A 57,671-nucleotide genomic window follows, 5' to 3' on the forward strand; every position below is an offset into this window, starting at 1 on the left:
TCAGACTCCGTGCACCAGGCGATATTCGCAGATTACTTTCCAAAAGCTCATTGGATTGGCTATCCCACACGCGATCTTATGCTCAAGGATCTTAAAGCAAAAAAGATTGATGCCGTATTTGGTGATGGTTCAGATTTGTCATTCTGGATCGGGAGCACCGATGCTGCAAACTGCTGTGTCTTTGCAGGACGCCCCTATACCGCCCCGCAATTTCTCGGCGACGGATTGATGATTGCTACAACGCTTCAAAACAATGACCTTGCCGAAGGCTTCAATTTTGCCCTGAAGTCAATGGAAGCAAAGGGTACGATATCGGAGCTGTATTTGCGGTATTTCCCCGTCGATTTTTATTAACGGCACCCTATAAGCGTAAAAAATCAATTCTGACCGGGCGCTGCAGGGACACATGCGATTGACGCGGGATATCTGCCGCCATAGTGTCCGCCCGCTCCACAATATAGCAGCAATACAGGATAAACGAATGACTTCGCGCCCAAACACCAATATCGAACTGACCCCCGAATTGATCGCGGCGGCAGCAGAGGCCAAAGCTTGGCCCTTCGAAGAGGCGCAGAAGATTGTCAAACGCTACCAGAAGACCGGATATCCAGAGACGGTTCTTTTCGAAACTGGTTACGGCCCTTCCGGCTTGCCGCATATCGGCACATTCGGTGAAGTTGCTCGCACTACTATGGTGCGGCATGCCTTCCGGGTTTTGACCAATGACACCGTGAAAACGAAACTTTTGTGCTTCTCCGACGATATGGATGGTATGCGCAAGATACCGGACAATGTGCCGGACCCGTCAATGCTGCAACCTCACCTGCATAAGCCGCTGTCATCGGTCCCTAATCCCTATGGCGGTGACTATAAGAGCTTCGCTGACCATAACAACGTCATGCTGTGCCGGTTTCTCGATACGTTCGGCTTCGATTACGAATTTGCCAGCGCAACTGAATATTACAAGGATGGCCGCTTTGATGAGGTCTTGCTGCGCGCCGTCGAACGCTATGATGACATAATGAAGGTCATGTTGCCGACACTTGGTGAAGAGCGTCAGGCAACTTACAGCCCATTCCTGCCAATTTCGCCAACAAGCGGGCGGGTTCTCTATGTGCCGATGAAGAAGGTCGACGCGAAGAACGGCACGATAACCTTTGACGATGAAAATGGTGAGGAAACGACCCTTTCCGTAACGGGGGGCAACGTCAAGCTGCAATGGAAGCCGGATTTCGGCATGCGTTGGGCAGCCCTTGGTGTTGATTTTGAGATGTTCGGCAAGGATCATCAAACAAATGCGATTATATATGATCGTATTTGCGAGATATTGGGCGGACGCGCGCCCGAGCACTTCGTCTACGAATTGTTCCTCGATGATATCGGGCAGAAGATTTCCAAGTCCAAGGGAAATGGCCTCAGCATCGATGAGTGGCTGTCCTATGCTCCGACTGAAAGTCTGGGGCTGTACATGTTCCAGAAGCCGCGCACCGCAAAGCGCTTGTATTTTGATGTTATTCCCAAGGCTGTAGACGAGTATTTCACGTATCTTTCGGCCTATGAGCGGCAATCATGGAAAGACCGGCTGAATAATCCGGTTTGGCACCTGCACAGCGGTAATCCGCCAACCGTGGAAATGCCTGTGCCCTTTGCCCTGTTGCTCAATCTCGTCAGCGCATCCAATGCGGATAGCAGCAGCGTTCTTTGGGGATTTATTTCGCGCCACGCCGCAGGTGTTACGCCGGAGAAAAACCCAGAGCTCGACGCATTGGTGACCTACGCCATTCGGTACTTCAACGATTTCGTCAAACCCACCAAGAAGTTCCGCATGCCCGATGAGGTAGAGCGGGTCGCGCTGCAAGAAATGTCGGAAAAATTGTCGACATTGCCGACCGGTGCCGATGGCAATACCATACAGAATGCAATTCTGGATGTTGCGCGTGCAATAGAGCGTTATCAGGATCACACCAAGAAAAGCCCGGAGGGTGGCCCCGGCGTCGCCGTATCGTTCTTCCAGATGCTCTATGAAGTTCTAATCGGTCAGGAACGCGGGCCACGTTTTGGTTCATTCGTGGCATTATATGGTATCGAGGAAACACGTGCTTTGATTGCTAAAGCGCTGGCTGGTGAGTTACTCTGATCGGAGTTCATTTGGAGACGTGAATGATTGACCATACCGGGATAATCGTCAGCGATTTCGAGCAGAGTAAAAAGTTCTACGCCAATACGCTGGCTACAATCGGATACACGTTGATTACCGAAATCCCGGCTTCGATCACCGGCCATGCCGACGTCGCCGGTTTCGGCGAAAATGGTAAACCTGATTTTTGGGTGATCAGCGGCACACCGAACAAGCCGCCCCTCCACGTGGCCTTTAGAGTGAACAGCCGCGATATTGTCGATGCTTTCCACAAAGCGGGATTAACAGCAGGCGGCAGTGACAATGGGCAACCCGGGTTACGGCTTCACTACCATCCAAACTATTACGCGGCGTTCATTCGTGATGCCGACGGGCACAATATCGAAGCCGTATGCCACCTGCCTTGAGACATTACTGTGGGGCGGGTGGAAACGGAGCGTCGGGAGAGGTAAGTGGCGGGGGTGCGACGGGATTTTCAATGATCTCGGGTGTTTCTGTCGGCTGAGGCAGCGGCAGTTCCGTGTCCGTTGGTAAGGATGGCGGCGCACTGCCGAACATGCCGAGCTTTTGCTCCTGGGCTTTTTTCATCATCTCAACCGCAGGCGTACCGTCTTGGGCACGCGCCCAGCCATTTGACACGAGCCAATCGGCAATATCCATACTTCCCAGCTTGCATTCTGTTGCAATCAGTTCATCCGAGGGCTGCCCCGGTACGTTGCACTCGATTGCGCGTGAGCGCAGCCAATTGCGCAAGGCAGTGCGCGCAGCCATCCCACAGGGCCAATCAACGCCATCGGCATTGCAGGTTTCTTCAATAGCCGGCGCATTTATCCCCTTAAGTGAAATCTTGTATCCGGATACTTCGATGTCGCCTGCACTTGTCGCGACAGGCCGGTAAAGCAAGGCCGGTTTTGCGGTATCGTCCACTGCCACAGGTGCGGGGGGTGGAGCAGGAGGCGTAGCCTGACCGATATCGCTTAAAGGCTGGCGGGGAGCTATGCGCTCCAATGGTCCCACCTTCGTGGGAGCAGTGCCATCATCCGGATCCACCTGACGCAGAGGAAGCTGATCAATGGTTGATTGAGCCTCATCTTGTTGGGCTGGTTGATCCTGCTCTGGCGAAGCTCCGCTCTGCATTTCGGCCGGCAGCTCAAAATCCTCGACAGCAGCACTCACTTCCTGATCCGACGCAATGGTTGACTCAAGCGCTCCATGGAAGGGTGCAATGAAGGAATAAGCCAGCGCCAGCGCGACCAGACTGGTCAGGATATAGAGCGGTATCTGGCGCATGAGTGCGAATTCCTATTGGCTCGCCCAAAGGATACGCGCAATCCAATCAATATGGGCTGCGTCAAAAGTCCTGTTTGTATGCTCGGGATTCATTGACTGTAGTTCTATTGTCCGAGGCGTCTGACGTGAAAGAATTTTTGCCATGACTTCGCCGTCCTTGGTTCGAACAACCACACGGTCACCCCGCCTTATAGCTGCGCCGGGCGCCACGATGATTGTATCGCCATCCCGGTAAAGAGGCAGCATTGAGTCCCCCGACACTTCAAGCGCATAGACCGCATCGTCCGGCCCGATAGGAAATTCCACCACATCCCATCCCTGGCCGACAGGAAAGCCGCCATCGTCGAAAAATCCGCCTGCACCAGCTTGCGCGAAACCCAGAAGCGGGATGGATCGCATCGCTGCGCCAGCAGCATTGAATGCTTTTCCGTGCACTAGCGTCATGAACTCATCCAGAGAAGCGCCAGTTGCTTCCATGATCTTTGCCAGTGACTCGGTTGAGGGCCAGCGCGCGCGGCCATCCGCAGCATATCGCTTGGATTTGTTGAATGTCGTTGGGTCAAGGCCGGCACGCTTCGCCAATCCGGACACGGAAAGAGAATGACGTTGAGCCAGCGCATCGATGGCCGCCCATATGCGGTCATGTGAAAACATGGACATATCCAAGTAAAAGGAAAAAATACCTTGAACATGATTTTAAGCGGCACCTTAACAAAAGTCGAGAGAAATTACGGAAAACTTTCTTATTCCGCTTATTCAAACCGCCATTATTCCATTATTCTAGAAAAGGCGGGAACCGTTCAAACGGTCCCCGCCTTGATACTAAGCGGCTTTCTTTGTCTTTGCCGCAGGATAGGGATTGAAGCGCTCGTAAAACGTATCGCCCTTTTCGGCCATATCGAGCAAGAGCTTTGGAGCTTTGAATTGCGCTCCATATTTCCGCTGCAGACCTTTGGCGATCTCAACGAACTTCGCTGCGCCGATACCGTCAATATATGACAGCGTTCCACCCGTATAAGGAGCAAAGCCGAAGGCCAAAATGGAGCCAACATCTGCCTCGCGCGGATCGGTAACGATCCCCTCCTCCATCACGCGTGCCGCTTCCAGAGCGATCGTTACAAGGAAACGCTGTTTAAGCACTTCAACGTCGATCTTATCGGCATCCTGTTGCGGATAGAGTGTCTTCAACTCCGGCCACAAATGTTTTTTCGCAGGCTTGGCAGGATAGTCGTAGAAGCCCTTGCCATTTTTGCGGCCACGACGATCATATTTATCAACCAGCGTATTGATCAGCTCTACGTGACGCGGGTCGACCGCCTTGGGGCCAAGATCAGCAAGCGTCGCCTTCAGGATTTTCTGAGCAAGATCGATTGCCGTTTCATCGCCGAGAGCCAATGGGCCAACGGGCATGCCTGCCATGCGAGCCGCATTCTCGATCATTGCTGGAGGAACGCCCTCAATCAGCATGTTGTAGGACTCTGACATGTACCGCAGGACGCAGCGATTGACGTAGAACCCACGGGTATCGTTGACGACAATGGGCGTCTTCTTGATAGCGCGCACATAATCGAGCGCCACGGCAAGCGCCTTTTCGGAGGTTTTCTTGCCCATAATGACCTCCACCAGCATCATCTTGTCGACGGGCGAGAAGAAATGAATGCCGATAAAGTTTTTTGGCCGGACAGAAACTTTTGCTAGACCAGTAATGGGAAGCGTCGAAGTGTTTGACGCGAAAACAGCGCCAGGTTTAAGCACGGCCTCGGCCTTTTCCGTCACGACCCGTTTCACTTCACGATCTTCAAACACCGCTTCGATAACAAGGTCAGCACCATCAAGATCGGCATAGTCCGACGAGGTGGTGATCAGGTCGAGAAGCGCCTCTTTATCCTGAGCAGTCGCTTTGCCCTTCTGTACTTCCTTGGTAATCAGATCAGCAGAGTGAGCCTTACCCTTCTCCGCGGCTTCAACGCTTTGGTCGATAAGAACGACAGGAATGCCGGCTTTCGCGGTAACATAGGCAATACTTGCCCCCATGAAACCAGCGCCGACAACGCCGACCTTCTTGAATTTCGTGGGCTTCACATCGTCAGGACGGCGCGCGCCCTTGTTCAATTCCTGCAGGGAGATGAACAGCGAGCGGATCATCATGCTTGCTTCAGTGGTCTGCAAAATTTTCGTGAAGTAGCGCTGTTCGATCTTGAGAGCTGTATCGAAGGGGACGAGCAGACCTTCATAGACCGATTTCAGGATCGATGCGGCACCTGGATAATTGCCATAGGTTTCACGGCGCAAAATAGCCGTGGCAGCTGGCCACAGATTAGCACCGGCGGCAGAATAGATTGCCCCTCCTGGCAGTTTGAAACCCTTTTCGTCCCAAGGCTGCACCGGCTTCAAGCCATCCTTGATCATCTTCTTGGCGGCTTCGACCAGTTTCTTGGCCGGAGCAATTTCATGCACCAATCCCATAGCCTTGGCGCGCGATGCAGTCAGGCTTGAGCCAGTTGTCATCATCTGCAAGGCATCTTGCTGATTGGTCAGGCGCGGGACGCGCTGCGTTCCGCCGGCACCGGGGAAAATACCGACCTTGACTTCAGGCAAAGCCATCTTGACCGAAGGATCGTCAGAAACCACGCGGCCATGGCAAGCGAGCGACATTTCAAAAGCACCGCCCATGCAAGTGCCATTGATCGCCGAAACCCAGGGCTTGCCCGATGTTTCGAGTTTGCGGAACAGCCCGCCCATTTTGCCTGTCGTTTCGAAAAGCAGCTCTACTGCTTTTTGAGGATCTTTTGCTTTCTCGTCCTGAAAGAGCTGGAACATGCGCTTGAGCATGGTCAAATCCGCACCGCCAGAGAACGTATCTTTGCCGGATGTGATCACAGCGCCCTTGATCGCAGCATCACCTGCAACCTTGTCGACGATGGCATCCAGTTCCTTCATGACCTCTTCTGTGAAGACGTTCATGGATTTGTCGGGCATGTCCCATGTGACGAGAGCAATACCATCTGCATCGACGTCGAATTTGAAGTTTGTATAAGTCATATTCTCTCTCCTCAAACGCGTTCGATGATGGTTGCAGTGCCCATACCAGCGCCGATGCATAGGGTTACCAGCGCGATATTCAGATCGCGGCGCTCAAGTTCGTCAAGAACCGTGCCAAGGATCATTGCGCCTGTTGCGCCGAGTGGATGGCCCATGGCAATCGCGCCGCCATTGACGTTGATCTTGTCACGCGGAATGTCGAATGCCTGCATGTAACGCAGAACGACAGCGGCAAAGGCTTCGTTGAGCTCAAACAGATCGATGTCCGAGATTTTCATCTTGGCGCGCTTCAACAACTTCTCTGTCACATCGACAGGACCAGTCAACATCAGAGCCGGATCAGAACCTATATTGGCAAATGCTCGGATGCGGGCACGCGGTTTGGCCGATAGCGCCTTACCAGCACTCTTGGAGCCAAGAAGAACACCGGCGGCACCATCAACAATACCGGATGAATTACCGGCATGATGCACGTGATTTATAGTTTCAACTTCCGGATGGGCCTGAATGCCGACAGCATTAAAACCGCCCATTTCGCCGGGCATGACAAAGGAAGGATTGAGCGATGCCAAAGCCTGCATATCTGTTGTTGGACGCATATGCTCGTCATGGTCCAGGATTGTCAGACCGTTGACATCCTTGATGTTCAGGACGGAATTCTTGAAATAACCCTTCTTCCAGGCTTCGCCCGCACGCTTCTGACTCTCGACAGCGTATGCATCGACATCATCGCGGGTGAAACCATATTTCGTGGCGATAAGATCGGCCGAGACGCCCTGAGGCATAAAATAGCCCGGCAAGCCGACTGACGGATCCATATACCAGGCACCGCCGGACATGCCCATTCCGACGCGTGACATGGATTCAACGCCGCCAGCGATAACGATATCATCTGCGCCTTGCACAATCTTGGCCGCAGCAAAATTTACTGCATCGAGGCCGGAAGCGCAGAAACGCGATATCTGCATGCCTGGAGCTTTGAAATCATACCCGGCTTCAAAAGCGGAAGAGCGAGGGATAACAGCGCCAGCTTCGCCGACCGGATCGACGCAGCCATAAATGATATCGTCCACCAGGCCAGTGTCCAACCCATTGCGGTCACGCAAGGCTTCGAGAACATGCGCACCAAGGCGAACGGCAGGAACCTCATGCAGGCTGCCATCTTTCTTGCCCTTGCCACGCGGTGTGCGGACGTGATCGTAAATATATGCGTCGGCCATAATATACTCCCTGTTGCTACCGCAGGCTCAAAGGCTGCGGGCGATCAAAAGCTTCATGATTTCGTTGGTGCCGCCATAAATCCGCTGAACGCGAGCGTCACGGAACATGCGGGCGATTGGATATTCATTCATATAGCCGTAGCCACCATGTAGCTGGAGGCACTCATCCACGACCTTGTTTTGCAGGTCTGTCAGCCAATATTTGGCCATGGAGGCTGTCACCGGATCAAGCCCACCATTTACATGCCGCTCAACACAATGATTGTAGAACACCCGGCCTATCGTTGCTTCGGTTTTTAATTCCGCCAGCTTGAACTGGGTGTTCTGGAACTCGATCACAGCCTTGCCGAAGGCTTTACGCTCCTTCACATAGTCACTGGTAATTGCAATGGCGCGTTCCGCCATGGCAATGGCAGTACCGCCAATTTGCAACCGCTCCTGCGGTAATTGCTGCATTAGCTGGACAAATCCCTGTCCTTCTTCGGTGCCCAAAAGATTAGATGCCGGTACCCGCACCTCGTTGAAGAACAGCTCGGATGTATCATTGGATTTCAACCCGACCTTATCGAGGTTACGGCCACGCTCAAAACCCTCCTGCCCGTCAGTCTCAACAATCAGCAGCGAGGTACCTTTGGCGCCCTGAGCCGGATCAGTCTTGGCGACAACAATGACCAGATTTGCCAATTGACCATTGGTAATAAAGGTCTTTGAACCATTGATGACATAGTGATTGCCATCTTTCTTCGCGCTGGTCTTAACGCCTTGCAGATCGGAACCTGCACCGGGTTCAGTCATGGCAATAGCGCCGATCAATTCGCCAGTTGCCATTTTTGGCAACCATCTCTGCTTTTGCTCTTCTGAGCCATAATGCAGGATATAGGGTGCTACGATGGAATTGTGCAGGGCAATGCCAAAGCCATCGACACCGACATGGCTGATCGCTTCGAGAATGGCGCTTTCATGGGCGTAGGTACCGCCAGAACCACCATATTCCTCTGGCATAGAGGCGCAGAGAAGCCCGTTTTGACCTGCCAATTCCCATACGGAACGGTCAAAAATTTCCTGCTTTTCAAAGCGGTCATAATGCGGCAGGACCTCGGCCTCAAGGAATTTTGCGGCCATTTCCTGCAGCATGACGACGTCGTCAGTTTTCCATTCAGGCCTTGGAACACCCAACACGTCTTCTGGTCGCACACCCATGACAATCCTCCCGAGATTTGTTAAAGCAGGCCGCGCGACCGCGGCCCGTGGCTGCGTTGCATCAGCTTAGAATGCTTCTGCCGCAAGCGCCATCATTGTATCGGCTCCAGTCTGGATACGTGCCAGATGGGCAGAGGTCTCAGGCATTACACGTTCCATGAAATACTTGCCCGTGATCAGCTTGGTTTCGTAAAACGCTTTGTTTTCTGCGCCATCAGCCAATTTGGCATTTGCCGCCTTGGCCATCTGCGCCCACATATAACCCAGCGACACCAAGCCAAAGAGATGCATGAAATCGGTGGATGCCGCTCCGGCATTGTCCGGATTGGCCATGCCATTTTGCATCAGCCACATGGCCGCTGCCTGCAGGTCATTGAGACCTTTTTTCAAATGCTTGGTGTAGAAGGCAAGCTTCTCGTCACCGCGATTTTCTTCGCAGAAGTCGCCGACCTCCTTAAAGAAAGCCATGATAGCGCGGCCGCCATTGGCGCCAAGCTTGCGTCCGACCAAATCCAAGGCCTGAACACCGCTTGCGCCTTCATAGATCATGGCAATGCGCGCATCGCGGACATATTGGCTCATTCCGTGCTCTTCAATATAGCCATGGCCACCAAAAACCTGCTGTGCCATGACGGCATGCTCAAAACCCTTGTCCGTCAGAACGCCTTTGAGCACAGGGGTCATCAGGCTGAGAATATCGTCGGCCAACTGCTTTTCCGCTTCGTCTGCGGAGCGATGTGCAACATCGGATTTCAATGCAGACCAGAGAATGAAGGCCCGCCCTGCCTCGTTGAACGACTTGATCGTCATAAGGATGCGGCGCACATCAGGATGAACGATAAGTGGATCAGCCTTTTTATCCGGCGCTTTTGGACCTGTCAGAGAGCGGCCCTGAATACGCTCACGCGCATAAATGGCGGCGTTCTGATAAGCGATCTCGCCAATTGAAAGGCCCTGCAAGGCAACACCAAGCCGAGCTTCGTTCATCATGGTGAACATGGCGCGCAGGCCCTTGTTCTCGCCACCGATCAAGAAGCCCTTGGCTTCATCATAGTTCATCACGCACGTCGAATTGGCGTGAATTCCCATTTTCTCTTCGATGGAACCACAGGAGACGCTATTGCGGGTTCCCGGATTGCCATTATCGTCGAGATTGAACTTGGGGACAATGAATAGGGATATGCCCTTTACGCCCTCTGGCGCGCCTTCAATGCGAGCGAGGACTAGATGGACAATATTCTCCGCCATATCGTGCTCGCCAGCGGAAATGAATATTTTCTGCCCTGAAATCTTGTACGAGCCATCGCCATTTGGAACAGCTTTTGTGCGCAACAGTCCAAGATCAGTGCCGCAATGCGGTTCTGTCAGGTTCATGGTACCGGTCCAGGTGCCGTCAACCATCTTTGGCAGATAGGCTTGCTTTTGCTCATCCGTTCCGTGCGTAAGGATTGCGGCAATAGCCCCTTGCGTAAGTCCCGGATACATGACCAGCGCCATATTGGCAGAAGCCATATATTCACCAACCGCCACATGGAGCGCGTATGGTAGGCCCTGCCCACCGAACTCCTGGGGTACAGCCAAACCGACCCAACCACCTTCGCGATACTGATCAAATGCCTGTTTGAAGCCTTTCGGCGTTGTTACCGAACCATCGGCATTGCGTACACAGCCTTCCCGGTTGCCCGATTGATTAATTGGGAACAGGGTGTTTTCCGCAAGCTTTGCGCCTTCGCCGAGGATTGCGTCAACGATATCCGGCGACGCATCTGCAAATCCTTCAAGATTATTGTAACGCTCAAAACCCAGAACATCATTGAGAACAAAAAGCGTGTCTTCAACGGGCGCGCGGTAACTCGGCATAAGCTTCCTCCAAAACAAAAACGAGTAAAAACAGCACGCAGAGCATCCGTGCTGCCAATATTTCGTACTTCTTAGCAAATTTTGACGTTTCCGTAAACGTCAAAATTTGCAGGCACTGGCTTTTTTGAAACGGCAGAGCATGTACATCATGATTTGAAATGAACAATGCAAGATCAGAAATACGGATCACTTCGTGCGTGTATTGTCGAGAAAATTGGCAATGTAGACCAGAGGGGCATTCCAGTTGATCGTAATCTCGTTGGAGCCATAGGCTTCAATATCGTCAAGATAGCATCGCTGGGGAGCGCAGCCAGCAAGCTTCTCCTTGGAAATATCATCAACAAGCGACGAGTTTGCGCCTCCCGCAAGAGAACCCGGCGGCGGATTAGGCAGGTCGGAATCAATTTGGTGAGCAAACCAGCGGCTATGCTGATTCTTTGAAAAAATAGTGCCGTATCCTGTAATATAAGAAATGTTCATGGCATTGCGGCCCAGAAGATAATCCATGCTTTCGCGAACGCTATCGAGATATTCCTGCTTATCGCTCAAATCGTAAGCAGCGGACACGACGATCATATTCTGCAGGATGGAATGATTGCTCCCCCAATCATATCGGCCATTGTCGGGATGATATATTTGTCCGAATGGCTCTTTCTTCTGGAGTTCAATAAAATCCACGGCAGCACCAATTACAGAGGTTCTAGCGTCATCCCAGTCCTCCCTTCCCAGCAGCTTGCTTGCGTAAAGAGCGAGGTGCAAACGAGCAAGCCCGGCAACATTCGCCCAGTCGAAGGCACCATGCCCGCCCCGGCTGAATACGTCACCACGCCAGTGCGGCGAGCTTTTGATTGCGGAAAGATAGATCGTATCGCCCGTCGCAAGATAAAGTTCAGCGGCGGCCCAATAGAATTCGTCACTGACATCATCATCGCCATAGGCGCCACCGCCGTCGAAATTTGCCGATGGCGCAATAATATCAGGATGGGCTTGTGCGGCAGACCATGCCTGTTTTGCCGAGGTCAAAAGCCGTGTTGAAAATGTTTCGTCGTAATTCTTGAACACGCGGGAACCCTGGGCTGCGACGGCCGCCAGATTCAGAGTGGCTGCCGTGGAAGGAGCATAAAGTGCGCGCGGTTGCGGATCATTATGAGGCAGCATGGGCACACCGGTCCAACTTGTATCGTGAACCTTATGATGAACCATGCCAGCCAATGGCTCCTCATGCGGAACCACCATTTTCAGCATGAATTCCAATTCCCACCGCGCCTCATCGAGAATATCCGGCACGCCATTTCCCTGCTCCGGCAAACGTGACCGCCTGTCGCTCAGGACTTTTTCGGCATTGCTGGCAAAGAGCTTTCCCCGCTCGACTGTGTCCATAAGCTGGGAAACAGCGATACCACCATTCACGACATACTTGCCTTGGTCGCCTGCATCATACCAGCCACCCGTCACGTCGAGCTTGTAGCTGCAGTCCCATTTTAGTTCGGTATAAAACTTTGCAGCGGCGTCGCGATCAAGACATGGAACAGATGTGTCGCCCAGGTTCGGTGCAATGCCCAGATGTCCTGCGGGGCCCGCATAGAGTGATCCGGCAATATCCTTTCTGATTTCTGTGCCGCTTCGGGCCAGATAAAACCAGGACTGCGCATCCACACTCAACCGATCATAGATATTGGCTTCGATGGAAAAAACCGGGCTCGTGCTTTCGCCCACGACCAGATGATAGCCTTCGCCTGTCTTACGATAATTTGTGAAATCCGCCAGATGGGTTTTCATTCCCGCCATCGCGTCGAAACCCATAGGCCTCGTCCTGCCCTTCAACACCGATACATTTTCAGCATCCACAAGCTGAAATTCCAAAGGCGCATCTGACGGCGATATAATCGTCGCCAGCTTTGGTCCATCCGGCAAATAGCCAAGTTGGTTGGTGCGAATGGACAATTCATCTGCAAAGGCGACCGCTGATGCAATATGGGCAAATACCGCGACCAACAGCAGCAATAAACAGCGATGTATCATTCAATATTTCTCCGCAGGATGCAGACTGCAATCGGTTATCTGAGCTTTCGCGCGTTGTATCAGATCCCTGCCACGAAATTAGTCGTTATTTTAGCGCTTTAACCGGGGTCTTAACCACTTGTTTACCACGTTTCGCCAATGTCAACGTGACGGTGAACCGTGTCTATAAGTGATTTGTTTTTCACGGCTTGTCGGAACGCATGGGGCATGGGCCCCGGCTCTCCGGATTGGCCCCGACGCGCAACGCGGCCTCGGCTTTCCTTCGAGCATCCACAGTATAAATTGCCAGGCAACTGGCGAGTTAATTTGAGCAGCAGACGTTCATGACGAACCAGAGGTCACTGATGGAACAGGTCAATGTCAATCGCGCCCGCCGCGATGCCACGTCGCTGGACAATCTCAATCGCACGCTCGAAGCACTCGAAAGCCAGTTGCGCAATGCCATGCGGCCCAAAGCGCCGGAAAACGAGCAGGACGGCAGTGATATTGCTGATCGCTTTGCTGCATTGGCTTCGCGCGCCGGATTGGCATCACCATCCCGCCGTGAGGTTGCGCCTGCAAGCCCGCTGCAAAATGGCAAGCATGACCTTTCTGCCATAGCCGCGCAATTAAAGCAGTTGCGTACGGAAATGCGCGATGATGCTGAAACATCCAATAATTCGATCCTGCACAATACGACGCTAAATCGGCTGCAGCAGTCATCGGCACCTGCCAACCATTTTAACAATAAGCAGTTGGACAACGATCCGGCAGCGATTTCCATGCTGCGGGGCGACCTTAACGAATTGAAGCAGGCAGTAGCCAAACTTGGCCGCAATGACGCACCTCAACACAATGCTTCAATGCCAGTCCGCTATATGCAGCAGATCGATGATCGCCTCGACGAAATAAGTCGGGCGCTCGTTGCGACCTCCCACCAGACGCCAGCACGCTTTGCCGAAGCCGATGCTTTTGAACGCCTGGAAGCGCGCATCGCATCATTGGCAAGCAGCGTGCAAGCAACAACGCCAGATCGCACTTCTGATGTCATACTGCAACGCATGGGCGAACTGGCACAGCGTGTTGACCATCTCGCCGAACAGGCCAAGCGCCCCGCTATCAACATTGATGCGCTTTCCGAACATCTTGCCGCCGTAGCGCGTCATTTGCAGAATGCGCCTGCCGCCATCAGCATTTCGGATTTCCGCGATCTTGAAGATCGGGTACTGCAGGTCATCGAAAAGCTCGAAGCCATGCCGCAGCAGTCTGCGATTGATCCCCTCTTCAGTGCCACGATCGATCAGCGATTTGCAGAGCTTACGCAGCGGCTCGACGATCACCACCAGATGAGCGAGCATAGCGGTATCCGACTGTCAGACAGTATTGAATCGCGCTTCGATGATATGGCCCGCTTCATTTGGGAAAGCGCTCCGCAAAATAATAAGACTTCCGACGCTATCCATAATCTCGAATTGCAGATTGCGGGTCTTGCAGAGCATTTAGCCAAGTCCAATGATCACTACGCTGAAATGGCCGCCATTCCTCCCCGTCTGGAAGCAATTGAGGAATCAATCGCCGCCAACCGGGATTTTATTGTCGAAACCGCGCGTAATGCTGCCGTTGAAGCTGTCCGCAATATTTCTGGCGTGACGAATGTCCATGATAGCGCGGTTGCACGCGAACTTGCTGGCGACCTGAAGACTCTTGAAAGTCTTGCCCGCAAGTCGGAAGACCGGAATACAAAGACATTTGAAGCGATCCACGACACGCTGTTGAAGATCGTTGATCGTCTGGCATCTTTGGAAAGCGGACCTGTTCCAGTCTATCGTCATGTTCAGGATACCGTAACAAATGAACCGACGATAACCGAACCTGCTTTTGCAACTCCGACGTTCTCCAAGTCCGAAGAAATGTCTCCCGAAGCAGCAGCCGCTTACAATAGCGAGATGGCTGACCCTGAGCCGAATGCAAAGACATCGATATTTGGAGGTCTGACCCGCGGTCTGAAGAGCCGTAGCAAACAAGCTCCGGCACAAGACCCAGAAACCGACATGGGGCGCGATGAACCCGATTTGAAGCTGGATATCGATCCAAGCCTGCTTAATCGTCCGCTTGAGCCGGGTTCCGGCATGCCTGATCTGAATTCCATTCTCAAGCGTGTGCGCGAAGATCGGCGCGAGATGCAACTGGCTGGATCCGGCAACGGCGAGGCCGATTTCATTGCCGCCGCACGCCGCGCAGCACAGGCTGCGGCATCGGAAATGGAGAATCAGCAAAATTCACCATCCACAGCCGATGAACTGGCTGGCGAGGATCCCCCCAAGCGGAGTTTTCTCGCAAGGCAGCGCAAACCTATTCTTTTGGCCATTGGCGCCATTATGATTGCTATTGCCGGACTGCAGTTGAAGGCAACCTTTCTGGACCATCCTGTCGCACCTCAAGCTACAGCGTCCAAAGCCGCGCCAGCCAAGGTCGTGGAAAAGCCCGCTCCGGTAGCAGCTGCACGCGAACTTGCAGCGGTGCAAGCTGCGCCGGTAAGCGTGGAAAGCGTTATTGCTGCGCAGCAACAAATGCCGGCGACCGTCAATGAAGCGGTCGACACCAGCATGACGACCCAATCCGTGCCGCCGAAGTCATCTGAGCCCGTGGCGATCCCTGCCATCCCAACCGATGGATTGCCGGATGAACTTCACACAGCTATCGTCTCTGGCGATAACAAGGCGCTGTTTGAAATTGGCGACCGCTACATGGATGGCCGTGGCCTTGCGAGCGATTATGGCAAAGCCGCCGAGTGGTACAGGCTGGCCGCAGAGCGCGGTTTTGCTCCTGCTCAATACAGGATCGGCAACTTCTACGAAAAAGGGCTTGGCGTAGACCGCGATGCCGCGAAGGCCAAGCACTGGTACGAACTTGCCGCCAATCAAGGCAACGCCAGCGCCATGCATAATCTCGCAGTACTGTTGGCCGCCGGGACAAATGGCGCACCGGACAATGAAGCGGCGGCACGCTGGTTCACGCGTGCTGCCGAGCTTGGCGTCAAGGATAGCCAGTTCAACCTTGCCATACTTTCGGCGAAGGGCGTTGGCATGAAGCAAAATCTGGAAGAAAGCTACAAATGGTTCGCCATCGCGGCGCAAGCCGGTGATAGCGATGCTGCTTCCAAGCGTGAGGATGTTGCGCACGCGATGACTCCCGATCAGCTTGCCCGTGCCAAGGCTGCCTTTGCCCTGTGGAAGCCAAAGGCGATGGATGCCGACGCCAATGCGCTGAATATTCCTGAACAATGGCGCGAAACGCCCGTGAAGACCGGTTCGCTCGACATGGAAAAGGCCGTGCGCAACATCCAGCTGATTTTGAACAAGAACGGCTATGATGCTGGTGGTTCTGACGGGAGAATCGGCTCCAAAACCCGCGAGGCGATCATGGCGTTCCAGAAGGATAATGGTCTGAAGCCGACCGGCAATATCGACAAGGATCTGGTACAAAACCTGTTGAAGAAAAACGGCTGAACGCTCCAAGCGCTTTGCCGTGATAAAATTGCCTCAGGACCCGAAAAAATCCATTGCGACAAAGGGTTTCGCGTTTAAACCTATATTAAAGTCAAACTCTCAGTCTAAACTCCAATAAAGCCCGCAAGCGAGCAAGAAACCTTAAAGAATTGCTGTCATCGTGGTGCTTGAGCACCATAATGGGGTTTGAAGAGACTTGGGTATTTACCTGCCAATAGCCGAGATTTCGGTCAATATCTTCGTGCTGTTCGGCATGGGAGCGGCTGTGGGATTCCTGTCTGGCATGTTTGGTGTCGGTGGGGGATTTCTCATCACCCCGCTCCTGATTTTCTATAACATTCCCCCTGCTGTCGCCGTTGCGACGGGTGCAAATCAGGTCATCGCCTCTTCTTTCAGCGGCGCTCTTACGCATTTCAAGCGCGGCACGCTGGACGTCAAACTTGGGTCATTGCTGGTTATAGGCGGCATTGTTGGTGCTGGCATAGGCATTTATGTTTTCGTTCTCTTGCGTGAACTTGGTCAGTTGGATCTGATAGTTTCCCTGCTTTACGTGGTCTTCCTGTCCACAATCGGTGGTCTGATGCTTTATGAAAGCGTCCAGGCCATGCGACGAACCCGAGCAGGACAATTGGCAACGTTGAAAAAACCGGGGCAGCACAATTGGGTGCACCGGCTTCCATTCAAAATGCGGTTTCGTGCCTCAAAGATCTATGTGAGCATTATTCCAATTCTGGTATTGGGGGCAGCAATTGGCTTCCTGTCGTCAATTATGGGTGTGGGTGGTGGCTTCATCATGGTCCCAGCCATGATCTATCTGCTTAAAATGCCGACCAATGTCGTTATCGGCACGTCGCTCTATCAAATCGTCTTCGTTACCGCCTTTGCAACAATCATGCAGGCAACCACCAACCAGTCGGTCGATATTGTGCTTGCGTTTCTGTTGATGTCCGGCGGTGTCATCGGCGCGCAATATGGAGCGCGTATCGGCCAGAAATTGCGCGGCGAGCAACTGCGCGCCTTGCTGGCTATGCTGGTTCTCGCTGTTGGCCTGCGTCTTGCTATCGAGCTTTTTGTCACTCCTGATGATCTTTATTCGATCAGCCTTGCAGTTGTAACCGGGGGCGGCTTATGAGGCTGGCCCGGTATTCATTCATTCTGGTTGCCGCATTTCTTGCCGGGCAACCTGCCCTGGCCCAGCAGCGCCCAGCAAATACGGAAACGGTGGAGATTGGCCTTTCGACCGATACGATTGCAATCACCTCGGGCTTTCGCGGCACTGACCTGATCGTATTCGGGGCCTTGGATAATGCCGACCCGCTCATTCAACGGCAGGGGCGCTACGATATTGTCGTGGTTCTTGAAGGACCGGAACGCAGTTTTGTTGTCCGCCGCAAGGACCGCTATCTGGGTATTTGGGTCAATGCCGAATCTGCCTCGTTCCAGCACATTCCAGCATCCTATTCCCTTGCCTCCACGCGAAATCTACAGGACATCGCGACGCCGAAAATCTTCACCCAGCTTGGGCTTGGCGTGAACAATATGTACTATGAACCGATGCCGGACGGTTTCAGCTCCAGTGAATCACTCAAGGAATTCACGACCGAATTGCCGCGCCTCAAGCTTAAGCAAAGGCTGTATAACCAGCGTCCCGGCGATGTTCAGTTTTTGTCGGCGACTCTTTTCCGCGCGACGCTATCCCTGCCTGCCAATGTTCCTGTTGGCAAGCATGTGGCGCGGGCTTTTCTCTTCCGCAATGGTGAGTTCTTGCGCGAAAATGCCACCAGTCTCAATATTGTAAAGGCTGGGCTTGAGTTCCGCATTTATCGTGCAGCGAACCAATATAGCTTGCTTTACGGTATTTTCGCCGTGTTGCTGGCCGTGGTTACCGGCTGGGCTGGCCGCCTGATTTTCCGTAAGGATTGATCCTCAATCCCGCAGTCTTGCAACAATAATCAGCCCTTGCAGAGGTTCGCCGCGATCAAGCCGAATGGTTTCTCTGGCAAGCGAGACCAAAGCCATGCCCTGCGCCGATAAAAGCCGCTCTATATAGGATTGCGAGTGGGTATAACGCAGCGAAGATTGCAGGGTCGGCTCATCGCTGCCCTCTTGATTTTCGACCGAAAAAACAAAGAGCCCGTCCACCGCCAGTGACTTTGCGATCGTTGCAAAGGCGCGCTCAAGATCGCCCACATATACGAAAACATCGGCGGCAATCACAAGATCGAGGCTACCGGGTTCCACCTCGAATTCGTTGACATCGCTCTTGCGTAGATCATCATAGATTTGCTTTTCGGCAGCCTTTTGCAACATTGCTTCCGACAGGTCCATTCCGTCCAGACGGTCAGCGACCGGTCGCACATAGGGACCCATCAAACCCGTGCCGCAGCCCAGATCAAGCGCCCGATGATATCTGCGTGCACCGCCATGCACTTCAATGGCTTGTGCCAAAAGCTCTGGAACGCGATAGTCGAGTTTGTCCAGCAAGGCGCTTTCAAAAGTCGGCGCATAGGCGTCAAAAAGAGTTTCGACATAGGCCAAAGGCGGCGTTGCAGGCACTTGCGCATAACCGGTCGCGGCAAGCTTCAGGCCTGCACCAAAGCGATCTTCCGGATCGCATTCCAGCACCTTGCGCCAAGCCGCAGCAGCTGATTCATGCTGCCCGGCGGCTTCCCACATTTCACCGAGGCGAAACCGCCCTGCAGTCCAATCCGGAACAAGTTCCAGCGCCTGCGCCATAAGATCGGCAGCAGCGGCATGATCGCCGCTGTCGAACAGCATATCGGCATAGGAAGCGCGGCGGTCGGCTATCAGATCACCAGATGAGTGGAACGCACGCGCCACTATTGTCAGTTCGTGATCTGCACGCGGATGGCGATAATATCGACAACCTTGCCGGTTTGGGAAATATCCGAATTGATCCTGATAACGCCATTACCCGACGGTTTCTTGTTGGCGGGAAAATCAACCTGCACAAGATATTCCTTGCTGGCGTCGGAAACATCGTAGCGCTTGCGGCCACATTCGCCAAGATTGCCGAAGTTGCAACTGACCGCCATTTGCGTCGCGGTGCCATCCGGCGTCCTTGCCACGATATCAAACAGCGCGGTCTTGCCCGCCAGTTGCTGCAATACGCCCTCACCGATCTGGAAGCTGATCTCATCTGCTTCGCCCGGCGATTTTATACGCAGATATTTCTGCACCTGATCGCCATCAATGGTTGCCGTTGCCCGCCCCGAAACGGAAACCTGTGTTGTATCCGAAGGTTCGAAAATGCCAATCCACGTACCTTCGCTGGGCAATTGCCCTTCTTTCAAAGGTTCGTGGCTGCCGCTGGCTGCGGGATTGCCCGTGCTGGCCGGGACGCTGGAAGGCTTCGAATTGATTATGCCCGTCGCCACCATCCACAATACAACGATCGCGACGACAAACAGGGCAAGAACAATCAAAAGCTTTGTCAGGCCTGTAGCCTTCTTGCTCTCCTGGCGCTGCTTTTTCTCGCGCCGGTAACGATCTTTCTTCACATAGTCTGGGCGTTCATTGCCGGCAGTAAAAGGCCTGTCTGTGGCCAATTCCGGGGCACCGAGCTCTGGGGCTGGTGCGTTGCCGATGGTCGGCTCGATACGTGCATCACGGCCACGAGGGGCCGCAGGCGCTGCGGAAAAGCTTGGCTCACGCGGCTCGACAACCGGCGCTGGCGCAGCATTAACTACCGGGCGCGCAGCCTGCGCTTCATTTTCGATCTTGGTAATGGCGAGCTTCAGGCGCTCGCGCCGCTCCTCGCGCTGCGCGTCGTCAAGCGCCCCATTGGCCGCCAGCGAACGCTCATGCGCGCCCCAGGCCGACTCGTAAACCTTCTGCCGTATTGCAGGGTTCTTGGCATCAGCCTTGGCCAATGCATTGCGGATTGCTTGTTCGATCGCTTCCAAACCGACGATTATCCCTTAAAAGAATCAGAGGCTAGCCATAACCTATCTGACTGCTTATTCAAGACAGAGGCGGCGCAATCATGGCCGCATCATACTTTTTGATGAGATCATTTTTGGTCCACATAGCTTTTGCTTGCTCAAAATCAAAGGCATGATAAAAAGACTTACGTTTACGCAAACGTCAAAATTTGTCAAATCTGGGAGGTAGTCATGGCATTGCCGGAAATTCTGAAGAAAAACCTGCGGATTCCGGTTGTCGGAGCGCCCTTATTCATCATTTCCCATCCGGCTTTGGTCATTGCGCAGTGCAAGGCTGGCATTGTCGGTTCCTTCCCCGCGCTCAATGCAAGGCCGGAAGCTCAGCTTGATGAATGGCTGGCGGAAATCACCGAGGCTCTGCGCGACCATGACGAGAAGAACCCGGACAACCCCGCCGCGCCTTTTGCGGTCAATCAAATCGTCCACCGCTCCAATAAGCGGCTCGAACATGACCTGACCATGTGCGTGAAATACAAGGTGCCGATTGTCATCTCGTCGCTGGGCGCAGTTCCCGAGGTAAATGACGCGATCCATTCCTATGGCGGCATTGTCCTGCATGACATCATCAACAACCGCCATGCAAACTCCGCCATCCGCAAGGGCGCCGATGGGCTGATTGCCGTTGCCGCCGGTGCAGGCGGCCATGCGGGCCCGCTCTCACCCTTCGCGCTTGTACAGGAAATCCGCGAATGGTTTGACGGCCCGCTGCTGCTTTCCGGCGCTATAGCCACAGGCAAAGCCGTGCTGGCCGCGCAGGCCATGGGCGCAGACCTTGCCTATATCGGCTCCTCCTTCATTGCCACTGAAGAAGCGCGCGCTGTTGACGACTACAAACAGATGATTGTCGATAGCGCCTCTTCCGATATTGTCTATTCCAACTATTTCACCGGCATTCACGGCAATTATCTGAAACCATCCATCGCCAAATCGGGCATGGACCCGGATCATTTGCCCGAAGCCGACCCTTCCAAGATGGATTTCGAAGCGGCGACCACCGGCGCAAAAGCCTGGAAAGACATATGGGGCTGCGGCCAGGGCATCGGCGCAATCAAACAGATTGTTCCGGCAGGCGAACTCGTCGCGCGGCTTGAGCGTGAATATAAGGAAGCCAAGGCAGCGCTCTGCGCCGCCTAACGCGCAGCCGCCTTGTCCAGGACGATCTGCATAAATGTCAGATCAAGCCATTTGCCGAATTTGGTTCCTACTTCCGGCAGATGCCCTACCGCTTGAAAGCCAAGTTTTTCATGCAGACGGATGGAAGCTTCGTTGCCGGATTCAATACCGGCAACCATTACGTGCTTGCCCAACTCGCGCGCTTTTTCAATCAACGCCAGCATGAGGATCTTGCCGATACCACCGCCACGCGCAGTCTTATGGACATAGACCGAATGTTCCACCGTGTGGCGATAGCCCTCAAAGGCTCGCCAATCGCCAAACGATGCATAGCCGGTGACTTGCCCCTCATTATTGACACTGACAAGCACGGGGAAACTCTTTGACTGCCGGTCGAGAAGCCAAGCCTTGCGATTATCGAGATCGACCAGCGTCTCATTCCAGATCGCCGTCGTGTTGAGCACAGCATCATTGTATATTTCCAGGATAATTGGGAGATCCGATTCCACAGCCGTACGCACAATCACAACTTGCACCTTTAATATTTGTCTATTATAATTTTAATATGTCTCATAAAATAGATAATGTCGATCAAAAAATTGGCTCCCGCATCCGCATAGAACGGGAAGCACGCGGCTGGTCTCTGACAGAACTTGCACAAAAATCCGGCGTCTCCCGCGCCATGATCAATAAGGTGGAACGCGGCCAGAGCAGCCCGACAGCCATGCTGATGGCGCGGTTTTCCGGCGCCTTTGGGTTGAGCATGTCAACATTGATGGCGCGAGCGGAAATGCAGGCGGGGCGTTTGCTGCGTCGTGGTGACCAACCCATATGGACCGACCCGGAAAGCGGCTATACTCGGCGCCATGTCTCGCCCGTCTCGGACCTTCCCATGGACGTGGTTCATATCGACCTGCCGCCACAGACGCGTGTGCCGCTGCCTGCCTCGGCCTATATTTTCCTGCGCCAGTTGATCTGGGTTCTTGGCGGGACACTGACCTTCATCGAGGGGGAGACGACCCACACCTTGCAAGAAGGCGATTGCCTTGAGCTTGGCATCCCCAGCGACTGTGTGTTCGCCAATGAGACGAATGCGCCCTGCCGCTATGCCGTGATCGTGTTGAGCAAGCGCTAGAGTGCACTGATGAGAGGGCTTGCCGCTTGTTCACGCATAAAGGGATTGTGGGTATTTGCGTCAAAGCTAGCATCGCAAGGCTTGCAATTTAGCCACAATGACGATATCAGGCGCGTCATCCACGACCAATCAAGTTTGGCCGCTTTTGGATCAGGGAAACCAGCTTTCCCGCCGCTTTAGCTCAGTTGGTAGAGCACATCATTCGTAATGATGGGGTCCTCGGTTCGATTCCGGGAAGCGGCACCAGTTTCTGTATATTGATTATCACAAACATCCTATTGATAAATATCCACCTTGGATAAGGAATCTGATGATCAAACTGTAAGCTCATCTCCAAGTGCTTCTCTCGAAACCTCCCTAGTTAATCTGCAGTGGACCCTACATACAAATAAAATATGATCTCCTGACAAACCCCGCATGTTGGAAGCGGTGGTCCTCATCTTTAGGAGAACGGATGTACGACAGCCCCGCTTTTGTACGAGAACTTTCCATCGACAACTTTCGCTGCTTTTCTGCGGCGACGATCAAATTAGCAGTACCGAACGGTAACCTTGGCAGCGGCCTAACCTTGTTTGTTGGGAACAACGGCACAGGAAAAACATCGGTTCTTGAGGCATTAGACTACCTATTCGGCGGGCGATACAAAGCCGAGGCCAAACTGAGCATCAAAGACTTCAACGACTTTGTGAAGCCCATTTCAATAGCAGGCACAACCGATAGATTTAGCGTCAAATCAGAATTGGAGTTTTACAAGGGGAAATACTTCAACTGCACCGGATTGAAATTCTCTGCCGGACCAAGGGATAGGAAGCAAGCAGGCAAACTGTTATCGTCGCCAATTTCAGCAAAAAGCCAGTACTCATTGGACGAAAACGCCTACTACAACGAAAGCGACGGACAGCCATACTTCCAAAGTAAGTCTCACGATACAAAGACCGTCGACCCACGCGAACTTACGCTCGATACGAGCAGAGTCGGGCCGAACGGCATCAACATCTTCTACTTCGACAAGAACCGCGCCCGCCATCTGGTAAGTGGCACATACCGTACAACCTTTGATGCGATCTGCGATGACTTGAATTGGCGATACCAGAAGAAGCTCCGCGAGGAAGGGGCGACCGTGAACTACGCTTCCAAGGTTACAAAAGATGTTTTTGTTTGGGCACTGGATATCGCACAGAAGGGAACTGGGGCCAAATTAGGCGAGAAATTTAGTGACTTCTTCGACAATGCCCATCTCAAAAATCTGAGGTTTGAACTGTTGTCCCTGTTAGAGCCCTTTTCATCAGCATTTCTCGCTGTTCGGGCCGAAGATCAAATCCAGCAAATCACAACCCGGAATCTTGGTTCGGGTGTCGAACTCATCTTGGCCTTACTGCTCCAGCGTTTACTTTCCGACACGGCGAAGGGCGATAAGGTACTGCTGATAGATGAACCTGAGATGCACTTGCATCCAACCGCCCAAAAGAAGCTGGCCGATCTCCTGCTTGAAGAAGCCAAAAACTGTCAAATTGTTGTAAGCAGCCATTCTCCATATTTGCTTCAAAGGCTGGTGAAGTTCGGGACGACGAATGTGTTTTCGTCCATAGCCTCCGGCAAGATCGAAGTGGAACAACAAGCGGCGAGCACGGGTCTATTTCCGTGGAGTCCGTCGTTTGGCGAGGTAAATTTCAAAGCCTTCGCCATGCCGACAGTGGAATTCCACAATGAGTTGTATGGCTATCTCCAAACTAAACATAATCTCGCGAGATCCGAAGACGTAGACAATTTCCTGTCGGGTCGAGGCATCCCAAGTGACCACACATGGGTAAACGCCGCTACAAGAAAGTCATCCGCGGTCTCAGAATGCACATACGTACGTCATTGCATCCACCATCCCGAAAACATGATCAACGCGACATACGATGACGCGAAGCTGGACGCCTCAACCAAGAAGCTGATCAGTGCTCTGTGAAGCAAGTGATCACTTCTTCCTCTTGGCATGGAAAATCAGCTTCAAAGCGTCCGGAACATCATTCTCACCAGTGACCTTGAACCTCGTATTTCCCCGATCATCCAAAATGGGTAGATTGCTTATTCCTGCAAAATGATCCACATCACCGCGAACGGTTATCTGTAAATGGCGCACCTGTGGCTGAACAATTACGTACCAGAAATTGTCGGGCGTTTCTGAGAAGTTGTTCTTCTGGCCACGCTTAAGATTGCCCGCGAAGCGGCTGCGGACACCATCCAGAAGGTTTTGCGCCGCCTTTCGCATGTCTGTTGGGAGAAGGTCATTCACCAAGCCCAAGAACTGCCGGTCACCGGGGCTGAGTATTGATCTGGAAGCATAATCTGCAGTGCTTTGATCGGCTGCATTAAACTCAGCCGCGATAGCTATAGTCTGTGATTTGGTTCCAACGTTCAGTGCGGTCGCCTGATCGGCCGCAAACTTCAGCGACTTAGATTTCAGATCGAAGATAGGTGAGTTGACGACAATAATACTGCGGCTTCCAACTGAAGTGGTTGAACCTCCTAAAAAGCGAACCTGATGAGGTGGAAGTTCGACGATCCACATTCCAACGCCAACAGGCGCGGCATTCTCAATCGTGAATATCAAGGACATAACAGCACCTTACACGCATTGTTCTGTATAGTGTTCTGGCCAGAAGAATTTGAATATAGATCTGCAGTACTACTTAGTCAATAATTATTCATCTACTCTGGCTTTCCGTGGCTTTCATATCCACAGTTTGCCTAATGATCGGTGGCAACTCTCCCAGGGAGCACATAAAGTGGCTTCCTCTACACGATCCCCCAATTAGGCCTCCTTGACATTCCGTCACTTAGCCAATTCAACTTTGCTCTTCCCGCCCCCTTTCACCCGCTCCGCTTTCCCACTATGATTCCCGTTGAGATCGGTCGAAACGGATCGGTCTTGGGGCTTCGTATCCTCTCCCACGGCGGTCGGTGTCGACCGCAAAGACACCTCCTCAGCCTTATGGCCGGGGAGGCCTCGGCGTATGTCCAGAGCTTCGGCTTAAAGGCCGTGGCGGTCGTCTGTGGGCGACTTACGAACTCCCCGGTCACCAGAGGATAAACCTCGGGTGGCCGCTTTCCTCGCGAGACAAGGGAGTTTTCATGACCGAGTATAATTTTATTTCTGATTTTCTTGATACTTTTCAATCATCACCCGATTGGATCAAGGCTCTGTGGCTACTGATCCCGCCCGGCTTTCTGCTTGGCCTCATAGCGATGGCGATGCGTTTCAGCATTGCCAAGACGCAGGTGGCCCCACGAGAGCAAGGTGAGCTGATTTATTCAGTCCACCGCGATGCGGGAAATCAGCTGCATATCGTCAGACATATCCCACTTGTTGACGGCAACCCGGCATTGCTCATGCTTGATCCTCTGAGCAACTCCGAACCTGCATCACAAAACCCAAACCGCCTTGCCCCGCCCGCTTAAGAGACTGTCAGAGTACTTAAACGGGTCATGCAGGGGTTACATGCCCCAAAACAGGTAGCACACAAGCCTCTGATGAGCTCTGAGGCCGTCTGAGCACCTATGGCTGTGGTAAAGGCAAGCGTAGCGTTAATGTTCTTCCGCTGATTACTTCGTCAGTTTGGCAATCTGGCTGCTGATGATTGCGATGAACAATCCGGGATCGTCAAAAGCCCTTGCAGAGAGCATAGCCCCATGAACCGAGGCCATCAGCATTTGGGCCTCCTCTTCCGGGGACCTGTTCAACCGGAACAGACCCTGCTCCGCTCCTGCGCTCAGCACCGCCGCAAGCCATGTTGCGAGGCTTTGGAAATGGGCGCGCACGCGCGAGGCGACCTCATCGGGCAGCATTTGCATCTCACCAGCCAGCATCGCGCAAACGCAAAAGGGCTGCGAGGCATCGCGGATGCATGTGTCCCAGTAATTCAAATAGGCCTGCAACTGTTCGTCAGGGTTAGCAACCTGGCTTCGCAGCGAGCTCAAACCCGCTTCAGCCTGCCCCCGGTAACGGTCCACCAGCACGGCAACCAGCTCGGCCTTTGTCGGAAAGTGATGGTGAATACTCGCTTTTCGGATGCCTATTGCAGCCGAAATATCGGCATAGCTGAATCCGTTATAGCCCCCCGCGACGATGAGAGACTGCGCGACGTCGAGAATCTTTTCTGAAGTGGAAGCCATTGATTTCATAAGCTCGCCTACCTTCTGGTAGGCTGGATGTCAAGACCAAGCGCCGCCGCCCCTTTCACAATGAGGTGTTCAGAAACAGGGTTGACTCTCGATTTTAACCTTCCTACTAGTAGGTAGATTTTAAACAGGAAAAACGTCCATGCAAACTAAACCTTCAACCCCGTCCAACTGGCTGCGAAACTATTATTTCACACGCGCCATCTTCTCTGTCGCGTGGGTTACCGCCGCCATTCTTTTCAACGCGCAATCCTCTTTCGTCGTGCTTCTGCTCGTCATCTATCCGGCATGGGATGCGCTCGCCAATCTGGTTGATGCCCGTGTCAATGGCGGCTTGAAAGCCAATCCGTCTCAAGGGTTCAATGTCGTGGTCAGCACGATAACAACCATCGCCGTTATCCTTGCTGTCAGCAACAGCATGTATGCGGTTCTGGCCGTGTTCGGCGTTTGGGCAATCTTTTCAGGTTTGTTGCAGTTGAATACGGGTCTGAAGCGCTGGCGTTCTTATGGCGCGCAATGGCCGATGATCCTGAGCGGCGCACAATCGGCCTTCGCCGGTGGCTTCATGATCAGCCAATCCATCGGCACTGTGGTGCCGACGATTCTGGAAATCGTTCCCTATGCAGCCTTTGGCGCGTTCTATTTCCTGCTTGCGGCAATCTGGCTTGTCGTCACAGTCTATCGCAAAGCAGAGGCGTAGGTGTCGTCGCTCTCTATTTGCGATCCGATAAAGCTTAGCTGTCCTGTTAAGCACAGACCTAAACCAGACGTGCCGTCGCAGTAGCAATGCGGGCAAAAAATTGGCAGGGCGGGCACAGTCTATGCGCCTGCCCTGCGCCATATAATATAGGCTTAGCTTATGTCTTCGACAGGAGCGCTTGGACCATTTTTCTTGATTGAATCAATGGCGTTTTGCGCGCTGGACTTGGATGTATAACCCTCGGTCGAGAACATCACTTCGCTGTTATATTTAAAGCGAACGCGAAACTCGCCAGCTTTGTCTTTATAAATTTCGAACTTGTGGGCCAAAATATAGCTTCCTTTTGCAAGCGTGAATCACACAACCTCAACGTGCCATTTGCAAAGACTATTGACAAGGGTTGCATTGGTGCCAGTCTCCCCTCGGCTTGGCCGACCTATCTGCCATTCAAACAAACAATGAGCGCTATTATGAACACTGCGAGTGACGCCCGTTTCTGGGACCGATCCTCACGGAAATATGCGGCGGGCAAAATCGCAGATCAGGCCGGATATGAGCAAACGCTGAACCGGACCCGCGCTCTGTTACAGCCGGGCGACAGAGTATTGGAGCTCGGCTGTGGCACAGGCACGACGGCGCTGCGGCTTGCGGGCAGTGTACAAGCCTATCTCGCGACGGATATTTCCAGCGAGATGATCGCGATTGCCGAAGGCAAGCGGGCGGCAGACCCCATTGCAGGGCTTTCCTTCCGCGTCACCACAGCCGAAGGATTGGCGCTCAGCGATGGCTCATACAACGCCGTTCTCGGTTTTAATTATCTCCATCTAGTCCGCGATCTGCCCGGCACGCTGCGCCATATCCATGCCTTGCTCGCGCCTGGCGGGCTGTTTATCTCCAAGACGCCCTGCGTCGGCGAGATGAACCCACTCATTCGGCTGGTCTTGCCGCTTATGCGAGCGGTCGGGCTTGCGCCCTACGCCGGTGTCTTCCGGGCTGCGAAGCTTAGCCAGATCATCAGCGCCGCTGGCTTTAGCATTCTTGCCTCGGAGAACCACGCAACCAAGGGAAATGACAATCGGCCCTATATCGTCGCGCGCAAGCAGTGACCAAGCGTGGTTGTCACGGTAGCGGGCGGGAGAATTTGCATAATCGAGGATTGATATTTGGCTGGGGAACCTGGATTCGAACCAGGACTAACGGAGTCAGAGTCCGTGGGTCTACCGTTAACCTATTCCCCAACAGTTGCCCGAGGGACAACAGTGATGCGGGTCGTCATATAGTTGAAATCAATCGGCTTGCAAACCCCTTGATCGCATCTTTTGGACAATTGTTTTATCTTGTCGAAAAGGCTGCCCTGATCATAAACTGTTATATATGTGCATTACCACATATGCGCAGGCCCGGGGGCATGAAGAATAAACAATGACAAGCTTGAAATTTGGAACGAGCGGCCTTCGCGGTCTGGTAAGCGAACTTCCCGATGCGATTTGCCGGGCCTATACGCTGGCATTCCTGCATCACATGCAAAAGGCTCATGCTATTGCGCCAGGCGGCAAGCTGCTGGTCGGTTATGATCTGCGCGAGAGCAGCCCGCGAATCGCCGCCGCCTGTATCGACGCTGCCCGGGTTTTCGGTATGGAGGTTGAAAATAGTGGCCCTCTGCCGACGCCTGCGCTGGCTCTGCGGGCGCTTGCCCAAAAGCTTCCGGCTATCATGGTTACTGGCAGCCACATTCCCGCTGACCGCAATGGCTTGAAATTCTATCGGCCGGATGGCGAGATCGACAAGAGCGATGAGGCGGGTATTCTCGCCGTGCTCGACCTTGCCGGGAATGATATCTCCGTTCCCGACGATGCCGGGGATATTTCGCCAAAGGCGCTGGCAGAATATGAAAATCGGTGCATATCCATGCTCGACGCCGGAGCACTTGCAGGCAAGCGCATCGGCGTCTATCAGCATAGCTCGGTCGGGCGCGATCTGATCGTGCGCGTGCTCGGCGCACTGGGCGCGGAAACGGTCGCCATCGCCCGTTCGGATGTATTTGTGCCAGTGGATACGGAAGCATTGCGGCCTGAAGATATTACGCTGGCCGCTGGCGCTGCCGAAAAATACCGACTCGATGCAATGGTCTCAACCGATGGCGATGCGGATCGCCCGCTGGTTGCCGACGAAACCGGGACCTTTATTCGCGGCGATAGTCTTGGCTTGCTGACGGCGCGCTTTTTGAATGCCGATGCCGTCGTGACACCCGTCACCTCCAATACAGCTATTGAGCTAAGTGGCCTTTTTGCCAAGGTCTATCGCACAAAAGTAGGCTCGCCCTATGTCATTGAGGCGATGCAACAGGCCGCCAGGGATGGCTATCAGCGGATCGTCGGCTTTGAGGCCAATGGCGGTGTGCTGCTGGGTTCAAATGTTGATTTGGGCGACGGCATTGTGGTGGCATTGCCTACGCGCGATGCCATGCTGCCGATCATCGCGGTGCTTGGTATGGCGGCGAGAGACAAGGTGCAGGTGTCGAAATTGCTGGAAGACCTTCCCGCGCGCTTCACGCGGAGCGGCCGCATTGAGCATGTTGAATCCAGCAAGAGCAGCCCATTCCTTCAGGCTTTGCTTGACGATGACCAACGCGCAAGCTTTTTTGCCCAGCTCGGCATTATTGAGGCTAATGACGCCATTGATGGCATACGCATTGTTTTTGCGACTGGTGAGGTGGTCCATTATCGCGCCTCGGGCAATGCGCCAGAATTGCGCTGCTATGCGGAAGCTGCAACTGATGCGCGGGCCGAACAATTGCTTGAGTGGGGCCTGCAAAGAGCTGGTGAGCACTTACGCAAATATGGCTGAGCTGGCCTCACGGGAATAGAGCATGCGATTGGAGTGAGGCTGACACCAATTGTCAGCTGGTTGTCTGTTTCTAACTGCCTTGGGCACGCTCATAGCAAATGTTAGCATCACGAGGCTTCAGTTAAGTATATGTATCTGGTGGCGTTTACGAATTTGACATTTGTATAAGAGTTTGCGACCGGATGGGATACAAGTGTCAAGTTCACTCCACTAGCGATTCGGAAAAGGTTCTCGATGGTCAACATTAAGGACGTAGCGGCGCGGGCCAATGTTTCCGTCGGTACAGTCTCTCGCGTGCTGGCCAAAAACGAAACCGTCGGGAAAGAACTGCGCGAGCTGGTAGAGGCAACCATCCGGGAGCTGAACTTCCGGCCAAGTGGCGTTGCAAGGGGCTTGAGACGCAGCCGAACCGATATGATCGGTCTGGTTATTCCCGATATTACCAATCCGTTTTTCGCAGAACTTGCAAAACACGTGGAAGCCAGCGCGTCGCAAGCCGGTTTTTCCGTTTTGCTGTCCATCACCAATGATGATCCGAAGATCGAGCTTTCACAGATAGAAACTCTGCTTCGCAGTTATCCGACCGGCTTGATCGTCGTTCCCACGCAATTTGGCGCACCTGCAAAGTGGCAGAGCGATATTGCGACTGTGGCTGTAGACCGCCGCTTGAAAAATTATCCGCTGATTTCGGTGGATCATTATGCGGGCGCTGGCCTTGCCGCGCAGCACCTTTTGCAACTCGGCCATAGGCGTATTGCCTATATTGCGGGGCCCAATGAATCCCCCGTTTCGCGGGAGCGACGCAAAGGGTTTCTAGATACACTTATTGCCGCCGGCATTCAGCCAGAGGTTGTAGAGGGGCATTTCGATTATCAGTCGGGCGAGGTCCTGGGAAAACACTTGCTGAGCAGTCCTGAAGACGTCCGCCCCACCGCAATCGCTACCGCCAGCGACCAGCAAGCTATTGGCTTGATGCGCGCGGCGAGCGATCTTGATCTTAAAGTTCCCGATAATCTCTCAATCATCGGATTCGACGATATTCCGCTCGCTAATCTGATCACGCCAAGACTGACCACGATCAGCCAGCCTGTGGAACAAATCGCAGCGCGAGCAGTGGCGTTTGTTATCGGTGAAAACGCCGCGGGTACCAACGCCGGATTGCTTGATGCGACATTGGTTATACGCAATTCAACGGCTGCACCGCGCTAAACACTCGTAAGCATCTAGTGGAGCGGCCTTTGCTCCAGGCTCAAGCGTTATCCGGCGCAATGACGCCCTTCGTCAGGATAAAGCATCCATAAAAGCGGCGCTCACCTGTTGCGATAACGCAGTAGGCGTTTTTGGCATGCTCATAAAACGCCATCCGGTCGATTGAAACCATTGGCCAATGCTTGCCTTCAGCCTGATCAATCTCCGCCTGCATTTCGATTTGCACATCCGGCACTTCGTCTGGGTTTCCGACAATCTCCATTCGCGCCGCTGCGTCGTCGATGAATGTATCAAGCGGCATAACCGAAAGGATCGCTCGGGCAGCACGTGGCGCCGTTACGGCGTCGATACGCAAAAGACGGCCCAATTTCGTTTGCCGCGCGATGGAATCGCCTGGGAAATTGGTGTCGCAAATAACAAGCCGGTCACCATGCCCCATGGATTTCAGGGCGTAGAGAACATCGGCATTCAGCAGCGGATCGAGATTCTTCAGCACGGTTGCTTACCTCTTCATTTAAGCGGATTGGGTGGTCAGAAACTGCTCGAATTCCCTGGCTGTGGCATAGGACTTCTGCGTGCCTGGGCGTGTGATGGAATCTGCCGCATAAATGGCAGCTTTCTTCAGCGATGGTTCAAGTTCACCGGTTTCGACATAGAACCGCGCGAAGCTGCCTATAAAGGCATCGCCAGCGCCGGTTGTATCTTTCGGCGTGACCTTGATCGGAGCAATCATTGTTGATTGATCTTTTGTTATCAAGCGGGCTCCGCGCGCGCCCAGCGTGACGATGACTGTGCGTATACCTTTGGCGACCAGCGACCGCGCTGCTTGTTCGATTTCGTCATCTGTTCCCGTCGGCAATCCGGTCAACAAGGCCAGCTCAGACTCGTTAGGAACGACGAAAGTGGCCGTTGTGACTTTTGAAGGATCCAAATCCGGTGCAGCAGGTGCCGGATTGAGAATTGTTTCAATTCCATGTTTTTCGGCAAAGGCGAGCGTGTAATACACAGTCTCCAGCGGCACTTCCAACTGCATCAGGATCAGGCTGCATTTTTTAAGATCCTCTGCGGCCGCATCTATATCGGCAGGCTTGAGATCATTATTGGCGCCCTTGATAATGAGGATGGAGTTTTCACCCGTTTCATCAACGAATATTGGCGCAACGCCGCTCGATTTGCCGGGAACTGTCCCGACGTGGGAGATATCAATTCCGTTGTCTTTGAGATTATTGATCGTGCTTTGACCAAAAACATCATCACCTACTTTGGTGAGCATCAAAACGTCAGCACCAAGTCTTGCCGCAGCAACAGCCTGATTTGCGCCCTTGCCGCCAAAGCCCATGGAAAACTCAGGCGCTTCCAGTGTTTCACCGGGTGCAGGCATGCGGATGATCGATGTGACCAGATCAGTCATGTTGCTGCCGACCACTGCGATGCGTCGTGCCATATGTATGTCCCTCAAATTACAACTCTTATCTATCTGTATTGCGGAAAGCATTCAGGGCAATAACGATGAGCAGAAATCCACCCCATATGAAATCGATCAGATGGTTGGAGAACCGCAATATCTGGAAGCCGGAAGAAAGCAACATCAGCGCAATCAATGCGATGGAGACGCCAAGCACCCTGCCTTTGCCGCCCGCAGGGTTGGTGCCTCCAAGAACGGCAATCAAAACAGCTTGCAGAAGATAGGATGCACCATAATCCGACTTGGCAGCATTTGTGCGGCCGGAAAGGATAATCCCGGCGATGGCAGCCATCATGCCTGTCAGCATATAAGAATAAAGGATCATGCGATCCTTGCGCAGACCGGCAAAAATTGCAGCACGGGGGTTGGTACCGATGAGCATCAGGTTGACGCCGAAGGTTGTACGCGTCAGCAGGATGGCGACTGCACCTGCTACGATAACGAACAGCACGAATGGCGTTGCCAAGCCCAGCACCTTGCCATTGCCAATGAAGTTCCAGCCATCCGGAAAGCCCGTGATTGCGGGACCGCCGGTGAGAACCACGGCAAGACCAGTGAAAATCTGTCCAGTTCCCAGCGTCGCAAGGATAGGCGTAATCCGCAGCTTCGAAATCAGGAACCCGTTCAATAATCCCGCCAGCAATCCGATGCCGAGCGCGAGCAATATGCCGATACCTGTATAGAGCAGGATCATCCCGGTGGATTGCTCTGTTCCGACAATGACCGAGTGGAAGAATACGCCGGCAAGAATACCGGCAAGATTGGCAATGCCTACCACCGACAGATCGATGCCGCCGGTCAGCATGGCAATCATCATGGCAATCGCCAGAATGCCAAGCTCAGGCATGATGTAGGTAATGGACTCAAAATTATAGTAGCGCAGGAACTTGTCCGGATTCAGCCATGACATCAGTGCAAACACCAGAATGGTGATGGCAATAAGCTGCAGGATATTGCGGTCCTGCCCGAAAATACGTTTGGCGATTGAACGGTCTGACATTGTGCTTCTCACACCAGTTTCTTGCGATCGCGCCACGCTGTCAGCGCAGTCGCTCCAACGATAATCAAGCCGACGACAACGCGTTGCCATGTTGTATCGACCTTCATGATGATCAGGCTATTCTTGACCATGACGAGCATGAACACTCCGAGCAAGGTTCCGGCAACGCTGCCGCGTCCACCAAAGATCGAAGCGCCGCCCAGCACGACCGCTGCAATGACATCAAGCTCGAAACCTGCGAAATCACGCGGGTTCGCTTGCCAGATCATCGAGCCCTGCAAAAGACCGGCAAATCCTGCCAGAGCGCCTGCAAAACAATAGACAAAGAACAATGTTTTGCGCGTATCGAAGCCCACGCGCTTGGCAGCTTCCGGCGCACCGCCATAGGCAAAAATGCTGCGCCCGATCATCGTGTAGCGCAGAAAAAGATGCGTCACGAGCGCAAGGCCGAGATAGATGAGGATCATGGCCGTCAGGCCGAAATTCGTTCCGGTTGCCGATGTTGAATTGACGAGATTGACCTTGGCAAAATTGATCAGCTCCGGCGGCATCTTATCGATGTTGATGATGCTGGTACCGACCAGGCCGAGCAACAGACCGCGCACGACACTGCCGGTTCCAAGCGTGACGATGAGCGGAATCATCCGGAATGTATGAATGAAAAACGCATTGAACGCGCCAAGAACGAGGCCGATAAGGGTTGCAGCTATAAAGGGCACAAGCACGCCTTCATAACCGAAATAGAGCATGCCCTTGACGGTCAGATACATCGCCGCCACCGCAAAGGCGGTGAAGGATACGTCGATACCGCCGGAAATCATTACGACAAGGACGCCCAGTGCCATGATACCGATAATGACATTGCTGCGGAGCAACCCGAACATATTGTCCAGCGACCAGAAGGCCGGGTTAATCAATCCAATAAAGATCATGGCGACCAGTAGAATGGCGGCGATGATAAATTCTGATCGGCGAAAAATCGTCATTTCAAAGCCTTCAACCGGTCGTTTAATGCGTCTTCGTTCAATGCATCTGCGGCGACTTCATCAACAAAACGTCCGCGATGCATGACAATGACACGGTTACAATTCTGCACGAGTTCGGGAACATCGTCAGATATCATCAGCACAGCCAAACCATTCTCGGTAGCCAGCTCACGGATTTTCCGATGAATTTGGGCTTTGGAGCCCACATCGACGCCAACGGTAGGGCCGTTGAGGATAAGGACACGCGCGCCTGTCAACAACCACCGGGCAAGCACCACGCGCTGCTGGTTACCACCGGAAAGATGGTTGACCGGAGTCTGGGGACCGGGCGCTGCAATCTGCATCGCTCCAAACATGGCTTTCGTCGCCGCATCCGCTTTTTTGCGGTCAATGAACATACCGCTGACGAAGTTTTCGAAGGAGGTAGCGAGCATATTGCGCTCGATTGACTGGGTAAGAAACAGCCCTTCGGTCAGACGGTCCTCGGGCACATAGGCAAGACCGCTGGCGATGGCGTCCTGTACGGTCTTCGGGTGGACGGCCTTGCCGTCAATTGTCACCGAACCCGTATATTTTGGGTTCATCCCGAAAAGTGCCAGCGCAAGCTCTGTACGACCGGAGCCGATCAGACCGGATAAGCCGACGATTTCGCCCGCGCGCAATGTCAGGTCAATATTCTCCAACGTGCCCGGAATACTCAACTGTTTGACATTCAGACGCGGCTGCTCATCACCTTTTACAGGCGTCCATTCATAGGTCTGATCCGTGAGGTCATGCCCTGTCATAGCGCGGGTAATGGCCGCCTCGTTAAAATCGCTGATCGGGCCTTCTGCAACTTTTTTGCCATTGCGAAGAACAGTCAACCGCTCGCTGATTTCCAGCATTTCGCGCATTTTATGGCTGACGAAAAGCACTGCAATTCCCTGAGCCTGAATATCGCGGACAATACGGAACAACGCGTCAACTTCTGGGCGTGTAAGGGCAGTTGTCGGCTCATCCATGATGATAAGCCTGGCATCACCCATCATGGCGCGGGCAATTGCCACGATCTGCTTGCCGGATGTCGGTAGCGATTCCACGTCGGCATCAAGGTCCATGGTGACGCCAAGACGCGCCAGGGCTTTGGTCGCCAGATCGCGAATCCGTTTCCAGCTGACTGACTTTTTGCCTTCAAGAAGCAACGTGTTCAGCGCCAGATTTTCTGCAACGGTCAAGTTCCCGAACAGAGAAAAATCCTGATAGATAACTTGGATGCCCTGTTGTACGGACCGCGCAGGCGTAAATCCTGTTACCGGCTTACCGTCAATCAGGATCTCCCCCTCGGTGGGCGTATAAACGCCTGCTATGGTCTTGATGATCGTCGACTTGCCGCAGCCGTTTTCACCCGCAAGGCAGTGGATTTCCCCGGGCTTCACAACAAGCGAAACATTATCGAGCGCCACAAGGCCGCCAAACCGCTTGCTGATATTCTTAAGTTCCAGAAGGTTTTCGCTCATGCTTTCCCCGCTATGGTGGAGATCCGCGAATATCAGGAAAGCGGGGGCCTTCTGCAACGCCCCCGCTTTCCTGTCACGTTAAAAATCAGAAATTATATGAATTCATATTGTCTGCGGTAACACCAACCCAACCGGCACCAAAAAGTACATTTGGTCTGGATGCATCTGGAGCGAGCAGATTGTCATAGCCGGGCAGTCCGAGATTGAGACCAGCCTTAATAAGGTCCGTCTTTTTGTTGAGGGCCATGACAGCCAGTTCATTCATGGCATAACCGGCTACTGCTGGATCCCAGAACTGAATGTACTGGATATCGCCATTCTTGAGATATTCGCCTGCTACCGAAACAAGACCTGTACCAGCAAAGAAGACTTTACCCTTTAATCCGCCTTCAGAGATCAGGCGTCCAGCACCGGCAGAGGTCGGCATTGGTGCGCCGAGGATACCTTTGACGTCCGGATAGGTCGTCATGGCTTCCTTCAGCTTGGTGTAATCCTGATTGGCATCATCATAGGTTTCCAGACGTTCTGTCGCGAGCGACATGTCGGGGAAATTCTTCTTCTGATATTCAATGGCGCCGTCAATCCAGTCCATCTGCGATTTCGATGTCAAGCTGCCGACGGTAGCAAGATACTTACCCTTGCCGTCCATGGATTTACCCAGAACTTCCATCAACTTGGCCCCGTAGGCCTTGTTGTCAAATGCTTCCAGAACATAATCAGCGTTGACGATGTTCGAAGCTTCATGCGCAATCACGACGATGCCGCGCTCGCGTGCTTTTTTCAGAACCGGCTCAACAGCCTCTACCGAGAATGGCACGATGCAAATGGCATCTACACCCTGGGCAATAAGATTTTCTACGATCTGCACCTGTGCAGCAGCATCCGCAGAGCTAGGACCGACCATCCAGACGTCAGCGCCTGTTTCGGATTTGAACTGCTCGACACCCTCGCGCATGCGGTCGAACCAGGCAATGCCATCGACCTTGACGACAGTTGCGATCGTATAGGACTTGCCGTCGGCTCCGGTCACATATTCCTTGTTGACCTTCGAGGTGTCGACGGGACCCTCAGCCAGCGCCGGCACGGCCAGTGCCAGCGTTATTGCCAGTAATGCTAAAAGTTTCTTCACGAGGCTTCCTCCCTTGGTTGCTCTTTCGGAGCGAGCACAAACCCGCCAACTCCATCTCTCCCTGACAACCGCAATCATTCTTTTGAATTCATCCGGTCATCGCCGTTTCTCCAATATGAAACGTTTCATTTGACTTTCCAGATCATACGGCAGTTGTCAATACGTTTGTATGTCCATTGAAGCAAATGTATCCGATTATGGATGTCTGTCTAGTTATCGACAGGCTTCAAATCACAAAGCAAGGTGGGAATCAGCTCCGAAACGGTAGGGTGGATAGGTACTGCCCATTGCAATTTCTCATAATCGACGTCGGCATTCATCATGTCGAGTATGCCATGAATGGCCTCATCACCGCCGGTTCCCAAAATTGCGGCACCTAGAATCTTCTTTGTTTCCGCATCGACAATAACTTTCATGAAACCCTTGGTCTCATCCTTTTCAATTGCGCGTCCGACGCGTGTCATCGGCCTCTTGGAAATCAGAAGTGGTCGACCGGACTTGCGCGCCTGTGTTTCGTTCAAACCTACTCGGCCAAGCGGCGGGTCGATATAAAGCGCATAGCCCGGAATACGCGCGCTGACCTTGCGATCCTCTCCATCGAGCAAATTGGCTGCGACAATCTCAAAATCATTATAGGCCGTATGCGTGAAGGCCCCTCGCCCGTTGCAATCACCAAGCGCCCAAATTCCATCCGCGCTGGTCGAAAGATCATCATGGACCTTGATGTAGCCGCGTTCGTCCCTCTCGATACCGGCTTTTTCTACATCCAGATCATCGGTATTGGGTAGCCTCCCGATAGCCAGAAGCACATGCGAACCGACGATAGCCGGTGCGCCCGAGCTGCAATCGACACTGACTTGCGCGCCCTTCGCATGACGTTTGAACGAAATACATTCGGCATTCAGACGACATTCAATGCCCTCGGCCTCAATTATCTGTCTGATTGCCTCGGAAACATCTTCATCTTCCCGGGAAACCAGTCGCGGACCCTTCTCGACAATTGTCACTTTTGCACCGAACCGGCGGTACATCTGTGCAAATTCGAGTCCGATATAGCTTCCGCCGATCACGACCAGATGTTCGGGAAGTGTGTCCAGCTGCAAGATGCCGGTATTGGTCAGATAATCGATCTCATCAATTCCGGGCATATCCGGAATGACGGCGCGTCCGCCGGTATTGATGAATATTTGAGGCGCCGTATAGGTTTCGCCGCCAACGACTATTTCATGCGGACCGATAAATTTCGCATGACCCTGCACAATGGTGCAATTATCCATGCCCTTCAGCCAACTCTCGATATTATTTCGGGCGGTTGAGGAAACGGTATCGGCTCGTTGCCATATGTGTTTCATGTTAATGCGGATGGGCGTGTCGATCGTAACGCCAAAATCAGCGCCACGTCGCGCCAAATGCGCTGCATAGGCGCTTGCCACCAGCGCCTTGGTCGGCATACAGCCAGTGTTAACGCAGGTGCCGCCGAAAAGCTTCCGCTCAATGAGTAAAACCTTTCTGCCGGCGGTTGTAAGTCTTCCTGCCAGCGCGGGCCCCGCCTGCCCCGCCCCAATAATGATCGCGTCGAAAGAATTACTCATGGCAGCGAAGCAACAATCAGATAGGCACCGATAATAGCCACTGCGTCCTCGATCAATGCCGCAGGCCGATCCTGTCCGAAGCGGGCAGCAAGCGCGCTACGGATATAAGCACCACCATAGGTGCCAATGACAGCGCCTATTGCCCCGGCAATCAACCCGGCAACCAACATGCCGCCGGCAATGCCTATGGCAGCGCCACTGACTGCGCCCATTAGAACGCGTGTGCCAAATTGCACCGGTACTTTTCGACTCGGGGTCGATGGCAACTGATCTGTGATGAGCTCGCCAATGGCGAGTATTGAAATGATCCAGGGCGTGAAGGCATAGCCCAAAAACGCCAGCCAGCTATCACCCAGATTGAGCCAACCCAAATAGGCAGCCCAACTCACCGCTGCCGGCGCGGTCATAGCTCTCAAGCCTGCAATGACACCAATCAGAAGTGCTAGTGTAATGATCATAAAAGTCCAACCCCCGTTGAATTCGCGATCGACCGACAACACAAATGCTCGATGAACAAGAGGTTCAGGCGGCGTTCATATTGCGACACATAATTTGTAAAAATTCAACTGCTGCGCGCGTTACTATTCGCAGCAAATACCGACGGGATTTGTCATGCTTGTTCAGCGTCTTGGCATCGTATTTGTAATATTCTTCGCCTTTGCACTCTCGTTCGGATCCTTCGTGCACAATGCAAAATCAGGACGTGCGCCCTATCATGACAGCTTGATGCAAATCAAAAACTGAGCCTGATGACCTGTTTTTGATAAGATAGCCACGCTGCTAACGGATTTGCTTCTTTTCAGCCGCATCAAGTCTTTGCAAAAGATCACGTAGAACGTCCGGAATATTCTTTTCAACTTTTGATGGACGGGCTGTTTCGATCGTTCGGCGATAATCAGCGCGCACGACCTGCTCGCGAAGCACATTTGCAGTCCGGTCGTTCACTGGATGTCGTGCCATGATCATTCCAATCCACTCCATGCGGCGCATCTCGCACCGTACTAGCATAACTCAAATAAGCTGATTTGGTTCGAATTGCCGCGATTTATAGTCAACAGTTTATGAATCAACCGAATTGCAAAATCCTTCTACGCAAAAAATTCAAGGCTGCGGAACCAGCATCCCGTCCCGGCGTTGTTCTGAAAAGATTAAAGGATATGCCCATGTTGATCCGTGTTGGTTACGAGATAGGAATTCGTTGCAACGAGCCAACCCCTATGACGACCTATCTAAATCTGGAATCCGCACGGCTGAAAGATGTTCAATGCGAACGTGGACCCACGGCAACGCCAGAGGTTAATCTGGAAACATTCACAGATCTGTTTGGAAATAATTGTCTGCGGCTGGTTGCACCGGCAGGCAATTTGTCACTGAAATATGATGCTGTTGTCAACGATGATGGCCTGCCAGATCCGGTCGATGAAAATGCCGAAGAAGTTTCCGTCGACAAACTTCCCACGGAATGCCTGGCTTACCTTTCTGCCAGCCGCTATTGTGAAACAGACGAGTTGAGCAATCTTGCTTGGAGCCTGTTCGGGCATGTCAAACCGGGTTGGACACGAGTTCAGACAATCTGCGATTACGTCAATCAACGCCTGACATTCAGCTATGGTTTTGCAAGGGCCACACGCACGGCTGCACAGGCCCATGAAGAACGTGTCGGCGTGTGCCGGGATTTCGCTCATCTTGCCGTGGCCTTCTGCCGCTGCATGAATATTCCTGCCCGTTACGTGAATGGCTATATGGGCGATATTGGCGTACCCGCTGATCCGGCCCCGATGGATTTCAATGCATGGTTCGAAGTCTTTCTAGGTGGCAAATGGCACACGTTTGATGCCCGCCATAATCAGCGCCGCATCGGCCGGATTGTCGTCGCCCGCGGCCGTGATGCAGCGGACACCCCCCTCATTTATACATTTGGCCCGCATGAATTGACCAATTTCAAAGTCTGGACGTTCGAAGAGAACGCTCCAACATTTACCAACAGGCGTTTTGAGAAAATATCGCTGGTAACCCCGTGGTTTAGCCAAAGGTGGTCCCGGCTTTCACGGCATATCCGGCAAGCATCCGAGACAGAACCAACGATTTAGAGCCCTTTCTCGCTCAGAACCATTGTACCGGAACAAACATGCTTGAGGTTTGCCATGCCACATTTGGCAGGGTAATTTGCTGCTTCGGTTCGGTCTGAGGAGGAGCCCACAGGATGCTTTTCGATAATGCGTCGAAGTCGATTTACTCGCAAGAAGACTGGAACATCATGCAAGCGGCCTACGACAAAGCCGCCAAAACGCTCGTTGTAAAGTCCAGTACCGATGACGACGCCAGGATCATTGCAGAAACTGTTATGACAGCCTTCAACCGTGGCAATAAGGATATTAATTCTCTGGCGGCCTTGGCGGTTATTACCGCGATCAACTCGCATCCAAGCCTGAACCAAAATGGATTTGAGCAGCGCAAGCGGTCAGGATAAGCGTTTATCTGATCGCTTTGACAAGCGCATTGTCCGGAAAACAGGTTGGCTCCATTCCCTGTTTTGTCTGCCATGCTCCAATTGACCGCCGCGTCTTGAAACCGGGAAACCCATCCGCGCCGCCTGCGTCATATCCCTGCTTTTCCAGCGTCTTTTGCATGCTGGCAATGTCAGAGCGATAAAGTCCGCCAACGTCGCCCCAGCCAGTGCTGAATCCTTTTGCACCATGGGCAATCCGATCACCAATATGCCCGATGAACAGGGCATATAGATCACTCATATTGTACTCTTTTAGGACATAAAAATTCTTGGTAACGATGAATGCAGGCCCGTGCCTTCCGGCGGGCATCAAAAGGAAGCCTTCGCGCTTCATCTCGCTGGACGGAAAAGCCTTGCCATTGACCCGGCTGATACCCAGTTGTTCCCAGGCGGAAAACAGCTTGCCCTGATCCGGCCCCTCCAGGGAACAGCTCACAGTTTGCGGCACGGTGACCTCATAGCCCCAGTCCCGCCCTGCCTGCCAGCCATATTGCTTGAGATAATGACCGATAGAACCCAGCGTGTCCGGCACTGAGTTCCAGATATCCCGTTTGCCATCACCGTCAAAATCCACCGCATGTTGCAGGTAAGAGGTCGGCATGAATTGCGGCTGACCGAGCGCTCCGGCCCAGGAGCTTTTCATGGCACCAGCGTCAATATATCCCTTCTGGACAATCTCCAGCGCAGCCATCAGTTCCTTGCGGAACATTTCCTTTCGCGAGGCCAGAAATGCTTTTGTACCAAGTACGGTAAAGGCGTTATTTGGAATTTTTACGCTGCCATATCCGCTCTCGCGTCCCCAGACTGCAAGCACGATCTCACCCGGGACACCATATTTGCTTTCGACGGCCTTCAGGGTCCGGGCATATTGCCCTGCCCGCGCCACGCCGCCAGCAGTTGTGGCATTTATGGTCTTATCATTGAAGTATTTTCCCGGCGAGCCGAACTCGGACTGAGCCTGCTTCTTTGGTGTCTTTGGCTTTTCGCCCGGCAGAATCAGATCAGGCAAGTCCAGATTGGGCGATACCCCGGCAAAAGCCTGATCGAACACTGCTTTCGAAATGCCCGCTGTCTTGGCATCAGGCCAAAGATCATTGGCAAGCCAGTTTTGGAATTGCGCATCAACCTCGGGCTTGGACGCCGCGAAGGCAGATAATGTGCTTGTGCTCAGCACAAGCAGAATACGCAACCCAATGATAAAATGCTTTTTTATCAAATCCTTGAGTCCCGCACTGTTGGCGTCTTAACTGGCAACGGTTTTGTGGCCGGTGGTATGAATGATGGCAACACGGAAATATACCGGTTCCAGCGGACGGACATGATTTCTTGAAATCGTTTTTACATAGGCCGGTTCCCACCACTCAGCCGTTCGGCTCAAAAGACGATGTGCATTATTGCGCGCCTCTATATGGCCGGGTTCGCTTGTCAGCTCTTCGAAAATTCCGGTGACGACGACGCTTTGCCAATTATTAGTGGCAACGATCTCATCAAACTCTATGCACACTTTGGGATTTTCACGCATCCAGTCGACTTTCGTGCCCGCTGACGTGAGTGAATAAAGAGAAACGTCATCGTAAGCGAAACTCAGGGGAATAACGTAGGGTTGATTATCTTTCGCGCACGCCAATCGCCCGATTGTTGCGCGTGCCAGAAACTCCTTGATTTCCTGCTGCGTCATATCCTGGATAATCATGAAACTTCGCCCCTGTTGCCCGGCCCCGAAATTTTTCGGTCCTATCGCATTTTAGTATAACGACCATAAATCTCGAAAAAGACAAGTTAGCGGCTTCACAGTGTGGTTCTTGCGCGCAAGGCAGCCGTTAATGTTCCTTCGTCAAGATAGTCAAGCTCACCCCCAACCGGCACGCCATGAGCTAGTCTGGTAATTCGGACATCAAAATCTGCCAGCTGATCGGTGATATAGTGTGCTGTTGTCTGACCCTCGACAGTCGCATTCACCGCAAGAATAATCTCCTTGATCTCCCCTTCGGCAACCCGTCCGACAAGCGTCGCAATATTGAGATCATCCGGGCCGATACCATCAAGCGGAGAGAGGCGTCCGCCAAGAACATGATAACGGACATTCATCGACCCGGCACGTTCCAACGCCCAAAGATCGGAAACATCCTCGACCACGATCAGTGTCGCGCGTTCGCGGCGTGGATCGGTGCAAATCATGCAGGGGTCGGATGTATCCACATTTCCACATGTTGAGCAGATGCGCACCTTCTCGGCCGCATCCTGCATCGCGGTGCCAAGAGGAATCAGCAGCGCTTCTTTCTTCTTGATAAGGTGGAGGGCGGCGCGCCTGGCAGAACGCGGACCAAGCCCCGGCACTTTGGCTAGGAGCTGGATTAGGCGCTCAATTTCTGGACCGGCGATTCGTTTCGACATATCGCCGGTTTAGAGCAATTCGCGGCTTTAGGGAATCAAAGACCGGCGGAGTGTTCAACCCATCCAACATTTTGGTCGAAATAATACAATCTTGGATTGGTTGTTCCGGCTCCAAGACCCGATAAGGATCGTATCGGTGATCGCAACGGGTTTGAGGGCAAAAGCAGCAGCACGGTGCCAGCCAGTGTATTGGAGAGGACGGGCTTCTCCAACTGCGGCATCAGCCATGCTCTCGACTTGGAGGTGAAACTATGCGGAGATTTCCGTTTAGCGTAACTCTTATTGTGAAAAGAACCCGGACCAGCTGGTCACTGACATTCCGGGTTCAATTTTCAAAATGAGACCAGGGGACGGGCGAAAGCTCGTTCCCTACTCCAAGAACAGTCTATCTTAATAAGACATTCTTTCCAATAAACTTCTGGTTGCTTTCGAATAGGATTAAAACGGCAACTTGAATCCCGGAGGAATTGGCAGGCCCGCAGTCAAGGCTTGCGTTTTTTCTGCCATGATTGCCTCGACCTTCGCCTTGGCCTCATTGTGCGCAGCGATGATGAGATCCTCAATGACTTCGATATCATCTTCCTTGAAGAGTGAAGGATCAATGGTCAGTGCAGTCAGTGCGCCTTTGCCGGAAAGCTTGACAGTGACAAGCCCGCCACCCGCCTGCCCTTCGGCCTCAAGTGCGGAAATTTCCTCCTGCATCGAAGCCATCTTCGCCTGCATTTCCTTGGCCTGTTTCATCATGCCCATTATGTCACGCATGGGTTATCTCCTGTGTTCAATCATCTTCTTCAACGGGCGCCAATGTATCATCACCTGCACCTGCGGATAATTCATCATCGGCTTGCCCCGCGGGCGTGGCTATGCGCACGTTGATAATCTTGGCGCCCGGAAACTTCGAAAGTATGGCGGCCACATCCGGATCTGCACGCGCATCGCTCAGCAAGCCTTCACGCTTTGCCGTTTCGACTTCGTTGAGTGTCTTGCTGCCTTCCTCACGCGAAAGCGAAACCATCCAGCGAATGCCCGTCCAGTCGCCAAGCTTTTGCGATAAATCTGTCAGCAGGGTTTTCGGCGCAGCTTCAGTCAGGTTAATCTCAAGACGCCCGGGCTTGATACTGACCAGCCGCACGCAATTCTTGACCATGATCTTGAACTGCATATCACGCTGCTTGTCTGCAAGTGCGATGATATCTTCAATACTGCCTATCTGAACCGAAGGAACGGCCTCTTCAACAATCTGCGGCGAAGCGAGCATGGCCGGTTCCGGTTGGATAGCTGGTTCAACCAGCCGCATGGTTGCGCCGCCACTCGCGTTCACAGTGCCGCGAGCAGTTGCCACCGCATCGCTGGCACGTGCCATCGAGGCACCGCCATTGCCCGGATTCGGACGCGGCCCATTATTGTCGCCGGCGGTACCAGGCAAAGCTGTGCCGTCATCCAGCGACTTCAATGCTTCATCAAGCGTGGGCAAATCTGCGGCATGGGCAATGCGGATGAGCAGCATTTCGGCTGCCTGAACGGGGCGATTTGAATTCTCGACCTCGGCCATACCCTTCAGCAACATCTGCCAAGTCCGGGAAAGGACGCGAATGGACAATTTCTCTGCAAAATCACGTCCGCGCAGCCGCTCGTCTTCTGACAATGAAATATCGTCGGCAACATCCGGGGTAAAACGAATGCGTGTGACCAAATGATTGAAGTCGGCAAGGTCGGTCAACACTACGCTGGGATCAGCTCCAACATCATATTGCGAGCGGAACTCACGCAATGCCGAAGCCACGTCGCCGCGCATCAGCATTTCGAACAAATCGATGATCCGCGCACGATCCGCCAAGCCCAGCATCGAACGCACAGCCTCGCCATTCACTGTGCCTGCTCCATGCGCTATGGCTTGATCGAAAATGGACAGCGAATCACGCACGGAACCCTCGCCTGCCCGCGCGATCATGGACAGCGAGGTATCGTCCACCGTTATGTTTTCCAGACCTGCGATCTTGCGTAAATGCGAGGTCAACAGGCTGGTATCTATGCGGCGCAAATCGAAACGCTGGCAGCGCGACAGAACGGTGATGGGAACCTTGCGGATTTCCGTCGTCGCAAAAATGAATTTCACATGGGGCGGCGGCTCTTCAAGCGTCTTCAACAGGCCGTTAAAGGCCTGATTGGAGAGCATATGCACCTCATCGATGATATAAACCTTATAACGCGCCGATACCGGACGGTAACGCACCTGTTCGATGATCTCGCGAATATCATCAATGCCCGTATGGGAAGCAGCATCCATCTCGATCACGTCGACATGCCTGCCTTCCATGATAGCTTGACAATGCTCGCCCATGACAGAAAGGTCTATGGTTGGCTTGTCTATATCGCCATTCTTGTAGTTGAGGGCGCGGCCAAGAATTCGCGCAGTCGTGGTCTTGCCGACACCGCGCACACCCGTCAGCATCCACGCTTGCGCGATCCGTCCTGTCTCGAACGCATTGGTCAGCGTCCTGACCATTGGCTCCTGGCCAATCAGATCGTTGAAATTTTCGGGGCGATATTTGCGGGCGAGCACGCGATAGGCGCTGTCTGGCTTTTTCGTGTCCATCGCGTTTGTTCCGCTCCTGCATTTACTTCTTGTATATGGCGCAAGTTTGGACCGCCATGCACCATAGCGTCAATGCCGGTTGCGGCTTTGACACAGGCAGGTACACATAAAAAGGGTGGGAGGCTGGCACGGCGACCCGTGCCTGGCTCGTTGGGGCTGCTTCCTTCCGGACCTGACCCGGTTGGCGAGTGGCTCGTCCACCACCAACCTCCCGGTTTTCATATCGGCAATCCCAACGCAAAAAGCAAGCGCACACAGAAAAAAACTGCTATTTACTCGTACATCATGACATTCGCACTCGACGCAAAACTAAACGCAGATACCTTCCCCATCGTAAAACTGGGTCTTTGTGACCTGCGCTTGATGAATGACCGGCGTTGGCCATGGCTTATTCTTGTGCCGCAAAGACCGGGAATCACTGAAGTTCATGAATTGACGCCGCTCGATCAGACGATGTTGACATTCGAGGCGGGCATCGCGGCGCAGGCACTCAAGTCGATTACCAATTGCGAAAAGATCAATACGGCTGCACTTGGCAATATAGTTCGCCAACTACACGTTCATGTCATTGCACGGAACACTGGCGATCCGGCATGGCCTGGGCCGGTCTGGGGCCATGGAACACGCGAGCCTTACAGCAAAAACGACGCAAAGGTCTTTGCGAAAACGATTCTCGACGCTATTTAAACAATCCCGTCCAGTTTCCCCGTTCTGGAGCTTCCATTCATGTCGTTTCGTCTTTTTGATGCTCCGCTAGCCGAGCCCAGCCATTTTGTGGGATTCGCCGGGAACAGGATCAATCGGCATTCGGAAAAACGGAGTGACGACGTTGTCACCCTTGCGCTGGCAAATGCCGACGCGCGCATGTTGCTGGTGGGCGATGGCAAGATACTGGTTGATTGCAGCGCCTCGGAAGGGAATGCGTTTTTCGGGATGGAAGCAGCCTCGGCGCTTCTCCCGGGATTGAACAAGACAATTTATCTCGGCCTTCAAGACGATATGCCAATATTGGCAGGACCGAGCGGCCTTTCTCCGGAAGCGCTACCTATGGGCATTGAGGCGGTTGACTATCGTTCGGCCTATACGCAAGGGCTTATTCCCCCAGATCAGATAGGAGCCATGGCGCAAGCCGTGTCACTGCTCTCATGGCATGACACCCACAAGTTTTGCGGGCGCTGCGGCCATGAAACCGTCATGCGGGATGGCGGCTATCGTCGTACATGTCCCAATTGCGAGGCTCAGCATTTTCCGCGCACAGACCCGGTGGCAATCATGATGGTCGTGCGCGGCGACAAGTGCCTGCTGGCGCGCGGGGCGCATTTTGGGACCGGCATGTATTCCTGCCTCGCCGGGTTTATCGAACCCGGCGAGACTATCGAAAATGCAGTGCGCCGCGAAACCATGGAAGAAACCAACCTGCCTGTAGGGCGCGTTCTCTATCATGCCAGCCAGCCTTGGCCCTTCCCCTATTCTTTGATGATCGGTTGCCATGCCGAAGCCCTCTCGGACGATTATATATTGGATACGGCAGAGCTTGAGGCTGGACGCTGGTTCAGCCGCGAAGAAGTCAGGACCATGATGGACCGCACGCATCCAGATGGTCTTATGACGCCGCCCGCAGGGGCCATTGCAGCCCACCTCATCCGCAGCTGGGTGGAGAGCAAGTTTTAATCATTGGATAGAAAGGCGACGCCTGTGGACTTTCGCGATGATGAGCTGAAAAACTTTGAAGCCAATGGTGCGCTGCCATTACCGGACGCGACCGACGAGGGTTTCGTTGAGAACGATGGAGCCAGCATCCACTATTCTGCCTATGGTGCCGGAGCGCCGGTAATCCTGCTTCATGGCGGATTGGGCCATGGCGGCAATTGGGGCTATCAGGTTCCAGCTCTTGTCGATGCCGGACACCGCGCGCTTCTCATCGACAGCCGTGGACATGGCCGCAGCACGCGTGACAGTAAACCCTATAGCTATGAGCTGATGGCATCCGATGTGCTTGCGGTCATGGATCGATTGAGCATTGCCAAGGCCGCTCTACTTGGCTGGAGCGACGGCGCCTGCACATCAATGGTGCTCGGCATAAAGGCATCGCATCGCGTCACCGGTGTCTTTTTCTTTGGCTGCAACATGGACCCGAGCGGCACCAAGGAAGTCCAGCCAAGCCTAGCGCTCGATCGTTGCTTCAGCCGCCATGTCAAGGATTATGCCGAGTTATCGGCAACGCCTGATCAGTTCGAGGACTTTCTGGCAGCCGTCGGCAGAATGATGAAAACGGAACCTAATTATGGTGCCGCCGAGCTGGCGAAGATTACGGTGCCGGTCACTGTCGTTCAAAGCGAGCATGATGAATTTATCAAGCAGGAACATGCCGAATATCTCGCGCGCACCATCCCGGGCGCAGAGTTTCTCCTGCTACAGGGCGTCAGTCACTTCGCGCCGCTGCAACGGCCTGACCAATTCAATCAAGCAGTCCAGCAATTTCTCGACCGAATCTCAGCTCAATAATTAGTCTTCGCTTATTTGCGAGCTTCGGAATGTCGTGTCAGCTGGGTAGACACCCAATACACGCACTTCCTTCGAGAAGAATTCCAGCTCCTCCAACGCCTGGGCGACATTCTTATCGTCCGGATGGCCTTCAATGTCCGCGTAAAACTGCGTCGCCGTGAATTTACCGTCGATCTGGTAGCTTTCCAGCTTGGTCATATTCACCATGTTCGTGGCAAAACCGCCCATCGCTTTATAAAGTGCAGCCGGAACGTTGCGGACGCGGAATACAAAAGTGGTCATCATCAGCGCATCGGAGGTACGCGGTGCCCATTTTTTGGTTTTTGTCAGCACGACGAAGCGCGTGACATTGTTTTCAGTGTCCTCGACATCCTCTTCGAGAATATCCAAACCATAGAGGCTTGATGCCAGACGCGGCGCCAAAGCAGCCATCGTTCTGTCCTTGACTTCCGCGACCAGACGCGCAGCACCGGCGGTGTCGCCAGCGATCACCGGCTTCCAGCCATTCTTGCGAATATATTTGCGGCATTGGCCAAGTGCATGGATATGGCTGTGGACAGAGGTGATCTCGCTGCGCTTCGTGCCCGGTAGAACCATCAGCTGAAAATGGATCGGCAGAAAATATTCGCCAACAATGTGTAGTCGCGATTCCGGTAACAGATGGTGGATATCGGCAACACGTCCGGCAATGGTATTTTCAATTGGAATCATTGCCAGATCGGCTGCACCGCTTTCAACCGCATTGAACGCATCTTCAAAGGTCGGGCAAGGCATGGGTTCCATCGTTGGAAACATGTTGCGGCAAGCCGTATCGGAATTTGCGCCGGGTTCACCCTGAAAAGAGATGCGGTTGGTCTTGGTCATTATCCTTGGCCTTGTTTCATATTCAATAATTCGCGGGCGCGATCCAGATCTTCCTGCGTGTCCACACCCAACGGCACAGAATCGACAATCTCGACATCAATGCGCATCCCAGACTCAAGCGCGCGCAGTTGCTCCAGCCGCTCACGCCGCTCCAGCGGCGAGGGTCCCAGCCTGACAAAACGCTCAAGAGCGGCCCGGCGATAGGCATAAAGCCCGATATGGTGGTAAAGCGGCCCCTCGCCCCAAGGGGCTGTCGCACGCGTGAAATAGAGTGCACGCAACTGGGTTTCACTCAAAGGCGAGCCGATGATCTTGACCACATTGGGATTGGTCTTTTCCGCTTCGTGGCGAATCTCGACCGCCAGCGTACCAATATCGGCAGGACCATTGAGCAATGGCAATAGAGCGCGCTTTATAACATCCGGTTCGATGGTTGGCAGGTCACCTTGCACATTAACAACCGCATCAATATTCCCATCAGGGTCGAGTGCTTGCAGCGCTTCATAGATGCGGTCGGAGCCGGATTCGTGATCGCTTCGGGTCATGACAGCTTCCAGCCCGTAAGCTTCGACTGCCAACTTTACCTCAGCCGTATCAGTGGCCACAACGGTGCGGCCAAGGCCCGCAGCTATGGCGCGCTCAGCAACGTGAACAATCATCGGCTTGCCTGCAATATCGGCCAAAGGCTTGTTGGGAAGCCGTGTCGAAGCCATTCTTGCCGGTATCAGGTTCAATATTCTCATCATTCCTCACACCCCTACGGTGTCAAAAAGTCTCAGGCAGAACCGCCCTTATATGTGTTGCAAGTGGGAGATAAAACCCCTAGTTTCCGCGCAATCACGAGGGGTTTCTGCCACAAATGCAGCGGTTTGCATTGATCAGATATTGAAGCCCTCCGCAAGAGGAGTAATGAGCGACGATGGGATCCGCATTTAATAAGTACGCCATGGCGTTTCTGGCAACAGTGTTCGTTGTCATGTCCGCGGCCATCATGTCCGACTCCCTGTTCAATTCGCACGCTCCCGAAAAGCCAGGCTTTATTATTGAAGCACCTGAGGGCGGCGAAGCAACCGCAGGCGCAGAGGCTCCTGCCGCAGCGGTGCCGGTGGCAACCCTGCTCGCTTCAGCTGATGCGAAGCGCGGTGAAGCTGTGTTCAAGCGTTGCGCTGCTTGCCACACCGCAGAAAAGGGCGGCGCTAACAAGGTCGGCCCGAATCTTTGGGACATTGTTGAGCGCCCGATCGCGACCCATGAAGGTTTCAGCTATTCCGGCGCCATGAAGGAATTCTCCAAGGGTGGCCAGGAGAAGTGGACCTATGATCACCTCAATCACTTCCTGACCTCGCCAAAGGGCTATATCAAAGGCACCGCCATGGGCTTTGCGGGTGATAAGAAAGATCCGGAGCGTGCCGATTTGATCGCCTATCTGCAGACGCTTTCAGATAGCCCGAAGCCATTCCCTGCAGCTGATGCTGCTCCAGCCGGTGAAAAGCCTGCTGAAGGCGCTGCACCTGCCGCTCCGGCACCAGCGGGCGAAACACCCGCAGCGCCTGCTCAGCCAGCGCCAGCACACTAAAACCTACTTATATCGATCTAAAAGCCGGGCTCAATGCCCGGCTTTTTTGTATCAACTCCCCGTGTTTTTTAAGCGAAGGCCTGTTCTCTGCCGCATTTTCTCTTAGACTGCCTGTCAGATAGAACTGTGGAGACCTGTTTTGAGATTTCGCCGCTTCGTTATCAGCCTTGCGCTGCTCGCTGCCACAACCCTTGGCACCCTTCAGATTGCACATGCTGCGGAACCGGAATGGCGTCATGCAACGAGTCTGACCGGTGAGCCCAAATACGGGCCTGACTTCAAGCATTATGATTATGTAAACCCCGACGCACCCAAAGGCGGTACGCTGAATAATATTGCCCAAGGTTCATTCGACAGCCTCAATCCATTTGTGATTCAGGGAGAGTCTGCTGCAGGGCTTCCACCCACTGGTAATCCTATCGGCGGCGGAATTCTGTATGATACACTCTTAAGTCAGGCACTTGATCAGCCAGGCACCAATTATGGACTAGTCGCAGAGGCGGTTGCTTATCCAGATGACTTTTCATGGGTCAAGTTTCGTCTAAACCCTGCTGCAAAATGGCATGACGGGCAGCCAATAACAGCAGAAGATGTGATTTGGTCCTTTGAAACCTTAAAACGGCAAACGCCACTGTATAATAAGTACTATCACGATGTGACAAAGGCGGAAAAAACCGGCGAACGGGAAGTCACATTTACTTTTGCTATTTCGGGCAATCGCGAACTTCCGAACATTATGGGAGACTTCCCCATCCTGCCAAAACATTGGTGGGAGGGCACAGACAAGAACGGAAACAAGCGGGATTTTAGCAAACCCACAACGGAAATCCCACTTGGCTCGGCTGCCTATAAAATCGAAAGCGTTGACTTTGGGAAATCGATCGTATGGAGCCGCGTTCCCGATTATTGGGGTAAAGACCTTCCTGTCGAGGTAGGCCGAAACAATTTTGATCGAATCCGGTACGAATACTTCCGGGACGGGAATGCTGCCTGGGAAGGCTTCAAAAAGGGCGGTCTGCAGGATTATCGCAGCGAACCCAGCATCAGCCGCTGGATGCGGGAGTATGACTTTCCGGCGTTCAATCGTGGTGACGTTGTCAAAAAGGTCTTCCCCGAACGATCCCTCGGACGAATGCAGGGTTTCTTGATCAATACCCGGCGCGAAAAATTCAAGGATATCAGGGTGAGGCAGGCACTCAACTTTGCTTTCGACTTTGAAACCATGAGCAAGAATATGTTCTATGGGCAATATAAGCGGATCAACAGCTATTTCGCTGGATCGGAACTTGCTTCCAGTGGTCTTCCTCAGGGAAAAGAGCTGGAAATACTGCAAACTGTAAAGGGTGAAGTTCCCGAACAAGTCTTTACACAGGAATTCAAGAATCCCGTTTCTGACACGCCTCAGGCATTGCGCGAAAACCTGCGGAATGCAGTTAACCTGCTGCGCGAAGCGGGGTATGAGAACAAGGACGGAAAACTGGTTAATACGAAAACCGGAGAGCAGCTCACCATTGAATTTCTTGGCTCTGACCCTCGCGATGAGCGAACAGTAGGGCCTTTTATGGCCAATTTGCGTAAATTGGGCATTGATGCTCGGCTAAGACCAGTCGACTCAGCGCAATATGTGGCAAGAATCAATGACTTTGACTACGATATTCTTGGCATAATGGGGATGGCTCAGAGCCTTTCTCCCGGCAATGAACAACGGGATTTCTGGAGTTCAAGCACCGCTGATACTCCAGGTAGCCGCAATTATATGGGCATCAAGAATCCAGCCATCGACAAGCTCATTGATAAAGTCATCCTTGCGAAGGATCGCGATGAACTTGTGGCCGCCACCCACGCACTCGACCGCGTGCTTTTATGGAACTACTACGTCGTTCCCCAGTGGTATGACGACCGCACAAAGATTGCTTACTGGAACAAGTTTGGCATGCCTGACAAACAGCCCGAATACGTGGGCGTGGACCCCTTTTCATGGTGGATTGATACTGCCAAGGAGCAGGCATTAAAGGCTCGTTTTCAATGACGAGATTTAACCGCCGCGAACTTATGAAGCTTTCGGGCGCTGCAATGCTCACTGCCATGGCTCCAAAATTGGCCTTGGCAGATGTGCAGACGGACGTTCCGCTTCATGGCCTCTCTGCGTTTGGCGAGTTGAAATACCCGAAGGATTTTACGCATTTTGACTATGCCAGTCCCGATGCGCCCAAGGGCGGAACCTTCGCTTTTTCGCCCAATACGTGGGTTTTTAATCAGTCGCCCCAAACCTTCAATACGCTCAATACGTTCTCGAACAAGGGAGATGCTCCGCCCCGTATGGAACTCTGTTTCGATACGCTGATGGCATCTGCACTGGACGAACCGGACTCGATTTATGGTCTGGTGGCAGAAACAGTTACCGTTTCCGCCGATCGCAATAGCTTCACCTTCAAACTGCGGCAGGAAGCCCGCTTCCATGACGGCTCGCCAATCACTGCGGAAGATGTTGTTTTCAGCTTTGAAACCCTCAAGGACAAAGGGCATCCCCAACTCCGTCTGGTTCTGACGGAGTTGAGCAAAATTGCTGCACTGGACGCGCATACCGTGCAGCTGATTTTTTCAGGCAAGCATTCTGACCGTGCGATACTCGATATTGCCTCAATACCTATTTTTTCCCAAAAATGGTACGCCACCCGCGACTTTGCGGCATCAACAATGGAACCGCCGCTTGGCTCGGGGGCATATCGTGTTGGCCGTGTCGCTCCTGGCCAAACCATAGAGTATGAACGCGTGGCGGATTATTGGGCCAAGGACCTGAATGTACAGCGCGGTCAAAACCACTTTGATCGTATTAAAATTGATTTCTACCGGGAGCGCCAACCGGAATTCGAGGCTTTCAAAAAAGGCGATATTTTCTGGCGATATGAAGCAACCGCAAAAACATGGGCGACAGAGTACAATTTCCCTGCGGTACAACAGAAACGTGTCATTAAACGCAAGTTTACAACGGAAAAGCGCCCGCAATTGCAGGCTTGGGCCATTAATCAGCGCCGCGAGCATTTCCGCGCGCCCCAGGTACGCGAAGCTATTGCACTGTGCTTTGATTTTGAGTGGACCCAGAAAAATCTTTTCTATGGTGCATATGAGCGCTCCCATTCAGTGTTTGAGCAATCGGATTTCCGGGCAAGCGGAAAGCCCTCTGCGGAAGAACTCGCCATTCTGGAGCCTTTTCGTGACAGGCTGCCCGAGGCCATATTCGGCGATGCATTGTTGCAAACACCTTCTGATGGCAGCGGGCGTGACCGCAAAAACTTGAAGCGTGCATCCGACCTTTTAAATCAGGCGGGATTCAAACGGGATGGTGACAAGTTGGTGGATGCGCAAGGCCGACCGCTCAATCTTGAACTCTTGATTTATGCTGAAGTCTTCACCCGCAGTTACTCACCTTTCGTAAACAATCTGAAGGCCTTGGGCATCAACGCCTATCTGCGCTTGGCCGATCCCGCGCAATATCAAAGCCGCATTCAGAATTTTGATTTCGACATGATCGGTATGGCGGTGCAACTCTCCCCTACGCCAACACGAGAATCACTGGAGGAGATATTCGGCTCCAAGGGCAGGGATATCCCGGGTTCGTATAATTTTCCCGGCACAGCCGATCCGGTTGTCGATGCGCTTATCGCTAAAGTGAGCGATGCAAAAACGCGTGACGAGCTGGTTTCGCTATTGCGGGTTTTAGATCGGCTCTTGCGTATCAGGCGTGATTGGATTCCAAACTGGTACTCAGCGAATCATCCGATCGCCTATTGGGACATGTTCGGCTTCAAGGAGCCCAAACCCGATTATGGTTTCCCGGTTGAAACGCTGTGGTGGTTCGACGAAGCAAAGGCGAAGGCAATTGGCAAAGTTTGATGGACTGAAAGCGATGAGAGGGCGCCCCTGATGGGAGCCTATGTTCTGCGACGCCTTCTGCTGATGATACCGACATTGTTCGGCATTTTGCTTGTCTGCTTCGTCATCGTGCAATTCGTACCCGGTGGGCCGGTTGAGCGTATTATCAGCCAACTGACCGGACAGGGCGGCAATGCCATGGACCGCATCAGCGGTGGCGGCGGCGATATTGGCCAGGCTCAGGATCAGCTTGGGACGGGATTGGGCAACTCCAAATATCGCGGCGCACAGGGTCTCGACCCGGCCTTTATCGCCAGTCTTGAGAAACAATTTGGTCTTGATAAGCCGCCATTGGAGCGCTTCGGCCTTCTGGTCTGGAATTATATCCGCTTCGATTTCGGGCGAAGCTATTTCCGCGATATAAGTGTGATCGAGCTGATAAAGGAAAAACTGCCGGTCTCCATATCGCTTGGTTTGTGGACGACCCTGCTGTCCTACATGATTTCAATACCCTTGGGCATTCGCAAGGCCATCAAAGACGGATCATCCTTCGATATCTGGACCAGCGGAATTATCATCATTGGCTATGCGATTCCCGGCTTCCTGTTCGGTATCATGCTCATCGTGTTTTTTGCAGGCGGCTCGTTCTTTGATTGGTTTCCGCTGCGCGGCTTGACCTCAAATAATTTTAGCCAGCTATCCGGGTTTGAGAAGATCGTGGATTACGCCTGGCACCTTGTTCTGCCTTTGACAGCGATACTCCTGTCGGCCTTTGCCACAACGACCTTGCTGACCAAGAACTCGTTTCTTGATGAAATACGCAAACAATATGTGACCACAGCGCGCGCAAAGGGGCTTTCAGAACGAAAAATCCTTTATGGCCATGTTTTCCGCAATGCCATGCTGATCGTGATCTCCGGATTTCCCAGCGCCTTCATATCCATCTTCTTCACAGGTCAGCTGCTTATAGAGGCTATCTTCTCTCTCGATGGCCTTGGCCTTCTTGGCTATGAGTCGATCCTCAACCGCGATTATCCCGTGGTTATAGCCACCGTGTATATTTTTGCCCTTATCGGCATTCTCATGACCCTTTTATCTGACCTGCTTTACACTTGGATTGACCCGCGCATCGACTTTGAGCGGAGGGACGTGTGATGACCGATATCGTCGGAACCGCTCCCGCCTCCGTGAAGCGACCGCGCCTTTCGCCGCTCAATGCGCGACGCTGGCAAAACTTCAAGGCAAACCGGCGCGGCTGGTGGGCGCTTTGGATTTTCCTTTTCCTGTTTGCTGTCTCGCTCTGTGCGGAACTTGTTGCCAATGACAAGCCGATCATCGTCTCCTACAAAGGCGAGATTCTCTTTCCAGTTCTGGTCGATTACCCAGAAGAAAAGTTCAACGGCTTTTATGCGGTTACGGATTACCGCGATCCGGTCATTCAGGATGAGATCAATGCCAATGGCTGGGCCATCTGGCCGCCGGTGCGCTACTCCTACAGGACAGTCAATAATGAACTGCCGGAAACCGCGCCTTCAAAGCCCTTCTGGCTCTATACGCCTGAAGAGCGTTGCAATCGTTATGCGCTCGGCGTCAATGATCCCAATTGCACTTTCGGCAATATGAATATTCTCGGGACGGACGATCAGGCCCGCGATGTCTTTGCCCGGGCACTTTATGGCTTTCGCATTTCTGTGCTGTTCGGCCTTATCCTGACCGCCTGCTCCGCGGTCATTGGTGTTACTGCGGGCGCACTGCAAGGCTATTTCGGTGGCTGGGTCGATCTTATCGCCCAGCGTTTCATCGAAATCTGGTCTTCGGTACCCACGCTCTACCTCCTGCTTATCATGTCATCCATATTGCCTCCCGGCTTCTGGATTTTGCTCGGTATCCTGCTGCTATTTTCCTGGGTCAGCTTTGTTGGCATTGTCCGTGCCGAATTTTTGCGCGCCCGTAATTTCGAATATGTGAACGCAGCGCGTGCGCTTGGCGTCCCCGACCGGACAATCATGTTCCGTCACCTTCTGCCCAATGCCATGGTGACGACACTGACCTTCCTGCCCTTCATCCTCAATGGATCAATCACCACATTGACCTCGTTGGATTTTCTCGGTTTCGGCCTGCCTCCGGGCTCGGCATCGCTTGGCGAGCTGCTCGCACAAGGCAAGAACAATCTGCAGGCTCCCTGGCTGGGCATTACTGGCTTCGCCGTGATTTCGTTGATGTTGTCACTGCTGATCTTTGTCGGTGAGGCAACACGTGACGCCTTTGATCCACGCAAGGCTTTCAAATGA

The 57,671-nt window shown here is 53.2% G+C and carries 53 protein-coding genes, 2 tRNA genes, 1 other RNA gene and 1 pseudogene (2 of these 57 cut by a window edge); 26 read left to right on the top strand and 31 right to left on the bottom strand.

Annotated features, from left to right (window positions below; all coding sequences use genetic code 11):
* From V9K95_RS09235 to V9K95_RS09245, 3 genes are all read left to right on the top strand, one after another.
* A protein-coding gene (locus V9K95_RS09235) for a transporter substrate-binding domain-containing protein (protein WP_307282651.1) crosses the window boundary here: on the top strand, window positions 1-354 show its final stretch. The gene continues 486 nt to the left of window position 1, outside the view; the window shows 354 of its 840 coding nt (coding positions 487-840); its start codon lies off the left edge, out of view; it ends in the stop codon at window positions 352-354.
* A gap of 127 nt (window positions 355-481) precedes the next feature.
* The gene (locus tag V9K95_RS09240) at window positions 482-2,137 is read left to right on the top strand and encodes a lysine--tRNA ligase (protein WP_336440626.1); all 1,656 of its coding nucleotides are present in this window, start codon (window positions 482-484) and stop codon (window positions 2,135-2,137) included.
* Window positions 2,138-2,160: 23 nt separating this feature from the next.
* Window positions 2,161-2,544: a VOC family protein gene (locus V9K95_RS09245; protein WP_307282645.1), complete on the top strand. Its 384-nt coding sequence runs from the start codon at window positions 2,161-2,163 to the stop codon at window positions 2,542-2,544.
* A 4-nt stretch (window positions 2,545-2,548) separates the two neighbouring features.
* Here the strand turns inward: V9K95_RS09245 and V9K95_RS09250 are convergent, their stop codons facing one another.
* The 7 genes from V9K95_RS09250 to V9K95_RS09280 all read right to left on the bottom strand — a co-directional run bounded on the left by V9K95_RS09250 (window position 2,549) and on the right by V9K95_RS09280 (window position 12,771).
* Window positions 2,549-3,427 carry a thermonuclease family protein gene (locus V9K95_RS09250; protein ID WP_336440627.1) on the bottom strand — a complete coding sequence of 293 codons (879 nt, stop codon included), beginning with the start codon at window positions 3,425-3,427 and terminating at the stop codon, window positions 2,549-2,551.
* Window positions 3,428-3,439: 12 nt separating this feature from the next.
* Window positions 3,440-4,081: a S24 family peptidase gene (locus V9K95_RS09255; RefSeq protein WP_115051328.1), complete on the bottom strand. Its 642-nt coding sequence runs from the start codon at window positions 4,079-4,081 to the stop codon at window positions 3,440-3,442.
* 168 nt (window positions 4,082-4,249) lie between these two features.
* The gene (locus tag V9K95_RS09260; protein ID WP_115051329.1) at window positions 4,250-6,469 is read right to left on the bottom strand and encodes a 3-hydroxyacyl-CoA dehydrogenase NAD-binding domain-containing protein; all 2,220 of its coding nucleotides are present in this window, start codon (window positions 6,467-6,469) and stop codon (window positions 4,250-4,252) included.
* Between the two features lie 11 nt (window positions 6,470-6,480).
* Window positions 6,481-7,689, bottom strand: a complete 1,209-nt coding sequence (locus V9K95_RS09265; protein WP_115051330.1) for an acetyl-CoA C-acetyltransferase — start codon at window positions 7,687-7,689, stop codon at window positions 6,481-6,483.
* Between the two features lie 27 nt (window positions 7,690-7,716).
* Window positions 7,717-8,889, bottom strand: a complete 1,173-nt coding sequence (locus V9K95_RS09270; protein WP_336440628.1) for an acyl-CoA dehydrogenase family protein — start codon at window positions 8,887-8,889, stop codon at window positions 7,717-7,719.
* Between the two features lie 66 nt (window positions 8,890-8,955).
* Complete coding sequence (locus tag V9K95_RS09275; RefSeq protein ID WP_336440629.1) at window positions 8,956-10,749, bottom strand: acyl-CoA dehydrogenase C-terminal domain-containing protein; 1,794 nt, start codon at window positions 10,747-10,749, stop codon at window positions 8,956-8,958.
* Between the two features lie 186 nt (window positions 10,750-10,935).
* Entirely contained in the window at window positions 10,936-12,771 is a 1,836-nt protein-coding gene (locus V9K95_RS09280) for a glycoside hydrolase family 9 protein (RefSeq protein WP_336440630.1), read from the bottom strand.
* Window positions 12,772-13,094: 323 nt separating this feature from the next.
* Here V9K95_RS09280 and V9K95_RS09285 point away from each other — a divergent pair, with 323 nt between their 5' ends.
* The 3 genes from V9K95_RS09285 (at window position 13,095) to V9K95_RS09295 (ending at window position 18,182) form a co-directional block, all read left to right on the top strand.
* Window positions 13,095-16,259, top strand: a complete 3,165-nt coding sequence (locus V9K95_RS09285; protein ID WP_336440631.1) for a peptidoglycan-binding protein — start codon at window positions 13,095-13,097, stop codon at window positions 16,257-16,259.
* 253 nt (window positions 16,260-16,512) lie between these two features.
* Window positions 16,513-17,391 (top strand): sulfite exporter TauE/SafE family protein, encoded by an 879-nt coding sequence (locus tag V9K95_RS09290; protein WP_370878855.1) that lies wholly within the window; start codon window positions 16,513-16,515, stop codon window positions 17,389-17,391.
* Complete coding sequence (locus tag V9K95_RS09295) at window positions 17,388-18,182, top strand: TIGR02186 family protein (protein WP_307282618.1); 795 nt, start codon at window positions 17,388-17,390, stop codon at window positions 18,180-18,182. The genes V9K95_RS09290 and V9K95_RS09295 overlap by 4 nt, the downstream gene beginning before the upstream one ends.
* A gap of 3 nt (window positions 18,183-18,185) precedes the next feature.
* Here the strand turns inward: V9K95_RS09295 and V9K95_RS09300 are convergent, their stop codons facing one another.
* Together V9K95_RS09300 and V9K95_RS09305 are read right to left on the bottom strand one after the other, a co-directional pair.
* Window positions 18,186-19,100 carry a methyltransferase domain-containing protein gene (locus tag V9K95_RS09300; protein WP_336440632.1) on the bottom strand — a complete coding sequence of 305 codons (915 nt, stop codon included), beginning with the start codon at window positions 19,098-19,100 and terminating at the stop codon, window positions 18,186-18,188.
* A gap of 5 nt (window positions 19,101-19,105) precedes the next feature.
* Complete coding sequence (locus tag V9K95_RS09305; protein WP_336440633.1) at window positions 19,106-20,185, bottom strand: hypothetical protein; 1,080 nt, start codon at window positions 20,183-20,185, stop codon at window positions 19,106-19,108.
* 210 nt (window positions 20,186-20,395) lie between these two features.
* On the opposite strand from V9K95_RS09305, the gene V9K95_RS09310 reads away from it, so the two are divergent.
* Window positions 20,396-21,358 carry an NAD(P)H-dependent flavin oxidoreductase gene (locus V9K95_RS09310; protein WP_336440634.1) on the top strand — a complete coding sequence of 321 codons (963 nt, stop codon included), beginning with the start codon at window positions 20,396-20,398 and terminating at the stop codon, window positions 21,356-21,358.
* Here V9K95_RS09310 and V9K95_RS09315 read toward each other — a convergent pair.
* On the bottom strand, window positions 21,355-21,864 hold the full coding sequence (locus tag V9K95_RS09315) for a GNAT family N-acetyltransferase (protein WP_336440635.1): 510 nt from the start codon (window positions 21,862-21,864) through the stop codon (window positions 21,355-21,357). The two genes, V9K95_RS09310 and V9K95_RS09315, sit on opposite strands and share 4 nt — an antisense overlap.
* A gap of 38 nt (window positions 21,865-21,902) precedes the next feature.
* Between V9K95_RS09315 and V9K95_RS09320 the strand changes: the two genes are divergently transcribed.
* The 3 genes from V9K95_RS09320 to V9K95_RS09330 all read left to right on the top strand — a co-directional run bounded on the left by V9K95_RS09320 (window position 21,903) and on the right by V9K95_RS09330 (window position 24,426).
* The gene (locus tag V9K95_RS09320) at window positions 21,903-22,472 is read left to right on the top strand and encodes a helix-turn-helix domain-containing protein (protein ID WP_336440636.1); all 570 of its coding nucleotides are present in this window, start codon (window positions 21,903-21,905) and stop codon (window positions 22,470-22,472) included.
* A 170-nt stretch (window positions 22,473-22,642) separates the two neighbouring features.
* Window positions 22,643-22,718, top strand: a tRNA-Thr gene (locus tag V9K95_RS09325).
* A 208-nt stretch (window positions 22,719-22,926) separates the two neighbouring features.
* Window positions 22,927-24,426, top strand: a complete 1,500-nt coding sequence (locus V9K95_RS09330; RefSeq protein ID WP_336440637.1) for an AAA family ATPase — start codon at window positions 22,927-22,929, stop codon at window positions 24,424-24,426.
* 9 nt (window positions 24,427-24,435) lie between these two features.
* Here the strand turns inward: V9K95_RS09330 and V9K95_RS09335 are convergent, their stop codons facing one another.
* Window positions 24,436-25,077 carry a hypothetical protein gene (locus V9K95_RS09335; protein WP_336440638.1) on the bottom strand — a complete coding sequence of 214 codons (642 nt, stop codon included), beginning with the start codon at window positions 25,075-25,077 and terminating at the stop codon, window positions 24,436-24,438.
* A gap of 515 nt (window positions 25,078-25,592) precedes the next feature.
* Between V9K95_RS09335 and V9K95_RS09340 the strand changes: the two genes are divergently transcribed.
* Window positions 25,593-25,919, top strand: a complete 327-nt coding sequence (locus V9K95_RS09340; protein ID WP_336440639.1) for a hypothetical protein — start codon at window positions 25,593-25,595, stop codon at window positions 25,917-25,919.
* A 144-nt stretch (window positions 25,920-26,063) separates the two neighbouring features.
* Here the strand turns inward: V9K95_RS09340 and V9K95_RS09345 are convergent, their stop codons facing one another.
* Window positions 26,064-26,642, bottom strand: a complete 579-nt coding sequence (locus V9K95_RS09345) for a TetR/AcrR family transcriptional regulator (protein ID WP_336440640.1) — start codon at window positions 26,640-26,642, stop codon at window positions 26,064-26,066.
* A 139-nt stretch (window positions 26,643-26,781) separates the two neighbouring features.
* On the opposite strand from V9K95_RS09345, the gene V9K95_RS09350 reads away from it, so the two are divergent.
* Window positions 26,782-27,339, top strand: coding sequence for a DUF308 domain-containing protein (locus V9K95_RS09350; protein WP_336440641.1), 558 nt, complete (start codon window positions 26,782-26,784; stop codon window positions 27,337-27,339).
* 152 nt (window positions 27,340-27,491) lie between these two features.
* Here the strand turns inward: V9K95_RS09350 and V9K95_RS09355 are convergent, their stop codons facing one another.
* Entirely contained in the window at window positions 27,492-27,668 is a 177-nt protein-coding gene (locus V9K95_RS09355) for a YegP family protein (protein ID WP_115051345.1), read from the bottom strand.
* A 141-nt stretch (window positions 27,669-27,809) separates the two neighbouring features.
* Between V9K95_RS09355 and V9K95_RS09360 the strand changes: the two genes are divergently transcribed.
* Window positions 27,810-28,445 carry a class I SAM-dependent methyltransferase gene (locus V9K95_RS09360; RefSeq protein WP_336440642.1) on the top strand — a complete coding sequence of 212 codons (636 nt, stop codon included), beginning with the start codon at window positions 27,810-27,812 and terminating at the stop codon, window positions 28,443-28,445.
* Between the two features lie 58 nt (window positions 28,446-28,503).
* Here the strand turns inward: V9K95_RS09360 and V9K95_RS09365 are convergent.
* Window positions 28,504-28,577, bottom strand: a tRNA-Gln gene (locus V9K95_RS09365).
* A gap of 184 nt (window positions 28,578-28,761) precedes the next feature.
* Between V9K95_RS09365 and V9K95_RS09370 the strand changes: the two genes are divergently transcribed.
* Window positions 28,762-30,186, top strand: a complete 1,425-nt coding sequence (locus V9K95_RS09370) for a phosphomannomutase (RefSeq protein WP_336440643.1) — start codon at window positions 28,762-28,764, stop codon at window positions 30,184-30,186.
* Between the two features lie 234 nt (window positions 30,187-30,420).
* A complete protein-coding gene (locus tag V9K95_RS09375) occupies window positions 30,421-31,395 on the top strand; it encodes a LacI family DNA-binding transcriptional regulator (RefSeq protein WP_307282499.1) in 975 nt (324 codons plus the stop codon).
* Window positions 31,396-31,435: 40 nt separating this feature from the next.
* Here the strand turns inward: V9K95_RS09375 and V9K95_RS09380 are convergent, their stop codons facing one another.
* The 9 genes from V9K95_RS09380 to V9K95_RS09420 all read right to left on the bottom strand — a co-directional run bounded on the left by V9K95_RS09380 (window position 31,436) and on the right by V9K95_RS09420 (window position 40,023).
* Entirely contained in the window at window positions 31,436-31,891 is a 456-nt protein-coding gene (locus V9K95_RS09380) for an RbsD/FucU domain-containing protein (protein ID WP_115051348.1), read from the bottom strand.
* 18 nt (window positions 31,892-31,909) lie between these two features.
* The gene (gene rbsK / locus V9K95_RS09385; RefSeq protein WP_336440644.1) at window positions 31,910-32,839 is read right to left on the bottom strand and encodes a ribokinase; all 930 of its coding nucleotides are present in this window, start codon (window positions 32,837-32,839) and stop codon (window positions 31,910-31,912) included.
* Between the two features lie 25 nt (window positions 32,840-32,864).
* The gene (locus V9K95_RS09390; RefSeq protein ID WP_336440645.1) at window positions 32,865-33,860 is read right to left on the bottom strand and encodes an ABC transporter permease; all 996 of its coding nucleotides are present in this window, start codon (window positions 33,858-33,860) and stop codon (window positions 32,865-32,867) included.
* An 8-nt stretch (window positions 33,861-33,868) separates the two neighbouring features.
* Window positions 33,869-34,846, bottom strand: coding sequence for an ABC transporter permease (locus V9K95_RS09395; protein WP_115051351.1), 978 nt, complete (start codon window positions 34,844-34,846; stop codon window positions 33,869-33,871).
* On the bottom strand, window positions 34,843-36,342 hold the full coding sequence (locus V9K95_RS09400) for a sugar ABC transporter ATP-binding protein (RefSeq protein WP_336440646.1): 1,500 nt from the start codon (window positions 36,340-36,342) through the stop codon (window positions 34,843-34,845). The genes V9K95_RS09395 and V9K95_RS09400 overlap by 4 nt, the downstream gene beginning before the upstream one ends.
* Window positions 36,343-36,427: 85 nt before the next feature.
* Complete coding sequence (locus tag V9K95_RS09405; protein ID WP_115051353.1) at window positions 36,428-37,471, bottom strand: autoinducer 2 ABC transporter substrate-binding protein; 1,044 nt, start codon at window positions 37,469-37,471, stop codon at window positions 36,428-36,430.
* Window positions 37,472-37,680: 209 nt separating this feature from the next.
* The gene (locus V9K95_RS09410) at window positions 37,681-39,063 is read right to left on the bottom strand and encodes an FAD-containing oxidoreductase (RefSeq protein ID WP_336440647.1); all 1,383 of its coding nucleotides are present in this window, start codon (window positions 39,061-39,063) and stop codon (window positions 37,681-37,683) included.
* The gene (locus tag V9K95_RS09415) at window positions 39,060-39,521 is read right to left on the bottom strand and encodes a DUF4126 domain-containing protein (protein ID WP_307282484.1); all 462 of its coding nucleotides are present in this window, start codon (window positions 39,519-39,521) and stop codon (window positions 39,060-39,062) included. The genes V9K95_RS09410 and V9K95_RS09415 overlap by 4 nt, the downstream gene beginning before the upstream one ends.
* A 322-nt stretch (window positions 39,522-39,843) precedes the next feature.
* Window positions 39,844-40,023, bottom strand: a complete 180-nt coding sequence (locus V9K95_RS09420; RefSeq protein WP_336440648.1) for a hypothetical protein — start codon at window positions 40,021-40,023, stop codon at window positions 39,844-39,846.
* 203 nt (window positions 40,024-40,226) lie between these two features.
* Here V9K95_RS09420 and V9K95_RS09425 point away from each other — a divergent pair, with 203 nt between their 5' ends.
* Entirely contained in the window at window positions 40,227-41,153 is a 927-nt protein-coding gene (locus V9K95_RS09425) for a transglutaminase-like domain-containing protein (protein ID WP_115051607.1), read from the top strand.
* Window positions 41,154-41,266: 113 nt separating this feature from the next.
* The gene (locus V9K95_RS09430) at window positions 41,267-41,533 is read left to right on the top strand and encodes a hypothetical protein (RefSeq protein ID WP_115051356.1); all 267 of its coding nucleotides are present in this window, start codon (window positions 41,267-41,269) and stop codon (window positions 41,531-41,533) included.
* 4 nt (window positions 41,534-41,537) lie between these two features.
* Here V9K95_RS09430 and V9K95_RS09435 read toward each other — a convergent pair whose 3' ends face one another.
* The 6 genes and pseudogenes from V9K95_RS09435 to ffs form a co-directional block, all read right to left on the bottom strand.
* Window positions 41,538-42,770, bottom strand: coding sequence for a lytic murein transglycosylase (locus V9K95_RS09435; RefSeq protein WP_442958554.1), 1,233 nt, complete (start codon window positions 42,768-42,770; stop codon window positions 41,538-41,540).
* Window positions 42,771-42,815: 45 nt separating this feature from the next.
* Complete coding sequence (locus tag V9K95_RS09440) at window positions 42,816-43,265, bottom strand: pyridoxamine 5'-phosphate oxidase family protein (RefSeq protein ID WP_336440650.1); 450 nt, start codon at window positions 43,263-43,265, stop codon at window positions 42,816-42,818.
* 95 nt (window positions 43,266-43,360) lie between these two features.
* Window positions 43,361-43,966: a recombination mediator RecR gene (recR, locus tag V9K95_RS09445; protein ID WP_307282478.1), complete on the bottom strand. Its 606-nt coding sequence runs from the start codon at window positions 43,964-43,966 to the stop codon at window positions 43,361-43,363.
* A 438-nt stretch (window positions 43,967-44,404) separates the two neighbouring features.
* Entirely contained in the window at window positions 44,405-44,728 is a 324-nt protein-coding gene (locus V9K95_RS09450) for a YbaB/EbfC family nucleoid-associated protein (RefSeq protein ID WP_008122553.1), read from the bottom strand.
* A 16-nt stretch (window positions 44,729-44,744) separates the two neighbouring features.
* Window positions 44,745-46,577 (bottom strand): annotated as a pseudogene (locus V9K95_RS09455) (DNA polymerase III subunit gamma/tau); the annotation flags it as partial.
* Window positions 46,578-46,677: 100 nt separating this feature from the next.
* An RNA gene (gene ffs, locus V9K95_RS09460) (signal recognition particle sRNA small type) lies at window positions 46,678-46,774 on the bottom strand.
* A 70-nt stretch (window positions 46,775-46,844) separates the two neighbouring features.
* Between ffs and V9K95_RS09465 the strand changes: the two genes are divergently transcribed.
* Genes V9K95_RS09465 through V9K95_RS09475 form a run of 3 tightly spaced genes read left to right on the top strand, consistent with a single transcriptional unit; the run spans window position 46,845 to window position 49,067 of the window.
* On the top strand, window positions 46,845-47,249 hold the full coding sequence (locus V9K95_RS09465) for an HIT domain-containing protein (protein WP_115051608.1): 405 nt from the start codon (window positions 46,845-46,847) through the stop codon (window positions 47,247-47,249).
* Between the two features lie 39 nt (window positions 47,250-47,288).
* Entirely contained in the window at window positions 47,289-48,233 is a 945-nt protein-coding gene (gene nudC / locus V9K95_RS09470; protein ID WP_336440651.1) for an NAD(+) diphosphatase, read from the top strand.
* 24 nt (window positions 48,234-48,257) lie between these two features.
* Window positions 48,258-49,067 (top strand): alpha/beta fold hydrolase, encoded by an 810-nt coding sequence (locus V9K95_RS09475; RefSeq protein ID WP_336440652.1) that lies wholly within the window; start codon window positions 48,258-48,260, stop codon window positions 49,065-49,067.
* On the opposite strand, the gene V9K95_RS09480 is transcribed toward V9K95_RS09475, so the two are convergent.
* The gene (locus V9K95_RS09480) at window positions 49,068-49,931 is read right to left on the bottom strand and encodes a prephenate dehydratase (protein WP_307282471.1); all 864 of its coding nucleotides are present in this window, start codon (window positions 49,929-49,931) and stop codon (window positions 49,068-49,070) included.
* Entirely contained in the window at window positions 49,931-50,674 is a 744-nt protein-coding gene (locus V9K95_RS09485) for a 3-deoxy-manno-octulosonate cytidylyltransferase (protein ID WP_370878854.1), read from the bottom strand. Before V9K95_RS09485 ends, V9K95_RS09480 begins: the two co-directional genes overlap by 1 nt.
* Window positions 50,675-50,850: 176 nt before the next feature.
* Between V9K95_RS09485 and V9K95_RS09490 the strand changes: the two genes are divergently transcribed.
* Window positions 50,851-51,507 (top strand): c-type cytochrome, encoded by a 657-nt coding sequence (locus tag V9K95_RS09490; RefSeq protein ID WP_336440653.1) that lies wholly within the window; start codon window positions 50,851-50,853, stop codon window positions 51,505-51,507.
* Between the two features lie 139 nt (window positions 51,508-51,646).
* The gene (locus V9K95_RS09495) at window positions 51,647-53,536 is read left to right on the top strand and encodes an extracellular solute-binding protein (protein WP_442958552.1); all 1,890 of its coding nucleotides are present in this window, start codon (window positions 51,647-51,649) and stop codon (window positions 53,534-53,536) included.
* Window positions 53,533-55,401: an extracellular solute-binding protein gene (locus tag V9K95_RS09500; protein ID WP_336440654.1), complete on the top strand. Its 1,869-nt coding sequence runs from the start codon at window positions 53,533-53,535 to the stop codon at window positions 55,399-55,401. Before V9K95_RS09495 ends, V9K95_RS09500 begins: the two co-directional genes overlap by 4 nt.
* A gap of 30 nt (window positions 55,402-55,431) precedes the next feature.
* Window positions 55,432-56,535 carry a microcin C ABC transporter permease YejB gene (locus tag V9K95_RS09505; protein ID WP_307282463.1) on the top strand — a complete coding sequence of 368 codons (1,104 nt, stop codon included), beginning with the start codon at window positions 55,432-55,434 and terminating at the stop codon, window positions 56,533-56,535.
* Window positions 56,535-57,671, top strand: coding sequence for an ABC transporter permease (locus V9K95_RS09510; RefSeq protein WP_307282462.1), 1,137 nt, complete (start codon window positions 56,535-56,537; stop codon window positions 57,669-57,671). The genes V9K95_RS09505 and V9K95_RS09510 overlap by 1 nt, the downstream gene beginning before the upstream one ends.
* On the top strand, window positions 57,668-57,671 hold the 5' end (the start) of the coding sequence (locus tag V9K95_RS09515) for an ABC transporter ATP-binding protein (protein WP_307282459.1). It continues 1,628 nt past the right edge of the window; 4 of the gene's 1,632 nt are visible here — the first part of the coding sequence; the start codon lies at window positions 57,668-57,670; its stop codon lies off the right edge, out of view. The genes V9K95_RS09510 and V9K95_RS09515 overlap by 4 nt, the downstream gene beginning before the upstream one ends.

Source organism: Phyllobacterium sp. CCNWLW183, assembly GCF_037203775.1.
In the GTDB taxonomy this organism is placed as follows: Bacteria; Pseudomonadota; Alphaproteobacteria; order Rhizobiales; family Rhizobiaceae; genus Phyllobacterium; species Phyllobacterium ifriqiyense.

Excerpts from the sequence above, each read along its gene's own strand:
- V9K95_RS09415 (WP_307282484.1), bottom strand. The coding sequence starts at position 39,521 with ATGATCATTACACTAGCACTTCTGATTGGTGTCATTGCAGGCTTGAGA.
- recR (WP_307282478.1), bottom strand. The coding sequence starts at position 43,966 with ATGTCGAAACGAATCGCCGGTCCAGAAATTGAGCGCCTAATCCAGCTC.
- V9K95_RS09310 (WP_336440634.1), top strand. The coding sequence starts at position 20,396 with ATGGCATTGCCGGAAATTCTGAAGAAAAACCTGCGGATTCCGGTTGTC.
- V9K95_RS09330 (WP_336440637.1), top strand. The coding sequence starts at position 22,927 with ATGTACGACAGCCCCGCTTTTGTACGAGAACTTTCCATCGACAACTTT.
- V9K95_RS09430 (WP_115051356.1), top strand. The coding sequence starts at position 41,267 with ATGCTTTTCGATAATGCGTCGAAGTCGATTTACTCGCAAGAAGACTGG.
- V9K95_RS09400 (WP_336440646.1), bottom strand. The coding sequence starts at position 36,342 with ATGAGCGAAAACCTTCTGGAACTTAAGAATATCAGCAAGCGGTTTGGC.
- V9K95_RS09335 (WP_336440638.1), bottom strand. The coding sequence starts at position 25,077 with ATGTCCTTGATATTCACGATTGAGAATGCCGCGCCTGTTGGCGTTGGA.
- rbsK (WP_336440644.1), bottom strand. The coding sequence starts at position 32,839 with ATGGCACGACGCATCGCAGTGGTCGGCAGCAACATGACTGATCTGGTC.
- V9K95_RS09395 (WP_115051351.1), bottom strand. The coding sequence starts at position 34,846 with ATGACGATTTTTCGCCGATCAGAATTTATCATCGCCGCCATTCTACTG.
- V9K95_RS09285 (WP_336440631.1), top strand. The coding sequence starts at position 13,095 with ATGACGAACCAGAGGTCACTGATGGAACAGGTCAATGTCAATCGCGCC.
- V9K95_RS09450 (WP_008122553.1), bottom strand. The coding sequence starts at position 44,728 with ATGCGTGACATAATGGGCATGATGAAACAGGCCAAGGAAATGCAGGCG.
- V9K95_RS09375 (WP_307282499.1), top strand. The coding sequence starts at position 30,421 with ATGGTCAACATTAAGGACGTAGCGGCGCGGGCCAATGTTTCCGTCGGT.
- V9K95_RS09390 (WP_336440645.1), bottom strand. The coding sequence starts at position 33,860 with ATGTCAGACCGTTCAATCGCCAAACGTATTTTCGGGCAGGACCGCAAT.
- nudC (WP_336440651.1), top strand. The coding sequence starts at position 47,289 with ATGTCGTTTCGTCTTTTTGATGCTCCGCTAGCCGAGCCCAGCCATTTT.
- V9K95_RS09420 (WP_336440648.1), bottom strand. The coding sequence starts at position 40,023 with ATGGCACGACATCCAGTGAACGACCGGACTGCAAATGTGCTTCGCGAG.
- V9K95_RS09350 (WP_336440641.1), top strand. The coding sequence starts at position 26,782 with ATGCAAACTAAACCTTCAACCCCGTCCAACTGGCTGCGAAACTATTAT.
- V9K95_RS09255 (WP_115051328.1), bottom strand. The coding sequence starts at position 4,081 with ATGTTTTCACATGACCGCATATGGGCGGCCATCGATGCGCTGGCTCAA.
- V9K95_RS09340 (WP_336440639.1), top strand. The coding sequence starts at position 25,593 with ATGACCGAGTATAATTTTATTTCTGATTTTCTTGATACTTTTCAATCA.
- V9K95_RS09260 (WP_115051329.1), bottom strand. The coding sequence starts at position 6,469 with ATGACTTATACAAACTTCAAATTCGACGTCGATGCAGATGGTATTGCT.
- V9K95_RS09370 (WP_336440643.1), top strand. The coding sequence starts at position 28,762 with ATGACAAGCTTGAAATTTGGAACGAGCGGCCTTCGCGGTCTGGTAAGC.
- V9K95_RS09245 (WP_307282645.1), top strand. The coding sequence starts at position 2,161 with ATGATTGACCATACCGGGATAATCGTCAGCGATTTCGAGCAGAGTAAA.
- V9K95_RS09275 (WP_336440629.1), bottom strand. The coding sequence starts at position 10,749 with ATGCCGAGTTACCGCGCGCCCGTTGAAGACACGCTTTTTGTTCTCAAT.
- V9K95_RS09250 (WP_336440627.1), bottom strand. The coding sequence starts at position 3,427 with ATGCGCCAGATACCGCTCTATATCCTGACCAGTCTGGTCGCGCTGGCG.
- V9K95_RS09480 (WP_307282471.1), bottom strand. The coding sequence starts at position 49,931 with ATGACCAAGACCAACCGCATCTCTTTTCAGGGTGAACCCGGCGCAAAT.
- V9K95_RS09270 (WP_336440628.1), bottom strand. The coding sequence starts at position 8,889 with ATGGGTGTGCGACCAGAAGACGTGTTGGGTGTTCCAAGGCCTGAATGG.
- V9K95_RS09295 (WP_307282618.1), top strand. The coding sequence starts at position 17,388 with ATGAGGCTGGCCCGGTATTCATTCATTCTGGTTGCCGCATTTCTTGCC.
- V9K95_RS09490 (WP_336440653.1), top strand. The coding sequence starts at position 50,851 with ATGGGATCCGCATTTAATAAGTACGCCATGGCGTTTCTGGCAACAGTG.
- V9K95_RS09345 (WP_336440640.1), bottom strand. The coding sequence starts at position 26,642 with ATGAAATCAATGGCTTCCACTTCAGAAAAGATTCTCGACGTCGCGCAG.
- V9K95_RS09280 (WP_336440630.1), bottom strand. The coding sequence starts at position 12,771 with ATGATACATCGCTGTTTATTGCTGCTGTTGGTCGCGGTATTTGCCCAT.
- V9K95_RS09240 (WP_336440626.1), top strand. The coding sequence starts at position 482 with ATGACTTCGCGCCCAAACACCAATATCGAACTGACCCCCGAATTGATC.
- V9K95_RS09360 (WP_336440642.1), top strand. The coding sequence starts at position 27,810 with ATGAACACTGCGAGTGACGCCCGTTTCTGGGACCGATCCTCACGGAAA.
- V9K95_RS09505 (WP_307282463.1), top strand. The coding sequence starts at position 55,432 with ATGGGAGCCTATGTTCTGCGACGCCTTCTGCTGATGATACCGACATTG.
- V9K95_RS09510 (WP_307282462.1), top strand. The coding sequence starts at position 56,535 with ATGACCGATATCGTCGGAACCGCTCCCGCCTCCGTGAAGCGACCGCGC.
- V9K95_RS09265 (WP_115051330.1), bottom strand. The coding sequence starts at position 7,689 with ATGGCCGACGCATATATTTACGATCACGTCCGCACACCGCGTGGCAAG.
- V9K95_RS09410 (WP_336440647.1), bottom strand. The coding sequence starts at position 39,063 with ATGAGTAATTCTTTCGACGCGATCATTATTGGGGCGGGGCAGGCGGGG.
- V9K95_RS09320 (WP_336440636.1), top strand. The coding sequence starts at position 21,903 with ATGTCTCATAAAATAGATAATGTCGATCAAAAAATTGGCTCCCGCATC.
- V9K95_RS09485 (WP_370878854.1), bottom strand. The coding sequence starts at position 50,674 with ATGAGAATATTGAACCTGATACCGGCAAGAATGGCTTCGACACGGCTT.
- V9K95_RS09425 (WP_115051607.1), top strand. The coding sequence starts at position 40,227 with ATGTTGATCCGTGTTGGTTACGAGATAGGAATTCGTTGCAACGAGCCA.
- V9K95_RS09500 (WP_336440654.1), top strand. The coding sequence starts at position 53,533 with ATGACGAGATTTAACCGCCGCGAACTTATGAAGCTTTCGGGCGCTGCA.
- V9K95_RS09440 (WP_336440650.1), bottom strand. The coding sequence starts at position 43,265 with ATGATTATCCAGGATATGACGCAGCAGGAAATCAAGGAGTTTCTGGCA.
- V9K95_RS09290 (WP_370878855.1), top strand. The coding sequence starts at position 16,513 with ATGGGAGCGGCTGTGGGATTCCTGTCTGGCATGTTTGGTGTCGGTGGG.